This window comes from Pseudomonas sp. LBUM1660 (genome assembly GCF_059695935.1).
The window spans coordinates 4,146,877-4,204,547 of the sequence record NZ_CP166795.1 but is presented as its reverse complement, the minus strand read 5'-3'; the positions used below and the strand labels follow the sequence as shown (position 1 = coordinate 4,204,547).

Below are 57,671 nucleotides of genomic sequence, written 5' to 3'. Positions count from 1 at the left end.
AGTGCCCGTTGAAACGATAGGTCTGAGCCAGCGGCCAGTCAGTCCTCATGGGGATGTCCTCTTGGCGTGTTCGAGCCAAAAAGCATAGGCATAAAAAAACAGCCAATGAAGGCTGTTTTTTGTATCACTGACGAAACGCATTGCCCCTTGTGGGAGCGAGCCTGCTCGCGATAGCGTCGGCACACATAGCATCAATGTGACTGACAGGCCGCTATCGCGAGCAGGCTCGCTCCTGCAGGGGAATTGTGTTGTCCTTTAGAGCGGTTTACTCGCCGTGATAGATGCAGCCGCTGGTGCACGTCTCGTGGATACGGATCGCGCTGAGTTCCGGCAGCAGGGGCTTGAGTTCCTTCCAGATGAACTTGGCCAGCACTTCGCTGGTCGGGTTTTCCAGGCCGGGAATGTCGTTCAGGTAGTTGTGGTCGAGGCGCTCGTAGAGCGGCTTGAAGATCGCCTTGATTTCCGAGAAGTCGCGGATCCAGCCAGTGTGCGGATCGAGGTCGCCGCTCAAGTGAATCGCCACTTTGAACGAGTGACCGTGCAAGCGGCCGCATTTATGGCCTTCCGGTACGTGAGGCAGGCGGTGGGCGGATTCGAACGTAAACTCTTTGAAGATTTCCACAGTGGTTTTCAGCTCTGTCAGGTGGCGATCGCCGTGGCGATGTGGGCAGGCGGCGAGTTTACCAGAGCGCTGGGCAAAACACTGACTAAAGGGTCAGCAAGCGCTCGCCGAAGCGACCATTGGCGGCCAGTTCGAGGAACTCGTCGCCCAGGCGACGGCTTTCGTCCATCGTTGTACGCCAGTATTTCTGCCGGCTCGCGGCATCGCCCATGAAGCGCTTGAAGTCCTTGCGGTCCGGAAGCTTGCCGTAGGGCAGGCGCGCCAGGTAGTCCTTCGACGGCGCCAGCAGCAGAACATCCTGCAACCGCGCCGGGCAGGCTCGGCGCCACGGCAGGGTCTTGTCGAACCAGCCGGGAATGACCCGGTCGGTGAAATGCGGATAGAGCACGATGTCGTTGCCGCTGTAGGGCAGGTCGAGGTGATAGTCCAGCAGGCCGCCATCGCGAAACGTCCCCGCACCTGCGCCCGGCAGGTCACGCACGCCTTCCATCACCATCGGGATCGAGCCCGACGCGAGCAGGGCCTGACGCAGGTTGCCGGCATTCAGCGCGACGAAGCGCGACGGGAAATCGTTGAGTGCATGGACCGGCGGCGCCAGGCGCGGGTCGTGGATGATCAGCCGTTCGAAGTGCCGCGACAGTCGCGCGCGACCACGCAGGTTGTCGGCGATCACCGACGACAAACCCAGCCCGAGACGGCCGCGATGATCGTCCGCGAGCAGGCCGTGGCTTTTGACCACCATGATGTTCAGGCGGTAATGGGCGTTGTTCAGAATCGACGCATCGCGACCGTCGAGCAGTTCATCGAGCATGCGCCGGGAGCTCTGGCTGATTTGCGCCATGGTCACGCCCTTGTCGAAATTCTGCTCGGTGTACAGCTGGCCGAGGCGCCGAATACCTTCGGCGGCGTCCGGCAGACAGGCGCTGGCGAAGCGCCAGGAACCCACCGACGCACCGATCAGCGAACGCTCGCGCGGTGCGGCCGGCAGCCATTCGCCAAACAACGCCAGGTCCAGACCTTGAATCCCCAACGCCTTTGGCCCACCGGCAGCACCCGGCAACGTGCCGACATCGGCGGCGCTCAACCCGTTTTCACGGATGCGCGCCAAGGCACGCGGGCCGGCCTTGAGGGTCAGGGAAGGGAACTTAATGTGGATGGCGGTCATACCGGTCTCGATGTCGGGCAAGCGGATGGGATTATAAACAGGTCGGGCAACACCACAAATTCACACTGTGGGAGTGAGCCTGCTCGCGATGGCGTCGTGTCAGTCGGCATCACTGTTGAATGTCAATCCGCCATCGCGAGCAGGCTCACTCCCACAGGGTTTGTGTTGATCAGTGATGCCTCGTTGTCATGACCAATGATGGCAATTCAGTTTCAGTTAAGTTCAGCCCGCTAAGGTGCTCCCCGTAGGCAACACATAAAAAATACGGAGACACCCCATGAAAACCCTGACTGCCCTGTTCACCGCGTCCATCCTCACCTTGACCGCCAGCTTCGCCCACGCTCGTGACTTGGGCCCCGACGAAGCCCTTCGGCTGCGCGACGCTGGTACCATTGTGTCTTTCGAGAAGCTCAACGCCACCGCTCTGGAAAAACATCCCGGTGCCAAAATCACCGAAACCGAGCTGGAAGAAGAGTACGGCAAGTACATCTATCAGGTTGAGCTGCGCGACCCACAAGGCATTGAGTGGGACCTGGAATTAGACGCTGTCAGCGGGCAGGTTCTCAAGGATCATCAGGATACGTAATGAAGGTGTGTTCATTTTCACGCAGGGCGCTGGTGCTGCTGGCGTTCTGCTCGGTCGTCATGGCCCGCGACCTCGATCAGGACGAAGCCCTGCGCTTGCGCCAGCAAGGCGTGATTCTGCCGCTTGAACAGCTCTTGCAGCAGGCGCTAGACCTGTATCCCGGGTCCAAACTGCTGGAAGCCGAGCTTGAAGAGAAACATGACGTCTACATTTATGAAGTCGAGCTGCTGACCACCGAAGGGGTGGTCCGTGAACTGGACATCGAAGCCGCCACTGGCCGTTTACTGAAAGACAAGGAAGATTGATCGATGCGTTTGCTTCTGGTGGAAGACCACGTGCCGCTGGCCGACGAATTGATGGCCGGCCTCAACCGGCAGGGGTATGCCGTGGACTGGCTGGCCGATGGCCGCGACGCGGTGTATCAGGGCAGCAGCGAGCCGTATGACCTGATCATCCTCGACCTCGGCCTGCCGGGGTTGCCGGGCCTTGAGGTGTTGGCGCAATGGCGGGCCGGTGGTCTGGCGACGCCGGTGCTGATCCTCACGGCACGCGGTTCCTGGGCCGAGCGCATCGAAGGCCTCAAGGCCGGTGCCGACGATTACCTGACCAAACCGTTCCACCCCGAAGAGCTTCACCTGCGGGTTCAGGCGTTGTTGCGCCGCTCACACGGCCAGGCCAACCAGCCGACGCTCAAGGCGGCGGGGCTGCACCTGGATGAAGGTCGTCAGTGCGTGACTCGCGACGGTGCCGACATCCAGCTGACGGCCGCCGAGTTTCGCCTGCTGCGCTATTTCATGCTGCACCCCGAGCAGATCCTTTCCAAAAGCCACCTTGCCGAACACCTCTACGACGGTGAAACCGAGCGCGACTCCAATGTGCTCGAAGTTCACGTCAACCACCTGCGGCGCAAGCTCGGGCGCAGCGTGATCGAAACCCGTCGCGGCCAGGGTTACCTGTTCGGCGGACAAGCCCAGTGAGGTCGATCCAGCGCCGCTTGAGTCTGGGGCTGATCAGCGTGATGGTGGTCGTCGGTCTGGTGCTGGCGCAAACCAGTCTGTGGTTGTTCGAAATGGGGCTGCAGCGCTACCTCGAAGCGGGGTTACGTAACGACAGCGAAGACTTGCTGGTGGCGCTGGTGCGCGGACCGCAAGGCTTGCAGCTGGATGAGCGGCATTTGTCGCCGGCCTATCAGCGCCCGTTTTCCGGGCATTACTTCCGCATCGATTTTGCCGACAGTCACTGGCGTTCCCGTTCGCTGTGGGATCAGGAGCTGCCGCGTCTTGACCATCCGGGCCTGCACAGCAATTTGCAGCTAGGGCCGGAAGGCCAGCAATTGCTGGTGCTGCGTTCGGATTATCGGCGGCTCGGCCAGTCGATTTCGATCAGTGTGGCGCAAGACTATACGCCGGTGCGCGCGAGCTTCCGGCGCATGCAACAGGTCGGCCTGGGCCTCGGGCTGGCGGGGTTGCTGCTGATTCTGCTACTGCAACGGATCACCGTGCGCCGCGCCTTGCGTCCCCTGGAAAAAGCCCGCGAGCAAATCGCCCAGTTGCAACAGGGCCAGCGTTCGCAACTCGACGACCAGGTGCCGGTGGAACTGGAGCCGCTGGTGGCGCAGATCAACCATCTGCTGGCTCACACCGAAGACAGCCTCAAGCGTTCGCGCAACGCCTTGGGCAACCTTGGGCACGCGCTGAAAACGCCGTTGGCCGTGTTGCTGAGCGTGGCTTCCAGCGAGAAGTTCGACGCTCATCCCGAGCTGCGCAAGCTCCTCAAAGCGCAGCTTGAGCAAGTGCAGCAGCGACTCAATCGCGAACTCAATCGCGCCCGCTTGTCCGGTGATGCGCTGCCGGGGGCGTTGTTTGATTGCGATGGGGAACTGCCGGGGTTGTTGGCGACGTTGAACATGATTCACGGCGAGCACCTGGACCTGAGCTATCGCGTACCGACCGGTTTGCAGCTGCCGTGGGATCGCGAGGATTTGCTCGAACTGCTGGGTAATCTCTTGGATAACGCCTGCAAATGGGCGGATGCCGAGGTTCGCTTGAGCGTGGTCGAGACGGCTGAGGGGTTTGAGTTAAGCGTGGAAGATGATGGGCCGGGGATTCCTGAAGACCAGCGTGCCGAGGTGTTCAGCCGGGGGACACGGCTGGATGAACAGACGGATGGGCACGGGTTGGGGTTGGGGATTGTGCGCGACATCGTCGACACGTGGGGCGGGGTGATGAGGTTGGAGGAAAGCGAGTGGGGCGGCTTGAAAGTGCTAATCAAACTGCCCAAACGCTGAGTATCCCTGTAGGAGTGAGCCCGCTCGCGAAAGCGGGGTATCAGTCGACATCTCTGTTGCCTGACACACCGCTATCGTCGGATCGCCGCCCGGAGCCGGCGCACTCCCACATTTTGATCTTCAGTGGCCGCGATAACTGCGTTAAACGCGAAACTGATCCATCAAACTCTGCTGCTGATTCGCCAGGCTATTAAGCGACTGACTCACCCGCGCCGATTCATTCGCCTGTCCCGACAGCGACTCCGTCACATCGCGAATCGTCGCCACGTTGCTGTTGATCTCCTCGGCCACCGCGCTCTGCTCTTCGGCCGCAGAGGCAATTTGCAGGTTCATGTCGCTGATCACCGTCACCGCCTCACCAATCTGGCGCAGCGCCGTCACCGCTTGGCCCACTTGCTCGACGCTGCCTTGCGCCTGGCGATGGCTGTTGTTCATCGAGCCGACCACGTCCTGCGTGCCGCTCTGTAACTGCTCGATCACCAAACGGGTTTCTTCAACCGACTCCTGGGTACGTCGAGCCAAGTTGCGCACCTCATCGGCGACCACGGCAAAACCACGGCCGGCTTCACCGGCACGGGCCGCTTCGATCGCGGCGTTGAGGGCCAGCAGGTTGGTCTGCTCGGCGATGGCGCGAATCACTTCCAGTACCGAACCGATTTTCTCGCTGTTGGCCGCGAGGCCTTCCACTTGCACCATGGCGGCGCTCATGTCGGCGGCGAGGTTGTCGATGCTGGTGGTGGTCTGGCCGATGACGGTCAGGCCCCGGCGAGTCGCTTGATCGGCATCCTTCGCCGCCTGGGCGGCTTGTGCGGCACTGCGGGCGACGTCCTGGGCGGTGGCGCTCATTTCGTGGGATGCGGTGGCGACCTGATCGACCTGACGGTATTGCTGCTCCATGCCGGCGCTGGTCTGCGTGGCGATGGCGGAAGACTGGTCCGCGGTGCTACGGGCGTCCTGCACCGAGCGTTTTACTTCGGCGATGATCGGTTGCAGCTTGTCGAGGAAGCGGTTAAACCAGCCGGCCAACTGGCCGAGTTCATCCTGCTTGTCGTAAGCCAGGCGCCGGGTCAGGTCGCCTTCGCCGCTGGCGATGTCTTCAAGCATGCGCGCCACGCCGAGGATCGGTTTGGTCACGCTGTGCGCCATCAGCCACACCAGCAGCAAGCCCAGCAGCGCGGCCAGTACACCGAGGCCGAGTTCAACCAGGGTGCCGCTTCTGTTGCTGTCATCGAGTTGATTTTTCAGGGTTTCGGCGGGGCCGACCAGGACTTTTTCCGGCACGTCGAGCAACACGCCCCAGGATTTTCCACCGGGAATCGGCTGGAACGGCGACAGCACTTTCAGTTGCTGGTTGCTGTGCAGGCTTTCGGTTTTGCTGCTGGTGGCGAGCATGCGAATCAGCTCGGCACCGTTGGTCTTGTCCACGGCGTCCAGCCGCTGGCTGAGTTTGCTGGCATCCGCGCTGTAACCGGCAAGCAAGCCGACCGGGCTGATGATGCTAACGCGGGTCTGGCCGTCGTAGAGCTTTTTGCTTGCGCCCTGACTCATGGCCTGCAAGCTGTTGAGGTTGATGTCCACCGACAGCGACGCGATGACTTTGCCGTTGACCATCAGCGGGAACACGATGCTGGTCATCAGCACGTTCTGGCCGTCGATCACATAGAAATACGGTTCGATCACGCACGGCTTGAGCGTAGTGCGCGGGCAAGTGAACCAGGCGTTGGCCGGCTCGCCGCTGGGACCGGCGTTAGTGTCGGCCATGTCGCTTTCCGGCAGTGCCATGGAGGTCACTTTCCCCGGCGTCGGTTGCGACCAGTACAGGGCAAAGCGACCCTTGTCGTTACTGCCCAACTCGGCCTGGCCGGCGAACAGATCATCCTTGCCGTCCAGCGCATTGGCTTCGAACACCAGGGACAGGCCGAGCAATTCCGGATTGGCTTGCAGCGCCGACTTGACTTGGCGGGTCAGGTCTTCACGCAGGTCGAAGGCGTCCAGAAAGCGCTTTTCCGCCTGATCGCGCAGGAACAGCACTTGGCGCGAAAAGCCATGGCCGTATTGATAGGCGTCCATGAACTGCTGACGAATCACCAGCGCCTGGTTTTCACCCTGGGATTCGATCCGGGCCTGAGCGGCTTCGGTGAGCATCTCCATGCTCGAGGCTTTCACCATCTCGGAGCTGTGCTCCATGCGATACAGCGAAAGACCCACCAGCAGGGTCACGATGCCTGCCAGGCAAAGCCCGGCCAGCAGGGTGATCTTCCATTGGATGGAAAGTTGTCTGAGCAACATGGAGGGACGTCCTTATTCGATATTTATCTGAGACTCTGCACTGTAACGGCCGTCATTCGGCTTTCTTTATGCCATCGGACAAATGGGCACTAGTGGCGAGGGAGCTTGCTCCCGCTGGGGTGCGAAGCGCCCCCAAAACCTGAGATAACGGTTTGTCAGATGCACCGCATAGGCTCAATTGCGACTGCTGCGCAGTAGAGCGGGAGCAAGCTCCCTCGCCACAGGTCACCCTAAGTTGTTACACATCGTCACCGACCACGCGCTTTGACACCGGGCCGACTCTGCGGCACAGTGCGCGCCCTCTAATAAAACCCATTCTTCAATCCGCTGGCGGCTCTTCGCAGACTGCCGGCTGAGCTCATTTCGCTTGGCTTGAGGTAACGATGATTAATGCTGTAATAGCCGCGGTCGGCGTCATGCTGGTCCTCAGCCTGTCCCGCGTGCACGTAGTGATCGCGCTGATTGTCGGCGCCCTGGTGGGTGGCCTGACCGGTGGCCTGGGCATCGACGCCACCCTGAAAGCCTTTAATAGCGGCCTCGGCGGCGGGGCGACGGTCGCGTTGTCCTACGCTTTGCTCGGCGCGTTCGCCGTGGCGATTGCCAAGTCCGGCCTGGCCCATGCCCTGGCGGACAAAGCCCTGCTGATGGTGGATCGCCAACACGCCAGCGGTGGCGGTCAGGTCAAGTGGCTGCTGATCGGCTTGCTGTGGGTGGTGGCCATCGCTTCGCAGAACATTCTGCCGATACATATCGCATTTATTCCGCTGCTGGTGCCGCCGCTTTTATATGTGCTGACCAAGCTGCAACTGGATCGCCGCTTGATCGCCTGCGTCATGACCTTCGGCCTGATCACGCCGTATATGTTCCTGCCGGTGGGCTTCGGCAATATCTTCCTGAATGAAATCCTGCTGGCCAACGTTGCGCGCAGCGGCGTCGACATCAGCGGCATCAACGTCACCCATGCCATGGGCATTCCGGCGTTGGGCATGGTCGTGGGCCTTGCGGTAGCGTTTATCAGCTACCGCAAGAAACGCGTTTACGACCTGGAAAAGATCGAGAAGGTGGAGCAAGTCGCGGTGGCGTACAACCCGCTGAGCCTGATGGTCGCCGGTGTGGCCATTGCGGCGGCGTTCATCATTCAGCTGCTGCTTGACTCGATGATCATTGGTGCGCTGGCGGGGTTCCTGATCTTTTCGGTGTCGGGCATCGTGAAGTGGCGCGACACCGATGACCTGTTCACCGAAGGCATGAAGATGATGGCGATGATCGGCTTCATCATGATCGCCGCCTCGGGTTTCGCCGAAGTGATGAAAGCCACCGGCCAGGTGCAAACGCTGGTGGAAGCGTCGGCCTCGTGGATCGGGCACAGCAAAGGGGTCGGCGCGCTGTTGATGTTGCTGGTCGGCCTGCTGGTGACCATGGGCATCGGTTCGTCGTTTTCCACCGTGCCGATTCTGGCGGCGATTTTCGTGCCTTTGTGCGTGCAACTGGGTTTCAGCCCGATCGCGATCGTGTGCATCGTCGGCACGGCCGGTGCGTTGGGTGACGCCGGTTCGCCGGCCTCTGATTCGACGCTGGGCCCGACTTCTGGTCTGAACATTGATGGCCAGCATCACCACATCTGGGACACCGTGGTCCCGACATTCCTGCATTACAACCTGCCGCTGCTGGCGTTCGGCTGGGTCGCGGCGATGGTCCTCTAAAAACACCTATCCCCCCTGTGGGAGTGAAGCCTGCTCGCGATTGCGCCGTGTCAGTTATAAAAAGGTCGACTGGCACACCGCAATCGCGAGCAGGCTCACTCCCACAGGGGGACTCTGCGTCCCGGCAATTCAACTTTTGGTTCGGCGTGCCGTTAAAGCCTTTAACCACGCCAACAAAATCAAAAGAGTGAACCGTCATGCGCATGAGCCTGAAGGCTAAAGTCCTGTCCCTTGCCGTCCTCCCGGTGTTGCTCTTTGCGCTGGTCATCAGCCTGACCACGCTGTTCATTCTGCAGGAACAGGCGCGCAAGGAAGTCGAGGAAACCCGCCAGCGCCTGCTCAGCGATGCCAAGGCCACCCTGCAAAGCTACGTGGCCGTGGCCATGACCACGATCAAACCGCTTTACGACGCGGCGGCCCCTGGCGATGACGCGGCGCGGGCGCAGGTGATCAAGCTGTTGTCGAGCATCACCTACGGCAAGGACGGCTACTTCTTCGGCTACGACTCCAACACTGTGCGCCTGTTCAAGGCCAACAGCCCGGACGGCGTGGGCCAGAGTTTCAAGGACAACCGCGATCCGAATGGCGTCTACGTCAACCGAGACCTGGTGAAAGTCGCCAAGGACGGCACCCACTACCTGCAATACAGCTCGCCGCTGCCCGGCAACACTCAAGTGCTGGTGCCGAAACTCGGCTACACCGAATACCTGTCGAAGTGGGACATGGCGGTCGGTACGTCGGTGAACCTCGACGGTATCGAAGCACAAGTTGCGCTGGTCCAGGCCAAGGTGCAGGAGCGGATGGAAGGCGTGGTGCTGACCATCGCCGGTATCGCGGTGGTGATGCTGCTGGTGATCGCGGCGATCGGGATGCTGCTGGCCAATACCATTCTGCGTCCGCTGAACCTGATGAAAGCCAACCTCGATGACATCGCGGCGGGCGAGGGCGACCTGACCCGTCGCCTGACCATCACCAGCCAGGACGAACTCGGCGAACTGGCCGGCTCGTTCAACCGCTTCGTCGACAAGATCCACAGCCTGGTGCGCCAGATCACCGAAATGACCTCGCAACTGACCGGCCTGGTGAATCAGGTCTCCGATCAGGCCCAGCGCTCGGATCAGGCGATGGAGCGTCAGCGTCACGAAACCGATCAGGTCGCCACGGCGATCAATGAAATGTCGGCGGCGGCCCAGGAAGTAGCGAAAAGCGCGCAAAACGCGGCGGTGGCTGCCCAGCAAACCGACGAAGAAGGCCAGGCCGCCAAGCGCGTGGTAGCCGGCAGCATTGTGAAGATTCATGCGTTGGTGGACGACATTCGCAGCAGCGGCGTGTCCCTCGACAGCCTGCAAAAGGATGTGTCGTCGATTGTCAGCGTGCTCGGGGTGATTCGTTCGATTGCCGAACAGACCAACCTGTTGGCGCTGAACGCTGCCATTGAAGCGGCGCGTGCCGGTGAAGCGGGTCGTGGTTTTGCGGTGGTGGCCGACGAAGTGCGGGCGCTGGCCAGTCGCACGCAGATCAGCACCCAGGAAATCCAGGGCATGATCGATCGCTTGCAGGCCGGGACCCAATCGGCAGTGGAAGCGATGCGTCGCTCCAGCGAAGCGGGTGACGGCACCTCGGCCCAGGCCAATGAGGCCGGCGCATCGCTGGACACCATGGCCCAGCTGATCGGCACCATCAACTCGATGAACGCGCAAATCGCCAGTGCGGCTGAAGAGCAAACCGCCGTGGCCGAAGAGATCAACCGCAGCGTGCATCAAATCGCCGTGGCGGTGGACAACGTCGCCGACGAAACCCAACTCGGTGCCCAAACCTCGCGCAGCCTGGCTGATCTTGGTCAGCGCCTGGGCAAACTGGTCGGCCAGTTCCGCATCTGACAGCGTCTACCCAACTGTAGGAGCCAGGCTTGCCGGCGAAGGCGTTCTTGAGGGCGCCTTCGCCGGCAAGCCTGGCTCCTACAGGAAACAATTCGTATACGTGACACACCGCTTTCGCGAGCAGGCTCGCTCCCACAAGGTTATGTGGAGTCAGGGCCTGTCCCAGTAAGGCACCGTTCCAAAGCATTCAACGAAGAAATCAATCACCGTGCGCACCTTTACCGACAACCGTCGGCTGCCAGGCCACAGCACCGCAATCTGCTGCGGCTCAAGGCTGTTGGACACCTGATACTCCCCCAGCACCGGCACCAGCGTGCCGTTGCGCACCGCCTCACCAATCAACCACGACGGAAACATCACCAGCCCCAGGCCCTGTTCGGCGGCTTGCGTGAGCGTGTCGGCGTGGTTGCCGGTGATCGGCCCTTTCACGGAGTAGGGCGTCCAGTCCTGCGGTTCTTTGCGGAAGAACCAGCGCTGCTGGCCGGTCACGCCCTTGTAGGCCAGGCATTGATGCGCCGCCAGTTCTTCAGGGTGTTGCGGCGTGCCATGACGTTTGAGGTAGGCCGGGCTGGCCGCGACTTGAAAGCGATGGGGCGCCAGGATCCGCGCCTGCATGCTCGAATCGTGCAGCGGGCCGATGCGAAACAGCAAATCGGCGCCTTCCTGTAACGGGTCGACGTAGCTGTCGGTTTGCTGGATATCCAGTTGCAGTTTCGGATAGCGCTCGCACAACTGACCGAGCCACGGCGTCAGATGCCGTTGCCCGAAGACCACCGGCGCGTTGATCCGCACCAGTCCGCTGGGTTCGCTTTGCTGTTCCTGCAAGGCCTGTTCGGCTTCCTCCAGTTGCACCAGCACCAGCCGCGCATGATGACCGAGCATGCGTCCTGCTTCGGTGGGCGTGACGGCGCGCGTGTGGCGATAGAGCAATTGCTGGTTCAAGGCCTGTTCCATCAGCTGGATCTGCCGGGAAATCGACGAGGGCGCCAGGCCCTCGCGGCGGGCGACTTCGGAGAAGCTGCCATGGTCGAGCACCGCGACAAACAGCCGAAGTGATTTGAATCCGAGCTCGTTGAGGCCATGCATGATCGATCCTGTTGTGCGAGTTGCGCAAAAGTGTTGTGGTGATGCTCCCATTTATCGCAAAGGATCGCCAGCCGATAATGCACGCCACAACGGCCCCCATGTAGGAGCGAAGCTTGCTCGTGAAGGCGGCGTGTCAGACGCCGAAAATGTCGACTGATACGACGCCTTCGCGAGCAAGCTTCGCTCCTACGGGGGCCGTATTCATCTGAAGGGCGGGTTTTCCTTATGCAATCTTCTTCAATCGACATCGCTGCAGCGCCAGCGGCAAAACCAGGGCTGCGGCTGTTGCTGCTGCCTCTGGTGATCCTCGCCGGCATGGGCCTTTCCGTGGAGGCCGGTTTGCTGGGGCCGCTCGGGGTTCAGGTCGGACACTTATGGGCGACGTTGAGCATCTTCGGCGTCGGCTCGGCGATTCTGTTTTTGCTGTTGTTGTTCAGCGGCAAGCAACAAGGTCCGGCGTTGAACACCTTGCCGCGCTGGCAACTGATCGGCGGATTCCTCGGGCCGATCTACGTGGTGGTGCTGACCCTGGCCACGCCGCACATCGGTATCGCGATGACGATGATCGCGATCCTCTCCGGGCAAGTTGGCAAAAGCGTGTTGATCGACCACTTTGGCTGGTTTGGCGCCACCCGCAAAAAGGTCAATGGCGAACGTTGGCTGGCGTTGCTGCTGATTGTCGCGGCACTTGTTCTGATTGCTCGGGGTTGATGATGAATCTGATTATTTTGTTGGCCGTGGTCGTGGCCGCCGGTGCGGTGTTGAGTATCCAGGCGGCGATCAACGGGCGTCTGGGGGAAACCGTCGGCGTGTTGCGCAGCAGTTTGTTGACCTTCGCCGTGGGCGCGGTGGTCACCGGGTTGCTGATCCTGTTTTTCGAACCGGCCCATGCCGTGAGCCTGCTGGACGTGCCGAAATGGCAACTCAGCGGTGCGTTGTTCGGCGTGGTCTACATGATGGTCATGGTCGGCGCGGTGCCGCGGGTCGGCACGGCGGTGGCAACTGTGGCAGTGATCGTAGGGCAGTTGGGCATGGGGATGCTGATCGACAACTTCGGCTGGTTGGGTAACCCGGCGATCGAGTTGTCCAGCAGCCGGATGCTGGCGATGGTGTGCCTGGCGTTGGCGTTGCTGTTCATGTATCGCAGCAGCACCCGAAGCGAGTAACCCCGATTTTTACTCATGTCGAACATTTATCTGTAGCAGCTGCCGAGCCTGCGAGGCTGCGTCCGAGGACGGAGTCCTCGTAAATCCTGTGCACGCGGTTTGCCTGAAACACCGCGGTGCCTGATTTTACGACTGCTTCGCAGCCGAACGCAGCCTCACGAGTTCGGCAGCTGCAACAGGGGCTCCTACACTGATCAGTGAGGTGCGCATTTGCCGCACGCGACGACCACACCCATGGAGTCAGACTCATGATCGACAGTGAAAGTACCTGCGACTGCCCCAAATGCTCCTGCAAACTGGGCGAGCACCCGATAGCGCGTCACGGCAAACACTATTGCTGCGAAGCGTGCGCCAAGCACCACGAACATGGCGAGGAGTGTGCGAGCAAGGGCTGCAAGTGCGCACACGCCAAATAGCTCATCAACACGAAGTGGAGCCACTCGGGCTCCACTTTTAATGTTGGGTGACTTCCCCCTGTGATGCTCAACCCGCCGGTCGCCACGTCACATTTTCGATGCCGAATTTTTCCGCTAGTGGCTTGCTGGTTTTTTGCACCTTCTCTCGGCCAAAGCGCGGGATTCGTCCGACCCCCGCGTCACAACTGGCCCAGTGCCAAGCCTCCGCGTTGTCCATTTTGTCCAGGCGGATAATGAAAGACTTTGGCGCGCCATGAAGGGTGTATTCAATGACGAAAAGTTTTGCGTTGTTCATAAAGCCCGTATTCCTCCCTGTGGTAATACAAGGATCGTTTGGGTAACGGAAAATTCATTCCGATTGTCAGACGGCGGCCGCCAGTAGCGACAAGGTGAGTGGCCCGTTACCATGCAAGACCTGAAAACCCCAATGATCATTGCCCATGGCCCTTGCCGCCCCGCCAGACCTGAGTGACACCGATGTGCCTGTGCAACCGCTGGCGCGCACTTACCCGCGCGGCTTGTACATCGAGCCCCACGAGCACGACTGGGGCCAATTGCTGTACGCGATGAGCGGGGTCATGTGGGTCGAAACGCCCCATGAGGCGTTGGTGGTGCCGCCGCAACGGGCGGTGTGGCTGCCGCCGGGCGTGCCGCATGGCATCCGCGTGGTCTCGGACCTGCAGATGCGCAACATCTACCTGCGGCCCTCATTGGCGGCTACGCTGGATGACAGTGTTCAGGTGATTGAAGTCGGCGGGCTGCTGCGAGAGCTGATCGTCGGGCTGGTGGAGCAGGGCGATGATGGCGCGCCCGAGTATTACGAAGCGCTGGTTGGCCTGGCGCTGTTGGAGCTTAGGCGAGCCAGGCGTTCGCTGTTGAAAATCCCGTTGCCGGATGATTCCGATCGGCGGCTGATGCACCTGTGTCAGGCCGTCATGGCCGCGCCCTCGCTGGACGTTCCCTTCGAGCAGCACGCTGAAAATGCCGGTGCCAGCGTGCGCACCCTGGCGCGGCTGTTCAAGGAAGGCTTGGGCATGGGCTTCGCCGAATGGCGTCGGCAGGTGCAACTGGCGACCGCCGCGGCGGAGTTGATTCAGGGCGTGCCGGTCAGTGCGATTGCCCGGGAGTTGGGCTATTCGCCGAGCAGTTTCAGCGACATGTTCCGCCGGGAACTGGGTGTCGCGCCTTCGCAGTTCTGCGCGAGCCAACCCCCCGTCCAGCCATGACGCAGATCTGTAGCAGAGCGAAAACCTTGTAGGAGTGAGCCTGCTCGCGATAGCGGTGTATCAGGCAGCACAAATGTCGACTGACACTCCGCTATCGCGAGCAGGCTCACTCCCACAGGGCTGCGCCGCTACACAAATGGCATTGCATCCGCCGCGCTTTGGCCGATATTCAGAAGCACTTGGCCGATGCACGCCGTCACCGCTCTCTAGACTTCAGGCATACCTTGTTTGCCCCCGGAGTCTGTCATGAGTTACCTCATCTCGCTGGTCATCGGTCTGGGCGTCGGCCTGCTCTACGGCGCACTGGATTTCCGTTCTCCCGCCCCACCGGCCATTGCCCTGGTGGGCCTGCTGGGCATGCTCGCCGGCGAAAAGTTGTGGCCCATGGGCCGGCAACTGGTGGCTGGCTGGGTCTCCTGAAATCCTTTCCTTTATGCGATGGAAACTCCCATGAAAGCACTGCAATTCGACCAGACCGGCGACCTCTCGGCCTTGCGTTATGTCGATGTTCCGACCCCCGTTCCCGGCGCTGATGAAGTGCTGGTCCAGATCAAGGCGGCCGGCCTCAACCCCAGCGATGTGAAGAACGTGCTGGGGCGTTTTCCCTACACCACCCTGCCGCGCATCCCCGGCCGGGATTTCGCCGGTGTGGTGGTTGAAGGGCCGCAGGCACTGATCGGTCAGGAGGTCTGGGGCACCGGTCGTGAACTGGGTTTTTTTGCCGACGGCTCCCATGCGCAATTTGTAAAACTGCCGGCCAATGGCGTGGCGCTCAAACCCACCCATCTGAGCTTCGCCCAGGCCGCCAGCCTCGGCGTGCCGTACACCACGGCGTGGGATGCGCTGGAACGCAGTCTGGTGACGGTCGGAACGCGGCTGTTGGTGATTGGTGGCGGGGCAGTCGGCAGTGCCGCGCTGGCGTTGGCCAAGGTGCGCGGCGCTCAAGTACTGGCGGCGGCGCGCCGGCCCGAGCAGGTCAAGGATCTGCAGGCGCAGGGGTATCCGACGCTGCAACTGGATAAACCGGACGACCTGGGGGCGCAGGTGCAGGCCGTGTATGCCGGCGGCGCCGACGTGATTTTCGACACCACCGGCTTCTGGCTACCGGCCTCGGTCCCGGCGCTCGCGGCGTTCGGCCGCATTGCGATCATCGCGGCGCCGGTAGACGGCATGGTGCACCTGCCGGCGCTGGCGTTGTATCGCAAGGGTGGTTCGGTGGTGGGGATCAATTCGTTGTTGTATGGCGTCCAGGCGTGTGCGGCGATGCTCGATCAGTTCGGCAAGTTCTTTGATCAGGGGTTGTTGCCGTTGCCGGAAGGGTTGTTTGAATCGCCATTGGCCGAAGGGTTGGAGCGGTATGAAGAAGTGAATCAAGGGGCTGGCGATAAGGTAATTTTGTTGCCGTAACCCCAATCAAAATGTGGGAGCGAGCCTGCTCGCGATGACGGAGTGTCAGTCGACATTTTAGTTGCCTGATACACCGCTATCGCGAGCAGGCTCGCTCCCACAGGGTCTTGTATTTTCAGATCAAACCTCGGGAACACCATTCTCCCACGCCGACCAATTGTTCAAGATCTCCTGCACCAAGGGATTCCCCGTCCGGTACAGGTTCTCCAGCGCCGGCACAAACCCGCCCTGATCCGCATACATGAGCAGGTTGTCCACTTCGCTCTGGCCCGGTGCCGGTCGATCAAAATCGGAGCCCGCGCGCACCACCGCCAGACGTTGCACATCCACCAAGCCCTCGCGACTCGCCCGCAGCAGTGCTTCGTAGGTGGAGTTGTCTTCCTGTTGCGTCGTGCAGTACTCGCCTTTGTCGTCGGTCAATAGCTTGGTCCAGACCTCGGCACGTTCACTCAAGCGCGTCCCGGAAAACCACGTGTTGCCCGCCAACGTATCGCACTGCGTCACCACCGGAGGCTGATTGGCCGGCGCCGAGGGGTACTTCAGGCGCCATGCCGCCGATTCCTTGCTCTCGCTCAGTTCCACTTTGTGCGTCAGGGCGAATGCCTTGGCCTGCAACTTCGGATTGAGCTCGAACACTTCGGTCTTGTAGTCCAGCGGCGGTTTTTGGTTCGGGTCTTGGGTGTTGATGCCGATGTAGCCGGTCGGCCAGTCTTTCGGTGCATCTCGCGAATCCAGTTCCCACTGGGTGCCGAACTCCACCAGGTAATGCGCCCACGCGGTGGTGCCGATGGTCCCGTGTTTCGGGCTGATGCCGGCAATCCCGGCGATCAGGAAGTAGCTTTTACGCAGGTCGAATTTCGGCGACAGGGCCAGGGCCAGTGTCGAAGCTGCGGCGTTGGTCTGGCCCATGCCGGTGACCATCAAGCACACCTGCGCCGCGTTGCAGCGAATGGTCGGGTACTCGGCGGACAGGCCCGGCACTCGGGTTTCCTGCTTGAGTTCAAGGCGATCGATCCAGTTCTGCGCCTCGGGGGCGAACATGGTGATCAGCATCACTCTCGGCTGGATCGGTGCTTCGCTTGCCCAGGCAGTGGAAGCGAGCAGGGCGGCACAGGCCAGGGAAATACGCGTCATTGCATTCATACAACCTCCAGGTTCAATCAAGCCTCAGAACTGATAACCGATGCCGGCGTAGTAACCCCAGCCATTGGAGCGAGCGCGGAAGTCACCGTCACCGAAATTCAACTCGCTGCCATCCTCCCAGTTGCCGCCGTTGTGGAAGTAACGGCCGACCAGGGTGAAGCGCAAGTGCGTGAACGAGTACAGCAACACATTAGTGGCGACGGTGGCGTTGGCGGTGCGGGCCGGGTTGTCCTTGTGCAGGTCCGAGCCGAAATCGAAGTTGGTAAAGCCAATGTAGGTCAGTGACGCGCCGTTGCTGAAGCTGCTGATCGGCACGATGTATTTGAGCTGGGCGCGATAGCCATCCCACGAGTATTCGTTGCTGGCGCCATAGTTTTCCCACTGATAACGCCCGTAGAAGTTCGCCGACAAGTTGACTCGCGAGTGGGTGTCGATGTCGGTGCCCAGGCCGCTGTACAGCGTATTGGCACGGTTGGCGCTGTTGCTGCCGTGGTCGTAGATCCAGTCGAACGCCACGTACCACTCTTTGAACGGCCCGATGGCCAGGCTGCGGCCGGCGAGGTAGTCGATGGAGATCCGCGGTTCGTGCTCCATGAACACCGGCGAGCCGTGGTCCCACACGCCTTTGTCGTGACTGTTGCCGATGTCGAAGATTTTCGGGATGTCGATGTAGCCGTACAACTCGAACGGCCCTTTGCGCCCGAAGTACTCGTACTCCAGGTAAATATCGTCGGCCGGTTGCGGGCCGAAACTGATGTCTTTGCCGCCGATGACGGTCAAATCCTGGTTGAACCAGTCCGACAGGTAGACGCCTTTTTTCGGCGGGCTGGCTTCGGGACTCAGGGTTTCGCCCTGGGCGGATTCTTCGGCGGGCGCGGGTTGCGCCAAAACGGTGCTGCTGAGTAGTCCTGTAACGCTGGCCAGCAGCAAGGAAACAGCAAGAGTGCGCGAGCAAGTCACGCGGCTGGACGTGCGGTGCATTAAAAGTCCCTTTTCGTGCGGATCAAAAGCCCGGTTCTTCGGGCTTGCGCGGTTATGTCGCGAAAACGTCTGCATCAGCGACACGCAAACGTTTGCACAAGAGATGCCAATTATTTCAATTCCATGAAAAATCGACGAAATCAGGTTTTTTATTGTCGGTTTGGTCAGCTACGCGGACTGACGCTCTGTAGCAGCTGCCGAGCAGCGCGAGGCTGCGTTCGGCTGCGTAGCAGTCGTAATCCTGAATGCACGGTTTGCCCGATGAATCACACATGCGGATTTTGCGACTGCTTCGCAGCCGAACGCAGCCTCGCGCTGCTCGGCAGCTGCTACAAGGCGTGTGGTGTTGCGCCTCAGATTGAACGCCAATGCTAGACTCGCCCCCATTGTCTTCACGAGGTATTCCCATGAGCGAGCCGATTCGTCTGACCCAATACAGCCACGGCGCTGGCTGTGGCTGCAAAATTTCGCCGCAAGTGCTGGAGGTGATTCTGGCCGGCAGTGGCGCGCAGAACCTCGACCCCAGGCTCTGGGTCGGCAACGCCTCGCGCGATGACGCAGCGGTGTACGCGATCGACGAAGAACGCGGCGTGGTCTCGACCACCGACTTCTTTATGCCGATCGTCGACGACCCGTTCGATTTCGGCCGCATCGCCGCCACCAATGCCATCAGCGATATCTACGCCATGGGCGGTGATCCGCTGATGGCGATTGCGATCCTCGGCTGGCCGGTGAATGTGCTGGCGCCGGAGATTGCCCGGGAAGTGATTCGCGGCGGACGTTCGGTGTGTGACGAGGCGGGCATTCCGTTGGCCGGTGGGCACTCCATCGACGCGCCGGAGCCGATCTTCGGCCTGGCGGTGACCGGACTGGTAGAAAAACGCCACATGAAGCGCAACGACACCGCCACCGCCGGTTGCCTGCTTTACCTCACCAAACCGCTGGGCATCGGCATCCTCACCACCGCCGAGAAGAAGGGCAAGTTGCGCACGGCCGACATTGGCCTGGCTCGCGACTGGATGTGCACCCTGAACAAACCCGGCAGTCGTTTCGGCAAGCTCGACGGCGTGACGGCGATGACCGACGTCACTGGCTTCGGCTTACTCGGGCACCTGGTGGAAATGGCCGATGGCAGCCACGTCACCGCGCGCATCGAATACAACCGTGTGCCACGTCTGCCGGGTGTCGAGTATTACCTCGATCAAGGCTGCGTGCCGGGCGGCACCTTGCGCAATTTCGACAGCTACGCCAGCAAGGTCGGGCGTGTGCAGGAATTGCATAAGCGAGTGCTGTGCGATCCGCAAACCAGCGGTGGCCTGCTGGTTGCCGTCACGCCCGAAGGCAACGAGCAGTTCCTCCGCGTGGCCGCCGAACTGGGCCTGTCCCTTGAGCCAATCGGTGAGCTGGTTGAGCGACAGACCCACGCGGTCGAGGTGTATTGATGTCAATCGACTTCACCGATTACCGCGACATCTTTCTCAACGACCGACCGATGTTGGATTCTCGCGCGCCGGTCGAATTCCACAAGGGCGCGTTCCCCGGTGTGGTCAATCTGCCGCTGATGAATGACACCGAGCGTCAGCGGATCGGCACCTGCTACAAGCAACACGGCCAGCAAGCGGCGATCATCCTCGGGCATCAACTGGTGTCTGGCGAGATCAAGGCCGAACGCATTCAGGCCTGGGCCGATTTTGCCCGTGCGCATCCCGAGGGGTATTTGTATTGTTTTCGCGGCGGTTTGCGTTCGCAGATCGTCCAGCAGTGGCTCAAGGACGAGGCCGGTATCGACTACCCGCGCGTCGGCGGCGGCTACAAGGCCATGCGCAGCTTCTTGCTGGACACGGTCGATCAGGCCGTTGCCCAGTGTGACTTCGTGTTGCTGGGCGGCATGACCGGCACCGGCAAGACCGAGGTGCTCACGCAGCTGCGCAACGGCCTGGACCTCGAAGGTCACGCCAATCATCGCGGTTCCAGCTTCGGCAAACGCGCCAAAGGCCAACCTTCCAATATCGACTTTGAAAACCGCCTGGCGGTCGACGTGCTGAAGAAGCGCGCCCATGGCATCGAGCAGTTTGTGCTGGAAGACGAGAGCCGCGCGATCGGCAGTTGCGCGTTGCCCTTGCCGCTGTTTCAAGGCATGCAGCAGTATCCGATGGTCTGGCTGGAAGACAGCCTGGAAGGGCGGATCGAACGGATCTTGCGCGATTACGTCGTGGACTTGTGTTCGGAGTTTATCGGCGTGCACGGCGATGAAGGGTTTGCGCTGTTTTCCGAGCGCTTGCTGGAAAGCTTGAACAACGTTCAGAAGCGCCTGGGCGGTGAACGGCACCGGCGGCTCTTGATCTTGATGGAGGACGCGCTGGCCGAGCAGGCCAACAGCGGGACGGTGGATTTGCACCGGGGCTGGATCGAAGGGTTGCTGCGTGAGTATTACGACCCGATGTATGCGTTTCAGCGGGAAAAGAAGGGCGCGCGGATTGAGTTTGCCGGGGAGAAGGGCGCGGTTCTTGAGTACCTGCGCGAGCGGCAGATCAACCGATAGTGATATGTTGGTTTTTCTGGCCCCATCGCGAGCAGGCTCGCTCCCACACGGGATCTGTGTCGCACCGGAGATCCAATGTGGGAGCGAGCCTGCTCGCGATAGGGCCCAGACAGGCGCTATAAACTTTAATGCCTGGAGGGTATCGACAGCTTACGTCGGACACGTCTCCCGCCCATTATCCAGCCCTTGCTTGTAGCTATGGCTCTGCAGACTGGCCTTGCCGTTATGCCAGGTCAGCGTGAGCACAAACAGCGAGTCGTAGTCGCTGGATTCCCAGTCTTCGGTGATCTTTTGTTTCTTGCCGACCGCATCTCCCGCGACCTTGTTGATCAGCTCGGGCAAGTAACCGTGGGACCAGGCGGTGTAGATGACCGAGTTGTGGTACTTGTCGTGGAGCAACTCATCGGCGAGGTCGCTGGTGTCGTTGGCTGAAAAGTTGATGTTCACCGGCAAGCCGAGCTTGATCGCGCTGGGGCTGATGGTCATCAGGGGGCGAATGTAGCTGTAGGAATTATCCAGTTCGCCTTCCTCGACATTACGTGTCGGGTTAGCCGCAAATACGTAATTGGCCTTGCCGAATTTTTCCGGCAGCAAGGTTGCCAGATCAATGGCGCGGTTCAGGCCCTGGCAGTTGAGCTGGCCCAGGCCGCCCTCGGGTTTTTCCGCGTGACGCAGGAAGACCAGGGTCTGCGTGCCGTCTGCCGGTTGGGCGCGGCTCTCGCTGGACTCCAGGGAAAGGAATAACGCGCTCACCGCCAGCAGGGAGGGCAGGACGACATACGCACGTTGCTTGAAGCGATTGGCAAATTTCAAAAGGTTCATCATTTGAATAGGTGATCTTCAGCGCATTCGGTTAAGGCTGACAAACCTTTACACCACGAGCTCCCAGCATCGGGTGTTTTCCATGTCGTTGGGCCGGTCCGTTTCCGAAAGGGCAGTTCTCAGAGTCCTCTGACGCCCATTTGGTTCGATTCCGGCGAGTGCGCCGCAATGTACCGGTAACCTTGCATGGGTTGGAGCAGAGGTTATCGACAGGATGTTGCGGATTTATGGACACGGTACACGTAGAGGCGCCACAGAAAGACTGCAATGTTTTGATCTTGTTCATCAGCAAGATTGATACGCAAAAGACCCGTCTCCTCCTTTATGATCAGCGCTTACTGTTCCCTGTGGATGCTTCCCATGACCGATCTGTCCGCGTTCCCGATTACCCGAAAATGGCCGGCCCACTACCCGGACTGGATCCAGCTCTACTCCTTGCCGACCCCCAATGGCGTCAAGGTGTCGATCATGCTCGAAGAGATCGGTCTGCCTTACGAACCCCATCGCGTGGGCTTCGACACCAACGATCAGATGTCCCCCGAGTTTCTGTCGCTGAACCCCAACAACAAGATCCCGGCGATCCTCGATCCCCACGGCCCTGATGACAAACCGCTGCCTTTGTTCGAATCCGGGGCGATCCTGATTTACCTCGCCGACAAGAGCGGTCAGTTGTTGGCGCAGGAGTCGGCGGCGCGGTACGAGACGATCCAGTGGCTGATGTTCCAGATGGGCGGCATCGGGCCGATGTTTGGCCAGCTCGGGTTTTTCAACAAATTTGCTGGCAAGGATTACGAGGACAAACGTCCGCGTGACCGCTACGTCGACGAAAGCAAACGCCTGCTTAAAGTGCTGGATGGCCGTCTGCAAGGGCGCGACTGGATCATGGGTGATCGCTATACGATCGCCGACATCGCGACCTTTCCGTGGGTGCGTAACCTCATCGGCTTCTATGAGGCTGGCGATCTGGTGGGCATCAAGGATTTCCCCAATGTCACACGCGTGCTGGAACGCTTCCTGGTGCGGCCGGCGGTGATACGCGGGCTGGAAATTCCCAAGTAAATCTCTTCGACTCTCTCAAGACCAAGGCAGGCAATGAGCTCATTCGATTTCAAGCAAGTGGATGTCTTCAGCCGGGTTGCACTCAAGGGCAATCCGTTGGCAGTCGTGTTCGGCGCAGACAGGCTCAGCGATGAACGCATGGCGGCGTTCGCGACCTGGACCAACCTCAGCGAAACCACGTTCATCCTCGAACCGCGCGACCCTCGCGCCGACTATCGGGTACGGATCTTCACCACCCTCAACGAGTTGCCGTTCGCCGGTCACCCGACCTTGGGCACCTGCCATGCATGGCTTGAGGCCGGTGGCGTGCCCAAGGGCGAGGAGATCATTCAGGAGTGCGGCGTCGGTCTGGTGCGGGTGCGCAGGCAAGGCGCGGAGCTGGCCTTTCTCGCGCCGCCACTGATCAAGACAGGGCCGGTGGACGCCGATGTGGTTGAACGCGTGCGCCGTGGACTGCGGCTGGAGCCAGGCGCGATTGTCCGGACCCAATGGGTCGATAACGGTGCCGGCTGGCTGGCGGTGATGGTCGAGGACCGCCGGCAGGTGCTGGATTTGCAGCCGGATCATTCACAGATGCTGGGCCTCGCCGTCGGTGTGATCGCGCCATGGCACCCCGAGCGCGATGGCAATGACGCGCAGTTTGAAGTGCGCGCGTTCATCTCGGGCGATGGCATGCCGGAAGACCCGGCCACCGGCAGTTTGAACGCCGGGATTGCGCAGTGGTTGCTTGCCGAAGGTCTGGCGCCGGCGTCCTACGTGGTCAGCCAGGGCCTGACCATGGGCCGCGCCGGGCGCATTCAGGTGGAGCAGGTGGGGGATGAGATCTGGATTGGCGGGTCCGTGGTCACCTGCATAAACGGCACCCTGACGCTTTAATCGGAAGCATAACCCCCTGTAGCAGCTGTCGAGCACCGCGAGGCAGCGTTCGGCTGCGTAGCAGCCGTAGAACCTGCAAACGCGTTCTGCCTGACAGACCGCCGACGCAGCCTCGCGCTGCTCGACAGCTGCTACGGAGCTTTGCGTTGCAGGGGATTATTGCCGGACCGGTAACGGTTTGTTATGCGTCTGAGGTTTGTGCCCCACCCCTCGCAGGGCATAAGCTTCGCCCCCTACGACTTCCGTCTCGACCTCCGTTTTTCAGGAACCCCCTCATGTCCAGTCAGTTCCCCGAAGCACGTCCACGCCGTCTGCGCCGCAACGCGAGCCTGCGCAGCCTGTTCCAGGAAACCGAGTTCAGTCTGAACGACCTGGTGTTGCCGATTTTCGTCGAGGAAGAAATCGAGGACTTCGTGCCGATCAAAAGCATGCCCGGCGTGGTGCGCATTCCAGAGTCGAAACTGGCTGGCGAGATCGAGCGTTATGCCCGTGCCGGGATCAAGTCGGTGATGACGTTCGGCGTCTCCCATCACCTGGACAGCAGCGGCAGCGACACCTGGAGCGACAACGGCCTGGTGTCGCGCATGTCGCGCATTGCCAAGGACGCAGTGCCGGAGATGATCGTGATGTCCGACACCTGCTTCTGCGAATACACCGACCACGGCCACTGTGGTGTGATGCACAACCACGAAGTCGACAACGACCAGACCCTGATCAACCTCGGCAAACAAGCCGTGGCGGCGGCCCGTGCCGGTGCGGATGTGATTGCCCCGTCAGCCGCCATGGACGGGCAGGTCCAGGCCATTCGTCGGGCGCTCGACCAAGCCGGTTTCACCCAGACCGCGATCATTGCCTATTCGACCAAATTCGCTTCCGCGCTCTACGGTCCGTTCCGTGAAGCCGGCGGCAGCGCGCTCAAGGGCGACCGCAAAAGCTACCAGATGAACCCGATGAACCGCCGCGAAGCGGTGCGCGAGTCCCTGATGGACGAGCAGGAAGGCGCCGATGCGCTGATGGTCAAACCGGCCGGCGCGTACCTGGACATCATCCGCGACATTCGCGAAGTGTCGCGTTTGCCGCTGTCGGCGTATCAGGTCAGCGGCGAGTACGCGATGATCAAATTCGCCGCACAGGCCGGGGCGATTGATGAGGATCGCGTGGTGCGTGAAAGCCTTGGCGCGATCAAGCGGGCGGGGGCGGATTTGATCTTCACTTACTTTGCGATGGACTTGGCCCTGGCCGGGATCTAAACCCACCACATTTTATTTGTGGTGGTCTCAGGGGCTGCCGAAAAACGGCCGGATCCCATGCTCCTTGAAATACCGCTCAATCACCTTGGGATCGGCCGAGTTGTCGGCAATCGCCACATACGTATCCGGCCGCAACAGATAAAACCCGTTACGCCCCAACCCCGCCGCTTCAAACGCCGGCCGCCAGTCGAACACGTGCAACGGCAGGTGATGCTCGTGGCACCAGGCGATCATTTCGTCGCTGGTGTCGCCATACACATGCACCTGCCAGGTCAGACACGTCAGCGATTCGAAATTGTCCCCCTCACCGTCGTGCGCCCAGGGCAGGCGATCGCCGCCATGAACATGGCCGGAGACACCCTTGCTCAAGGCTGTCCCACGATAGTTAAGGGTGATCTGCGACACCGTGCGAAACAGAAACTCCCGGGACGTTTCGAATGAGGCCATTTTGGGGATCAGGAACGGCGCCAGACGGGTGCGCAGCAAATCGGCCATGCGCCCTTCGGCGGTGACGAAGGTGAACACCCGGTCGGTGGTGGCCACCAGTTTGCGGGCAAAGGCGATGCGTTCGGTTTCGTAGGTGTCGAGCAGCGTGGCCGTGGCGCCGCCGCTCAAGACGGCCGCCAGTTTCCAGGCCAGGTTGATGGCATCGCCGATCCCGGTGTTCATGCCCTGGCCGCCCGCCGGGCTGTGGACGTGGGCCGCGTCGCCCAATAAAAATGCGCGACCGCTGCGAAAGTGATCTGCCACCCGATGATGCACACGATAAGTCGAGAACCAGTTCACCTGATCAATCTGCACCTTCAGGTGTTCGATGGCCCGACTGCTGACGTCGGCAAACCCGAGGGATTCCGCCCGGTCGGCGCGTTCGTCGCCCACGGTGCCGATCAAGCGGGCGCGGCCTTCACCGGCTAATGGAAACACCGCGAGAAAATCCGCTTCGTCCAGGTCCAGGTGCAGTTCGCCGTTGAGCGTCGGGCCTTGCGCCTGCACATCGGCGACATAGAAAATCTGCTGGTAGGTGCCGCCGGGAAAACCAGTGTCGAGGGTCTTGCGCACGATTGACCGGGCGCCGTCGCATCCCGCCAGATAACACGCCTGGCAGATTTCCTGCTGGCCGTCGGGCAGGCGCAGCCGTGCGCTGATGCCATCGCCGGTTTCCTCAAAACCCTCCAGTTCGGTGTTGCGTTCGACATTGATGCCGAACCCTTCCAGGCGTTCAATCAGCAGCTGTTCGTGTTCGTCCTGAGGGAACATCTCGAGAAACGCATAAGGCGTCAGCCCCTCACCGATGCCGGTCAATGGCAAGCGCGCTACGGGTTCGCCCTTGACCCAGAAATTCGCCGCGTCCACTCGGTGACCTTTCTGTACCACGGCATTGCTGAGGTCGAGCTGACGATAAAGCTCCAGCGTCCGCGCCTGAACCGCCAGCGCCCGAGACGTGGTGCCGGCCGCCGACGTTTTGTCGATAATCCGTACCCGAATCCCCAGTTTGCTCAACCACAGCGCCAATACCAACCCGGTCGGGCCGGCGCCCACGACCAGCACGTCGCTACGGTTCATGAGCCTGTCCTCCTCGGTGTGTGGCACAAGTATGGTCCAGCCCGGGGATATGAAAAGACTGGCTGCCCAACGGGAAAGCCTCCCCAACCGTGAAGTTGCGGGGAGATACAGGGCAAGGGGAACAGGGGATGGCGGCAGGAGTCATAGCCTGCACCATGCCATTGATCGTATGGTTAACCCGGTTCAGCGGATTTGATGGAGCACCATGCAAGCCAATCGATTGATCATGAGTGTCGCGGCGCTGCTGGTGCTGGCGGGTTGCGGCACCCAGCGCACTCAGGAGTTGCCGGCCCGCAAACCCGCCGAGGTCAAGGCCGAGATCGTGCGCCTGCTGCCGGCCAAAACCGTTGACCGCCAAGGCTGGGCCACAGACATCTACGCCGCCTTTGCCGCGCAGAACATCTATCCCTCCACGCAAAACCTTTGTTCGGTACTCGCGGTCACCGAGCAAGAGTCGACCTTCCAGGTCGACCCACCCGTGCCGGGCCTGGGCAAGATCGCCCGCGAAGAGATTGACCGTCGTGCTGCCAAAGTCCATATCCCCAGCCTGCTGGTCAGCGGTGCATTGCAGGTCAGTTCATCCAACGGCAAAAGCTACAGCGACCGACTGAATGCGGCGCGCAGCGAAAAGGAGCTCAGCGCGATTTTCGATGACTTCATCGGCATGGTGCCCATGGGGCGGACCTTGTTTGGAGGGTTCAACCCGGTGCACACCGGTGGGCCGATGCAGGTCAGCATCGATTTCGCCGAGCAGCAGGCGCGCAATTATCCGTATCCGATGGAGGGCTCGATCCGTCGTGAAGTGTTCAGCCGTCGCGGCGGCATGTATTTCGGCATTGCTCACTTGCTCGGGTACCCGGTGAGCTACAAACAGCCGCTGTATCGCTTCGCCGATTTCAATGCCGGCTGGTACGCCAGCCGCAATGCGGCGTTTCAGAACGCGGTGAGTCGTGCCTCAGGCATTCCTCTGGCGCTGGATGGCGATCTGGTGCGATACGACGCAATCATGCCGGGCACCACGGAATTGGCAGTGCGCAGCCTTGGCAAGCAGTTGGGCATGCGTAACACGACCATTAGAGATCAATTGGAGGAGGGCAAAAACCTGCAGTTCGAGGACACCCAACTCTATGCACGGGTGTTCGACCTGGCCGAGAAGGCGGAAGGTCGGCCGTTGCCTCGTGCAGTGTTGCCGGGAATCGTGCTGCAAAGCCCGAAAATCACCCGCAAACTCACGACCGCGTGGTTCGCCAAGCGGGTTGATGAGCGCTACCAGCGATGCATGGCGCGGGCGGGAAGTGACCTATCGCAAAAAACAGGCGTAAAAAAACCCGGCTGATGAGGCCGGGTTTTTCATTGAGTCCCGCGGTAAAACCATTCATTTATGCAGCGCGGCTTTCGATCAGACGGTCGGAACCACCTTCAGCAACGCGGTTCTCGATCAGACGGTCGGAACCACCTTCAGCAACGCGGTTTTCGATCAGACGGTCGGAACCACCTTCGGCAACGCGGTTTTCGATCAGACGGTCGGAACCACCTTCGGCAACGCGGTTTTCGATCAGACGGTCGGAACCACCTTCGGCGACGCGGTTTTCGATCAGACGATCCGAGCCACCCTCAGCCACACGACTTTCAATCAGACGGTCGGAACCACCTTCGGCGACGCGGTTTTCGATCAGACGATCCGAGCCACCCTCAGCCACACGACTTTCAATCAGACGATCCGAGCCGCCTTCAGCGACAACCGGGTGAGCAGAAGAAGCGGCGAAAGCGTTAACTGCAAAAACCGAGAAAGCGATGCTGAGAAGGATTTGGCGTTTCATGATTTTGTGCTCCGGGGTGTAGTTGTTTTGGTATGGAGCCGATCTTACGCCGCGGATTTTTTATGAGAACTTCATTGAGTTGATGGTGAACATCGACGGCAATGATAGGTAGCGCGACACCCCCCATGGGGGCGTGATGGTTCAGTCGTCGGATGGCCGCGGCAAGGTTGATCGGCGCTTCTACACTGGTTATCTGGCGCGTGCCTTTGCCTTCGAGGAATCGATCATGAATGCCAGTTCCTATGCCCCCGCTCACACCGGCCTGCTGCTGGTGGACCCTTACAACGACTTCCTCAGCGAAGGCGGCAAACTCCACGGCCGCGCTCAACCGGTGGCCGACAGCGTCGGCACGCTGGCCAATCTGAAAACCGTGGTAACGGCTGCTCGCAAGGCTGGCATCCAGGTTTTCTACGTTCCACATCACCGCGCCGAGCCCGATGAACTGGCGCGCTGGAAGCACCCCAGCCCCTATCAACAAGGTGCCAGCCATGCGCAAGTATTTGCCGCCGGAACCTGGGGCGGGGAGTTGCACCCGGACTTCCAGCCCGAGGCCGGTGACGTGATCGTCAAGGAGCACTGGGGTGGCAGTGGTTTCGCCAACACTGATCTGGACTTTCTGCTCAAACAACACGGAATCGACAAGGTCGTGGTGGTGGGGATGCTTGCCAATACCTGCATCGAAAGCACCTCCAGATTCGCCGCCGAACTGGGCTATCACGTCACGCTGGTGCGCGACGCCACGGCCGCTTTCAGTGCCGAGGCCATGCACGCGGCGCATGAAATCAACGGGCCGACCTATGCCCACTCGATTGTCACGACGGAGGAGTTGATCGCTGCGCTCGGTTGATCGCGGTCATATGACTTTCACTGCCCGACCGATGAATTGAATCGGCCCGGTCGGCTTGCCGATCGGTGAGCCCTGCGGATTTTCCAGGGTCAGTTCAAATAGCTGGTTGGGTTGCAGTGGCGGCAGTTTGTCGAGCGGGATCGACAGCGTCTGTCCCGGTTTGACCAACCCCAGTGACACCGGCCCTTGCCAGCCATCGGCTTTGGTCCAGAACTCGAGCGCCTTGTCAGCCGGGACCTCAACGACACCTAGCGGAATCAGCTGGATTTCCCTCGGGTTGCTGGCCTGGATCACCCAGCCGGGTGCTTTGTCCTGAGGACCGACCAACACCACCAGGTAGGTAGGCTTGACGGTGGTTTGCGTCAGCATCAATGCGCCAAGCAGCAACGTGGCAGCCAGCCCCGCCCCGGCGAGCCCGCGCCAGAGCGGCAACAGATTCCACCAGGATAAAGACTGAGCCGCGCTGAGCTTGGGTGGCCGAGTCACGTTGTTCACGCTGCGCTCGATACGCTGCCAAAGGTGTGGTGACGGCGCGTGAGGTCCGGCCAGGTCGGTCAGGCCGAGCAGGCGACGCTCCCAGGCGTCCACGGCGGTCCGTAACTCAGGTTCGTCGCGCAGGCGCTGCTGGACCTGGGTGCGGAGTTCTGCCGACAGTGTGCCCAACACATATTCGCTGGCCAGTTCGTCGAGTGCTTCCGGGGTTTCATTCGTCGGCTTGCTGATCATCCCATGCACTCCCGCAATGCCGTCAGGCTACGCTTGATCCAGGCTTTGACGGTGCCCAGTGGGGTGCCGAGTTTGTGTGAGATTTCAGCGTGAGAATAGCCGTCGACGTAGGCATGCAGGATACAGGCGCGCCTTGCAGGCTCCAGTTGTTCCAGGCATTGATGAATGCGCCCGGAATGAGCCTGAGCATCGTATGTCGCCGTATCGTCCACCCCATCGAACTCGCCTTGAATCTCGCGGTTATTGTCACGGATGAAATTCAGTGCCAGATGTCGCGTCAAACTGTACATCCAGCCCCGTGCCGATCCTCGCGCCGGGTCGAACTGCGCGGCGCCGTTCCATATCTTGATGAAGGCATCGTGGACGATGTCTTCCGCCAGGGCAGTGTCACGCACCAGGCGTTTGGCAACGCCCAGCAGGCGCGGACTCTCCTGCACATACAAATCACGCAGGGCCTGACGTTCACCGCGGGCGCAGGCGGCGATGTGGGCTTCGTAATCGAAAAGAGTTTCGGGCAAGGACACTGATCTCAGCCGTCAATAATGGGCAGCAGCCCCGGGCCATAGGACCGGGGCCAGTGCTGAGCAGCGTAGACCAATTTTCCGCAGGCCTGGTTTCAGTTGGCCGCCCAGAAAATGTAATCCGCCTGATACTTCACCACTTCTTGCTTGCCCTTGTTGGCCGTCGAACATTCAGTGCTCGGGGCCACGCCACCTTTTAGGGCGACGCGCTGGATGTAGCTGACGCCCGTCATTGCACCTTTGCCTTCGGCCGGGTTGGCCTTCACCAATTGATAGGGCAGGTTGCCCGGACTCGAAGGTGCGACCGCCAGCTGGGTGCCGGTGACTTTCGAGCCATCCTTCGCTTGCCAGGTGGCAGGTGGCCCGAAGTAGGTGCCGACCTGTTTGCCGTTGTGATCATTGAGTACCGCTTTGGGCCCGACAAAGAACCATTCGGTCTGGCCGGCGGCATTGGCCTTGTCACGGCATTCGTAAGTGATCTCGCCGACACCGGTGGTTTCCAGGGCGACCTTGTGCCCGTCCGGGACCTTGATGCTGTCGGGCAGACCTGACTGGGCGTAGGCCATGGGGCCCGCGACGAACAAACCGGCAAGGCAAATCAGCTGTTTGGCGTTCATGAATAGCTCTCCGTAAATGAGTAATCTGCTCGGCAGCTTCAGGAGCTGCTACAGGTACTACCCATCGGAAAGCGATTTGGATGCAGTGGCTAAAAAATAAATTTTCCAGCATGGTCAGCGTCAGATGCTACAAAGAGACACTCTTGAAGGGGGGTGCTTATGTACCAGCTCTACGGACACCAGAACTCCGGCGCCGCCGCGATAGAGGCCGCCCTCGAACTCTGTGAAATCCCTTTTCGTTTCATCGACGTCGAGTCGTCTGCGGAGGCCGCCAAAGCCCTGGAGAAGCTCAACCCGCTCAAGCAGATTCCCACCTTGCAACTGCCCGATGGCAGCATCCTCACCGAAAGCGCGGCGATCCTGATTCATCTGGGGCTCACGTTTCCCGAGTCGAACCTGCTGTCGAACACGCCCGCCGAGCGTGATCAGGCGATCCGGGGCCTGGTGTACATCGTCAGCAATTGCTACGCGGCCATCGGCATCATCGATTACCCCGAGCGCTGGCTGGTCGAGGCGGATCAATCGGCCATGGAAAACCTCATGGCCGGCGCCCGTCGACGGTTGCACTGGAGTTGGGAGGTGTTTGCCGATCAGTTCTCGGGCGAGTTGTATCTGGACGACGAGACGCCAGGTGCACTGGATGTGCTGGCGGCGGTGGTGACGCGGTGGGCGGGCAGTCGCGAGCATCTGCGCAATGCCCGGCCCGGTTTTTATGCCTGGCTGACGCGAATCGACCGGCACCCGACGCTGGCACCGGTCTTCGCTCGGCATTGGCCGACCTGAGAGCACCACAAATCAAATGTGGGAGCGAACCTGCTCGCGATGGCGGTGGATCAGTCAATACAAGTGCTGACTGACACACCGCCTCCGCGAGCAGGCTCGCTCCCACAGGGGAACTGCGTAATTTCAGAGTCACTCGCCGCGGATGTACTGCTCCAGCTGGCGAATCAATTCAGCCTGTTCGGCGATGGCTTCCTTGACCAGGTCGCCAATCGACAGCAAGCCAATCAACGTACCGTTTTCCACCACCGGCAAGTGCCGCAAGCGTTTGTCGGACATGATGCTCATGCAGGTTTCGACGGTTTGATGGGTATCCACGGTGATGACCGGCGACACCATGATGTCTTCGACCGGCGTACCGACGGAGGAGCGGCCCTTGAGCACGAGTTTGCGCGCGTAGTCACGCTCGCTGATGATGCCCACGACCTCGCCATTCTTCACGACCGGTAATGCGCCGACGTTTTTCGCGGCCATGACCATCAGCGCCTCCAGCACCATTTGATGAGGGGCAATGATGTGGACTTCATGATTCTGTTCAGCCTTTAACTTCAGCAGTTGGGCGACGGTTTTCATGGTGGCTTCTCAGGTGTTGTCGTTGTTATTGAAGAATCGTAGACCCAGGCGCCGAGGGCAAGGCGGAAAGCGGCAGATAACGCGCAAAAAACGTCATTCGGCGGTTTTTCTTGCATCAACCTCACGCACCAGCTCGATAAACGCTCGCAATCCGGCGGGAACGTGACGATTGGCCGGGTAGTAAAGGCAGAGGCCGGGGTAGGGCGGCGTCCAGTCTTGCAGCACACGAATCAACTGCCCGCTGGCGATTTCATCGGCAATCGAGAGTTCGCTGGTGCAGGCCAGCCCAACGCCCTGAAGCGCGGCCTCGACGATCAACTGATGGCTGTCGAGGGTCAGCGGGCCGTTAACGTCGATGACCTGCGGCTGGCCACGCTTCTGGAACTCCCAGCGGTAAATCGCGCCGCTGGCAAAGCGTGTGCGGATGCAGCTGTGCCGGGCCAGATCGGCTGGTGTTTCGGGTTTGGGGTGGCTGGCGAAATAACCGGGCGAGCCGACCACCGCAAATCGCAGCGGCGGGCTGCAAGGCACGGCGATCATGTCCAGCGGCACGCTATCGGCGAGGCGGATACCGGCGTCGAAGCCGTCGGCAACGATGTCTACCAGCGCGGTGTCGGTGACGATGTCCAGGCGCATGTCGGGATAGCGTTTGAGAAACTCCACCACCACCGGCGTCATGATCATCTGCACCGCGGCTTCGGTGGCGTTGATTCGCAGGGTGCCGCTGGGGGTGTCGCGAAACTGGTTCACCGCTTCCATCGCTGCCGAGATTTCACGCAGCGCCGGACGCACCCGGGCCAGAAACTGCTCGCCGGCCTCGGACAGGGACACGCTGCGAGTGGTGCGATTGAACAAACGCACGCCCATACGCTGCTCCAAAGCGGCGATGGCGTGGCTCATTGCCGAGGGCGACATGCCCAGTTCATCGGCCGCGCGGCGGAAACTGCGGTGGGTCGATACGGCGACCACCGCGTTGAGCTCGAGCAATCCCATCTTCTGCATTGTGCCGATTCCTGCATCAGTTCATCCCATATTAGCCCGATTGTTTGAAGGGTGGCTGGCGCCTACCTTGGCCACTGATTCACCACGGACGTGTAGGCGCAGCCTTCGGCAGTTCCTACAGGGATTTATTTCCAATCGAGAGTTTCACATGACCCAGACCGTACTCATTACCGGCGCCTCAACAGGCTTCGGCAAATCCGCCGCACAACTGTTCGCAGCCCAAGGCTGGAACGTCATCGCAACCCTGCGCAATCCCGATGTCGGTGCAGACCTCAAAGCGCTTGAAAACGTGCTGGTCACCCATCTCGACGTACAAGACCCGGCCAGCATCGACACTGCCATCGCCGCCGGTATCGACCGCTTTGGCCAGATCGATGTACTGGTCAACAACGCCGGTTTCGGCCTGTTCGGTGTGTTCGAGGGTACATCCCGCGAGAAAATCCGTGAGCAGTTCGATGTCAACGTCTTCGGCGTAATGGACGTGACCCGGGCGATCCTGCCGCACTTGCGTCAGCGTCAGGCCGGGGTGATCATCAATGTCAGCTCCGGCGCCGGGGTGTTTGGTTTGCCGATGATTTCCGCGTACAACGCCAGCAAATTTGCCCTGGAAGGGTTCTCCGAGTCGCTGTCCTATGAACTGGCTGCGCTGGGCATTGTGGTGAAAATCGTCGAGCCGGGCGGGGTGATCAGCACCGGGTTTGGTGCGCGGTCGGCGACGGAGGCGGCGCAGCTTTCTACGCCGGGGGATTACGACCCCTTTGTCGGTGCGGCGCTCAAAGTGTTTGAAGGGTTGCGGGGGGAGCGGTTGGCTACTTCCGAGGACGTGGCGCAGGTCATCATCGATGCGGCGAGTGATGGGACAGATCGATTGCGGTATGTGGCGACGCAGGATATTGAGCCGCTGGTGAAGGCGCGGCGGGAGACGTCGGAGGTTGAGTACATGGAAATGATGCGTGGGAAGTTTTCAACAAATACCCGCTGATCTCTGGCCTGACTCAACCCCGTGGGAGCGAACCTGCTCGCGATAGCGGTTTAACATTCAACAATGATGTTGGCTGTGAGTCCGTCGCCGCGATCAGGCTCGCTCCCACAGTAAGCTCGCTCGCCACAGAGATCGTATTTCTGCTATCCCCCGCGATGACGCGTAGAATTGCCGCCTGAATCAGATCTTGAGGTTGCAGTGGTGGATTTACAGCAGGGTTTCGTCCTGACCCGGCATTGGCGCGACACCCCGGGCGGTACGCAAGTCGAGTTCTGGCTGGCGACCGACACCGGTCCCCAGCGTATCCGTCTGCCTCATCAACCGTCGGTGGCGTTCATCCCGGCTGCCCAGCGCGAGCAGGCCGAGACTGTTTTGCTCGGCGAAAAAAACGTCGAGCTGCGACCACTGGCCCTGCAGGATTTCGAGCACCGCCCGGTGCTCGGCCTGTATTGCCAGCAGCACGGTCAGTTGATGCGCCTGGAAACCGCACTGCGTAAAGCAGGCGTCGAGATGTTCGAAGCCGACGTGCGCCCGCCAGAACGCTACATGATGGAGCGCTTCATCACCGCGCCAGTGCTGTTCGGCGGCACGCCAGGCGCCGAAGGCCTGTTGCTCGACGCACAGATGAAACCCGCTCCCGACTACCGGCCCAACCTCCGGCTGGTGTCCCTGGACATCGAAACCACGGCTCAGGGCGAGTTGTATTCCATTGCCCTGGAAGGCTGCGGCGAGCGTCAGGTCTACATGCTTGGCCCGCCGAATGGCGACGACCGCGCGGTGGATTTCCAGCTCGACTACTGCGACTCCCGAACCGCGCTGCTGAAAAAGCTCAACGAATGGTTCGCCCGCCATGACCCCGACGCGATCATCGGCTGGAACGTCGTGCAGTTCGACCTGCGCGTGCTGCACCAACACGCCCGACAGCTGGGCGTACCGCTGAAACTGGGGCGTGGCGGCGAAGAAATGCAGTGGCGCGAACACGGTAGTCGCAATCATTACTTCGCCTCGGCCGCCGGCCGGTTGATCATCGACGGCATCGAATCGCTGCGCTCGGCGACCTGGAGCTTCCCCTCGTTCAGCCTGGAAAACGTCGCGCAAACCCTGCTCGGCGAGGGCAAGGCGATCAGCACGCCATACCAGCGCATGGACGAAATCAACCGCATGTTCGCCGAGGACAAACCGGCGCTCGCCACTTACAACCTCAAGGACTGCGAGTTGGTGACGCGGATTTTCGCCAAGACCGAGCTGTTGACCTTTCTGCTGGAACGCGCCAGCGTCACCGGGTTGCCGGCGGACCGCAGCGGCGGGTCGGTGGCGGCGTTCACCCACCTTTACGTGCCGCTGATGCACCGCCAGGGTTTCGTGGCGCCGAATCTGGGCAACAAGCCTGCGCAAGCCAGCCCCGGCGGTTTTGTCATGGACTCGCAACCCGGGTTGTACGAGTCGGTACTGGTGCTCGACTACAAAAGCCTCTATCCGTCGATTATTCGCACCTTCCTGATTGATCCGGTCGGGCTGATCGAAGGCTTGCAGCATCCCGATGACAGCGAGTCCGTGCCGGGTTTCCGCGGTGCGCGTTTTTCAAGAACCCGGCATTGCCTGCCTGCCATCGTCGCCCGGGTAGCCGAAGGCCGCGAGACCGCCAAGCGCGAACACAATGCGCCGTTGTCCCAAGCGCTGAAGATCATCATGAACGCCTTCTATGGGGTGCTCGGTTCCAGCGGCTGCCGCTTCTTCGATACGCGTCTGGCGTCGTCCATCACCTTGCGCGGCCACGAGATCATGCTGCGCACCCGGCAGTTGATCGAAGCCCAGGGTCACACGGTGATTTACGGCGACACCGATTCGACGTTCGTCTGGCTGCGTCGCGCTCACGGCCAGGAAGAAGCCGCGCAGATCGGCCGCGCGCTGGTGGACCACGTCAACCAATGGTGGCGCGAGCATGTGCAACAGGAATACGGGCTGGAAAGCGCCCTGGAATTGCAGTTCGAGACCCACTACAAACGCTTTCTGATGCCGACCATTCGTGGCGCCGAGGAGGGCAGCAAGAAGCGTTACGCGGGGCTGGTCACCCGCGCCGATGGCACTGACGAAATGGTCTACAAGGGCCTGGAAACCGTGCGCACCGACTGGTCGCCGCTGGCCCGGCAATTTCAGCAGGAGCTGTACTCACGGATTTTCCATCGCCAGCCCTATCAGGATTACGTGCGCGACTACGTGCGCAAAACCCTGGCTGGCGAGTTCGACGACCGACTGATTTACCGCAAGCGCCTGCGCCGTACCCTGGATGACTATGAACGCAACGTGCCGCCCCACGTCCGTGCGGCACGGATCGCCGATGACTACAACGACCAGCAGGGCCGCCCACAGCAATACCAGAACGGCGGCTGGATCAGTTACGTGATCACCGTCGCCGGGCCTGAGCCACTGGAGATTCGCAGCGCGTCCATCGACTATGACCATTACGTCACGCGGCAACTGCAGCCGGTGGCGGATGCGATTCTGCCCTTCGTGGACGACGACTTCTCAACCTTGATTGGTGGGCAACTGGGCCTGTTTTGAGTCCAGCAGCAACAGCGTCCAGTCGTCCAGAATGCCGTGGAAGTACTGATCCAGTGCCTGGTTGAAAAGGTTGCCTTTGGGTGCAACCTGGGCGAACAGCGTCATCGACGAGTGAAACTTGAGATCATCGGGATGGCCGAATATGCCTGCAATCGAGCTCTTTTCGATGTTCAGCACCAGTTGCGTACAGCTACACAATCGTGAACCCAGCAGCGGATGATTCAGGTAAGCAACGGCTTCCTCGACGGAGCGAATGGCAAAGTGCCGGGACATCTCGCTCCCGCCCAACCCGGCGAACTGCGGAAAGATGAACCACATCCAGTGACTGCGTTTGTGGCCTGCATGCAGTTCTTCCTGAACCCGATTGAACACCGGGTCTTGAGCCAGGATAAAGCGTGGCAAATTAAAGTCGTCGAGCTGATCAGTGCTTCTCATGCAGAAGCCCTCTGACAGAACCGCGATGGCTTAGACCATGGCCAACCGGTGCTTGCGTTGTGGCGCGTGAAACGCGTGGTCCAGCGCCTTCAGGTCCTCGTCTTCGAGCCGCAATTGTGCGGCCTGCGCATTCAGTTGCACATGTTCAGGTCTGACCGCTTTGGGAATGGCGATCACGCCTGTCTGTCGCAGTATCCATGCCAGTGCTACCTGAGCCGGCGTCACGGCGTGACGGGCGGCAATCTGCTTGAGCGCCGGATGCGCCAGCATCGTTCCTCCCTGACCGATGGGACAGTATGCCATCAACGGCTGCTGATGCTGTTTGCACCAGGGCAGCAGATCAAATTCGATGCCGCGCTCTTCCAGGTTGTATAGCACCTGGTTGGTGGCGCAGGCTGGTGAGTTCAATTCCTGTAGATCGTCGACGTCGAAATTGGACACGCCCCAACGGCCGATCTTGCCGTCTTCACGCAGCCGTTCGAAGGCTTCGACGGTTTCCTCGAGCGGATACTGACCGCGCCAATGCAGCAGGTATAAATCGATGTAATCGGTGTTCAAGCGCCGCAGGCTGCGTTCGCAGGCCTGGGGAATGCCTTTGCGGCTGGCGTTGTGCGGGTAGACCTTGCTGACCAGAAAGACCTTGTCGCGCAGGCCTGTAATGGCTTCACCCACCACTTCCTCCGCGCCGCCTTCGGCGTACATCTCGGCGGTGTCGATCAGGGTCATGCCCAACTCGATGCCCAGGCGCAGCGCGGCGACTTCCTTGCTGTGTTGCGAGGGATCTTCTCCCATGCGCCAGGTGCCTTGGCCGATGACCGGAACCTTGATGCCGGCCAGTTCGAGGGTCCGCATGAAAACCTCCATTTTCGAATCGATAAATACTCTTAGGTTGGCAGCAGAATACCTCGGTGGTTCCGTAGACGTGTAGGAGCCCTGTGGCGAGGGGATAAATCCCTTCGCCACACAAGCCCGCTCCCACAGGTGGTGCAGGCTCGGCAGTTGCTACAACGTGTGATGCCGGAGGTTAGTCGGCCGAGAACTTCAACACAGTGTGCTGGGTATAGGTCTTGCTCGGGTCAAGTCGGGTGGACGGGAAATTCGGCTGGTTCGGCGAGTCCGGGTAGTGCTGGGTCTCCAGGGTAAACGCGCCCCAATGCGGATAAACCTTGCCGCCCTTGCCCTTGACCGTGCCGTCGAGGAAGTTGCTGGTGTAGAACTGCACGCCGGGTTCAGTGGTGTAGAGCTGCAAGCGGCGTCCGGAGAGTGGGTCGCTGACAGCGGCAGCCAGTTTGCCCACGTCACCCTTGGCGTCCAGAGCCCAGTTGAAATCGAATCCACCCTGTTTCGGCTCGGCGAATTTCAGTTGCGGGTGATCGGCCTTGATGTTTTTGCCGATGGCGGTGGGCTGTGTGAAGTCCATCGGCGTACCGGCGACCGGGGCCAGTTCGCCGGTCGGTATCAGCTTGGCGGTGACTGGCGTGTAATGGGTCGAATGCAGGGTGACGAGCTGTTTCAGCACATCCCCGTTGCCCGCGCCGGCGAGGTTGAAATAGCTGTGGTTGGTCAGGTTCAGTACGGTCGGTTTATCCGTGCTGGCCTTGTAGTCGATGCGTAACTCATTGTTCTCGGTGAGGCTGTAAGTGACCTCGGTTTTGAGGTTGCCGGGGAAGCCCATTTCACCGTCGGCCGACAGATACGTCAGGGTCACACCCACCGAATCCTTGCTTTTGCTCGGCTGGGCTTTCCACACGTGCTTGTCAAAACCCTGCGGGCCGCCGTGCAGCGAGTTGGAACCGTCATTGAGCGGTACTTGATAGCGTTTGCCGTCCAGCTCGAACGCGCCGTTGGCCAGGCGATTGCCGAAACGCCCGATGGTCGCGCCAAAGTACGCCGTGCCACTCTGATAGCCCTGAACATCGTCAAAACCCAGCACTACGTCGTCGAGCTTGCCGTTTTTGTCCGGCACCTTCAGCGACTGCAAAATGCCGCCGTAGGTAATGATCGTGGCTTGCAGGCCATGGCTGTTGCGCAAGACGTATTGCTCGACGGGTGTGCCGTCGTTGGTCTTGCCGAACGCTTTGTGTTCGCTGGACAAGCCAGCTGCTTGAGTGGGGAGAGTGGCGATCATCAGGGACAGTCCGAGGCTGGAGAGCAGGTGTCGGGAGTGCAGCATGGTTGACCTTCCTTTTTGTTATTTTTGGTATTTAGTCATACTAGTTGGCGATTTTGATCGTCAGTCAAGGAAGGATTTATAGCTTATGTGCGAACTGTTGCAATAATAAAGTATGACTAATATGTCGCTGTTCGTTCTGGAGGCCAGCGTTTACGGACCATCGGCACTGCACTTTTTCAGGTTTGGCGGCTCTATCCTTGGCCAGCCTGCGGCGATCCCCACCGTCGGCCAATGCCCAAGTTCAAGCACCCATGGCTCGAGTTTTACCCTTCTTCACCTCATCAATACGTCGCCATTGCCTGCTGCTGGCCAGCCTGTCGATGCTCTTCGCCAGCGGTTGCAGCCAGCAACAGGGCAGCGACATCGTCAGCCAGTTCCGCGAAGGCACGCCACAGGAATTCCTCCAGACCAGCGTCGACCGAATGGCGACCCTGGCGATGCGCGACAACCTCGACAGCCTCTACTTGTTGATGAGCAAGCTCTACCTGCGTAACCCGGACGAGTTGAAAAAATCCGGCTTCCTCGACGCACGCACCGCCGGTAAACAAGTGCGCCTGGCCATCGAACAGCAACAGCCGCTGCCCACCCTCGGCGGCAAGAAAGACCTCGCGGCGCTGAGCTACGCCATGAGCCCGGAGTTCCTTGGCGACCGGGTCGGCGCTTTCATCTACGCCATCGGCAGCATGCTGGTCACCGCCCACGGCAATCGTCTCGAGTTCTACATGACCGATGCGATCAACCCGACCTTCGTCAGCAACGCTGCGCGCAACATCGAGAAAGCCACTTGGATTTTGAGTCAGCGGCAAAGTAAAAACGGTGAGCCCTTGCTGTTCTCCAACGAAATTTCGGAGGAGGGCAGCAATCTTAGTTTTGCCGTGGAGTTCGGCAAGATCGTTGCGCGACTGGACTTGCTGACGCAGATGCTGGACGAGCGCTATCGGCGGATCGGCCTGAACTACGCCCAGAGCTTGCTGTTCCTGAATTTCTTGCCGGTGCAGTAGATCAACCTCACCACCTCACTGACACAGCAGAGATCCCCCCTGTGGGAGCGGGCTTGCTCGCGAAAGCGGACTGTCAGCCACATCAATGCTGGATGTGACGGCCCCTTCGCGAGCAAGCCCGCTCCCACAGGGGACTTGCGTACACAGGGGGAATGGTGTGTTGAGGAATAACGATAGTTCTTATCGATATAAGTGGTTATAAGAAAAATCGCTATGCTGCGGGCCAGTTTTTTCATGTGTTTGTGCGGGCGTGTTAATGGATTTCGTTAACTTCGGGTTGGTGGTGGCAGGGTTGGTCGTCGGCTTTATCGTCGGCATGACCGGCGTAGGCGGTGGGTCGTTGATGACCCCGATTCTGCTGTGGTTCGGGATCAATCCGGCCACGGCGGTGGGCACCGACTTGCTGTACGCGGCCATTACCAAATCCAGTGGTGTGCTGGTTCATCGCAAGAACAACAATATCGATTGGGCGATCACCGGTTGGCTGACCCTCGGCAGCGTACCGGCGGTAGCGTTGACGCTGTGGTTCCTGAGCAGTTTGCAGACTTCTCCCGACGCGATGAACGCCGTTATCAAACAGGCGCTGGGCTTCGTGCTGTTTGCCACGGCCCTGGCGATTTTCTTCAAGAAACGCCTGCTCGACTTCGCCCACAAGCGTGCGGGAGGCCATTACAACCCCAGCGGTTCACGCCTGAATGTGTTGACGGTCATCACCGGTCTGGTGCTGGGCACCATGGTCGCGCTGACCTCCATTGGTGCCGGCGCCCTCGGCACCGTGGCGCTGTTCATCCTCTACCCGCTACTGCCGACGCGCCGCCTCGTCGGCACGGAAATCGCCCACGCCGTGCCCCTGACCCTGGTCGCCGGCCTGGGTCATGCGAGCATGGGCAACATGGATTGGCAGGTGCTGGGTTACTTGCTGATCGGTTCGCTGCCAGGGATTTACCTGGGCAGTCACTTGACTGGTCGCATCTCCGACGAAGTACTGCGTCCGTGCCTGGCCACGATGCTGGTGCTGATCGGCTATAAACTGGCGTTTTAGCGTGTACTACAGACGAAAATGAGCCCTGATATCAGGGCTTTTTTTTAACCCGGATTTGCGCAGAAGCAGTTGAACAACTGGGTCAGTTTTCGGTTAGCGGCGACATTTCAGGCCGTCGGTCTGGCCCAGTACGAAGTGGCGCATCCTCGAATGAGGGCGAAGGGAACGCTGTTGGGGGCCCGGGTTTTGCCGACCACCTTGTAAAAGTGCCGCGCAGGTGAAAGTCAGTTGGTGACCAATAGCTCCGGGCCGAGATAGTTGTTGATGTGGTCGATATCGTCGTCGCCCAGACTGCCCACCGAAGAGACCAGGCGCAGGCGCGACATCAAGTAGCGCAACTTGGCCTCGAACAGATCGTGGCGCGCATCGAAGAGCAGCTCCTCGGCATTGAGAACGTCCGAGTTGGTGCTGGTGCCGCCTTCTTTGAAGCCCTTGCGTGCCGAATTCAGTGAACGCTCGTTGGACTCCACTGCCTTCTCCAACGCGTGAATACGGTTGGCGCCGCTCTGTACGCCGCGATACTCGCGGGTGGTACCGGAGACGACTTCCTGGCGCGTAGCGTCGAGTTCGTCCAGGGCCTTATAGCTATTGGCACTCGCCTGGCGCGTCAACGCGCTAGTGCCGCCACCGTTGTACAACGGGAAGTTTACTTCCAGCCCGATTGAGGCGTAGCGGTTGCGTTGATTCAGCTCGGAGATTGATTGGCTATCGCCCGCCGTGTAGCCGGCAACGAAATCCAGTGTCGGCCAGTGGCCAGCCCTGGCGCGTTTCACTTCTTCTTCAGCGAGGTCGCTGCTATGACGGCGCGCATGGATCAGCGGGCTGTCGGTCTGAGCCTTGATCAACCAGTCCTGCAGGTTGCTCGGTAGCAGCGGTGGCGTATCGAAGGTCGGATGCAAGGTGGTCAGCGATTCGGGGGTTTCACCGATAAATTCCTCAAGCTTGCGGCGCGCGTTGACCAGGTTGTCCTGCGCTTCGATCAGCTCAACCGCGGCGAGGTCGCGGCGAGCGACCGACTCGTCGATGTCGGTGACGGTGCCGGCCCCCAACTCCATGCGTCGTTTAGCCGAAGCGAGTTGCTCGTCAAAGGCGCTTAACTTGGATTTGGCAAGGATGATAGTTTCGCTGGCCAGGAGCACGTCGAAATAGCTTTCGGCCAGGCGCACTGCGGCGTCCTGACTCTTGGCGTCGAACACTGCGACGCTGTAATCGGCACGCTGATTACCTTGGCGGTACTCGGCCATTTTCTGTTTGTTGAACAGTGGCTGGCGCAAGCGCACATTAGCGCCCTTGGAGTCGTAGTCGAGATCCCTTTCGATGCCGCTCTGGCGCTGGGTGCCATTGACCTTGTTGTCGTAGGCCGAGGCACTGATCTGCGGTAGCAGGCCGGCCTGGCCAATGGCACGGTTTTCCAGGCCGGCCTCTTTTTCATGTACGGCGGCGCGGTAGACGGGGCCTTGGTACTGCAACAGATCCCAGGCTTGTTTGAGGTCCATGGCGCCAGCCGGGAAGGACAGCGCCAGCAGGCAAAAGATCAGGCAATGACGGTCCATTTCATTGTTCCTTGAAGGCGCTGTCAACACGCTCGAGCATTGGTTTGAGAAGATAGCTCATCAAGTTGCGCTCGCCGGTTTTGATGGTGACGCTGGCGGGCATACCGGGACGAATGTGATTGCTGCCAAGCAGGCTCATGCCGTCGGGCGTGACTTCTACCTGAGCCAGATAGAACGGTTGCTTGCTTTCCTCGTCGAGCAGGCGGTCGGCGGAGACGGTCTTCACGCGACCGGGGATGTTGGGCGTCTGGGCATGGTTGAAGGCCGGGAAGGCAATGTCCACGGCCAGGCCGGGGACCATCTTGTCGATGGCCTGTACCGGAATCATCGCGTCAACCTGCAGCGGTTCATTGTCCGGAACGATTTCCATGATTTTGAAGCCGGGCTGAATGATCCCGCCGATGGTCGCAATGCTCAGTGACTGGACGATGCCATCGATGGGCGAGCGAATCACCGTGTGGGTCACTTCATAGTCCAGCGCACGCAAGCGGTCGGCCAGGGTGGTATTTTCCTTGGCTGTGTCGGTGAGCTGCGATTCGACTTCCTTCTGGTAATCGTGCTGGCGCTGCAGGATGCGCAGCTTGATTTCGGTGGTCTGGCTGCGTATGCGGGCGATGTTGTTGAGGTTTTCGGCCTGGCCGGCGGAGAGGTCGGAATTACTGCGTTCCAGCTCAAGCAGGCGGTTGCGTGGCACATAGCCTTCGGCCGCCAGCACGCGGGTGCCTTTCAGTTCCTGGTTGAGGAAGTCGATCTGCGAGGCGCGGGCGCCATAGACCTGCTGCAGGCCCTTGAGCTGCACCGCCGACGCCGCGAGGTTTTCCTGAAGGATGCTGATTTCGCCAGCGAGGCCGACGCGTCGGGTGTCCAGCAGGCGTTGTTGCAGATTCATGGCGGCCACCAGGCGGTGGTCATTGCCGAAGCGCTTGAGCAATTCGGGGTCGTAGTTCACCACGTCGCGGCCGTCGCGTTCCGCTTCCAGACGGTTTTCCACCGTCTTGCTGACGATGTACTGGGCGCTGACCGCACCCTGTTCGGACGCGGCACGCAGTGAGTCGAGGCGGACCACTTCCTGGCCTTTTTTCACTGCATCACCTTCGCGAACAAGAATCGCCTCCACAGTGCCGCCGGTCAGATGCTGCACGGCTTTACGATTGCTGGTGACTTTGACCGTGCCAGTCGCGACCACGCCGGCATCCAGCGGCGCGAGCCAGGACCACAGGAGGAAGCCGCCGAAGCCAGCGAGCATCAGCAACATGCCCCAGCGCACGGGTTTACCGACGTCCAGATCCACCACATTCCTGGGATCGGCGAGAATCATCTCGGTGTGTTGACTCATTTGCATGATCGGTCACTCCCGTGCTTTGACGGATGCCAGCGGAGTCGATGCGCCTGCAGGCATCACACTGGCCTTGCGCAGCGCTGCGAATACTTCGTCGCGAGTACCGAGCATCTGCACACCGCCGTCGCGCAGCATCAGCACCTTATCGACGGCGCAGAGCACATTGGGACGGTGGGAAATCAGAATGACGGTGGCGCCGCGGTTTTTCAGTTGAGCCAGCGCGTCGACCAAGCCCTTTTCACCGACGTCGTCGAGGTTGGCGTTCGGCTCATCCAGCACAATCAGATTGGGTTCTCCATACAGCGCGCGGGCCAGGGCGATGCGTTGCTTCTGGCCTCCGGAAAGCGGGCTGCCATCTGTGCCCAGGCGGGTCTCATAACCCTGCGCCAAACGCAGGATCATCTCGTGCACTCCCGTCGCCCTGGCGGCACGGATGACCGCGTCGCTGTCCACTTCGCCAAAGCGCGCAATGTTGTCGGCGATGGTGCCCTCGAACAGCTCCACGTCCTGTGGCAGGTAACCGAGCCAGGGGCCAAGTTCGCCCTTGTTCCAGGTGAAGATGTCCGCGCCGTCCAGGCGCACCTTGCCGGCCTGCGCCGGCCAGACGCCGACCAACAGACGGGCGAGGGTGGATTTGCCCGAGGCGGATGGACCGATAATGCCAAGGCTTTCGCCGGGGGAAAGGTTGAAGCTCACTCCGCGCAGAATCGTGTTGCTGGTGCCGGGCGCACCGGCATACACATTCTCCACCGCCAGCATGCCCAGCGGCCGCTGCAGCGACATGCTCGGTGGCCGGCGAGGATAGTCGTTCAGCATCTCGTTCAACCGGCCCCATGCCGAACGGCAGCCAAGCAGTTGCTTCCACGACGCGATGACTTGTTCAACCGGGGCCAGCGCGCGGCCGGTGAGGATCGAACAAGCAATCATCATCCCCGGGGTGATCTTGCCTTCGATCGCCAGCAGCGCGCCGGCGCCGAGGATCAGCGATTGCAAAGTGATGCGCACGAAGCGCCCGGTACTGCTGATCAGGGCGGCACGGTCGGAAGCCAGGGTCTGCATTTCCAGAATGTGCAAATGGCTTTGGTACCAGCGCTTGCCGATCGAAGGCAGCATGCCCATGGCCTCGATAACCTCGGCGTTGCGCAGGTTGTTGTTGGCGTAGCTGGCGGAGGAAAGGGCGGCCTGATTGGCTTCGGCCAGTGGCTTTTGCGTTGCCTTCTCGGTGAGATAAGCCAGGCCCACCAGAATCAGCGAGCCGATCAGCGTGACCAGTCCGAGCAGCGGGTGGATCAAATAGGCGACCAGCAGGTAGATGGGGGTCCATGGCGCATCAAAGAATGCGAACAGACCATTGCCGGTGAGAAATTGACGCACCTGTGCGAGATCTTGCAGGGCCTGGGCCGGATTACCTCCGGCGCGGCTCAGGTTGCGCTCGAATGCTGCGGTGAAAATGCGTCGATTAAGGTCCATGTCGAGGCAGTTGCCGACTCGGATCATCACCCGGGTGCGGAACATTTCCAGCGTGGCCATTAGCAGGAACAGGCCGATCACCAGGAAGGTCAACATCGTCAATGTTGTGACGTTTCGACTGACCAAGGCTCGATCATAGACCTGCAGCATGTAAATGGCTGGCGTCAACATCATGACGTTTATGACGCCGCTGAATCCGGCCAACGAGTAAAAACTGCGGCGAAGTCGAAAGAGCGCCTCGGCCAGTTCGGATCGGGTGCTTGAGAGCTTGTGCATTTGATAGTCCCTCACCGAAAAGCCGGTTGTGCTTGCGGCAAAAAGCAGCAAAGCAAATGTGTGACAAACCATAGATGTAGTTGCGAATGCTTATCGTGGACACAAGCCATAGCGTTCTTGGAAAAGTTCCATAAGTTTTTATGTTCACATGCAGCAGCGTAGGTGGCGTTTGTCTCTCTAGCGATACAGTTTTAAATAACATTTCGCTCTATTAGTTCATCTGAATTTATATATATCGTTTAATAACAGTAAGTTGGCATGTCAAATGCCGATCGTCTTTTTTTACGTCGTAATATTGACAGCGCATTGCTATGGAACTTTAGTCATGTGCAAGGGCGCCCGTCTGAAGCCTGCCATCGCTTCGAAAGTGCAAGGCACGGTGGTCCTGAAGGAGCATGGCATGTCGATCATTTCGTTCTGTTGCACCGTGACGGAGCTGTTCAGGAAGTTCTCTTCGACTTCCCGATTCCATGGCCCACCAGCGGCCCGGAATCGCTCTGCCTAATCGCTCAGCGACATTTCATTGCGCGAACTCCAGGCGCGCCTTACCGGGCGCAGGGGACGGCTTTGCCTGATCCACGCCTGCTTTCGCCAAACAACCGAACCAACGAACTGCGCAAGCCAGCACCTGACTGGGCGTGGGAGGGTTTCATCGTCCCGTGCTTTTTCCCCAATATATCGAGGACACCGCAATGGCTAATTTCAACAAGTCGGACCTGGAATTCATCCTCAAGCAAATCTTCATCGCCGAAGCGCATGCTGACGGCGCCAGCCTCAATGATTTGCTACCTAACAGTCAGGTGCCATTCGGTTTGCGTACCGTCGATGGCAGCTCCAACAACCTGGTCGCCGGGCAAACCGAATTTGGCGCAGCGGACAATTCTTTCCTGCGCCTGCTTGATGCTTCTTATAGAGCGGCCTATGCCGGGACCGGGTCGGTGATCGACCCGCAGCCACGGATCATCAGTAACCTGATCAATGATCAGACCGCCAACAACCCGGCCGCGGTTGCGGCGAACGGCGGTGCCGACCCGGTGATCAGCCCAGGTTTCGATGGTGTGTTTGGCACGGAAGACGACAAGCAAGTGTTCTTCATCCCCAATGAGTCGCCGGACGTTGGCCTGACCGCCGGCTTCAACTCGTGGATGACCTTCTTTGGCCAGTTCTTCGACCACGGCCTCGACCTGCTCAGCAAGAGCAGTACCGACATCGTGTTTATTCCGTTGCAGCCGGACGATCCGTTGTTCGTGCCGGGTAGCCCGACCAATTTCATGGTGCTGTCACGGGCAGTGCGTACAGCCGGCGCGGACGGAATTGTCGGCACTACCGATGATGGCCAGCCCAACACCACCTCGCCGTTCGTGGACCAGAGCCAGACTTACAGCTCGCACCCCTCGCATCAGGTATTCCTGCGCGAATACGTCCTCAACGCGGCAGGTGACCCTGTTGCAACGGGACGCTTGATTACCAACCGCGATCTCGGCGCCGATGGCAAGTTCGGCACGGCCGATGATGGCGACGGCGAAAATGGCGGCATGGCGACCTGGGCAGTGGTCAAGGCCCAGGCCCGTGACATTCTCGGCATCAACCTGACCGACGCCGATGTGCACAACGTGCCGCTGCTGGCAACGGATGCGTATGGCAACTTCATCCGGGGCTCGAGCGGTATGCCGCAGGTGGTGATGCGCGTCAGTAACGGTACTGACGGTATTGCCGGGACGGCTGATGACGTCACGCAACTGGTCGAAGGCAACCGGGATGCTCCGATCAGTCTGGCCAGCGCCGTGAGCACCGGGCATGGCTTCCTCGACGACATCGCCCACAATGCCGCGCCGGTAGTCGTCGGCGGGGTTCTGCAGGCAGATGCTGACGCCGATATCGGCAATGCGCAGCCGGTTGGCGCTGTCGGCAACAACCTGACCTACGACAACGAACTGCTCGACGCTCACTACATTGCCGGCGATGGCCGGGCGAACGAGAACATCGGCCTGACCGCCGTGCACCATGTGTTCCATTCCGAGCACAACCGCCTGGTCCAGCAATCCAAGGAAACCATCCTGGCCGCTGGCGATCTGGCGTTTCTCAATGAGTGGCTGGTGGACGATGTGGTCGCGATACCGACTACACTCGCCGAAATCGCAGCATTGGTGTGGGACGGCGAACGGCTGTTCCAGGCCGCCAAGTTCGGCACCGAGATGCAGTACCAGCACCTGGTGTTCGAGGAGTTCGCGCGGACCGTTCAGCCGCAGGTCGACGCATTCCTTGCCCCCAACGGCTATGACACCTCAATCAACCCGGCCATCCTCGCCGAGTTCGCCCACGTGGTCTACCGCTTCGGTCACTCGATGTTGACCGAGACCGTCGATCGCTTCGACCCCGAGTTCAATCCGCTCCTCACTGACCCGAACAACCCGGACTCGCAACTCGGTCTGATCGCGGCCTTCCTCAATCCGCTGGCATTCGCTGGCAGTGGCGCTACTGCAGACGAAGCGGCAGGGGCGATCATTCGCGGTGTGACCCGCCAGCTCGGCAACGAGATCGACGAGTTCGTCACCGAAGCGTTGCGCAACAATCTGCTCGGTCTGCCCCTCGATTTGCCGGCCCTGAACCTGGCGCGTGGTCGCGACACGGGTATCCCCACGTTGAATGAGGCGCGGCGTGAGTTCTACGAATCAACCGGTGACAGCCAACTCAAGCCGTACATCAGTTGGGCTGACTGGGCGGACAATCTCAAACACCCCGAGTCGTTGGTCAACTTCATCGCGGCCTATGGCACGCATGACACCATTACGGCCGCGACTACGCTGGCAGGCAAACGCGATGCTGCCCTGGCGCTGGTATTCGGTGGTGCCGGTTCGCCGGCTGACCGCCTGGACTTCCTCAACGGTAGCGGTGCCTGGGCTAACGTAACGAAGGCCGGCAGGGACGGGGTACTGGGTACCGCAGACGACCTGACGGGTGTAACGATCACGGGCGTCGACGATATCGACTTCTGGGTCGGTGGCCTCGCCGAACAGAAGATGCCGTTCGGCGGTATGCTCGGCTCGTCGTTCAACTTCGTGTTTGAGACCCAGATGGAGGCGTTGCAGGACGGCGACCGCTTCTACTATCTGTCACGTACCGCGGGCCTGAACTTCGGCACCGAGTTGGAAAACAACTCCTTTGCCAAGCTGATCATGCTCAACACCGATGTCACTCACCTGTCGAACACGGTGTTCCTGACGCCGACGTTCACCCTCGAAGTGAATCAGGCCAATCAGTTCACTGGCCTTGGCGCGGGCAGCGCCGATCCAACTGGCGGCCTCATGATCAACGGCGTGGAAATCGTGCCGCTGGTGATCCGCGATAACCCCAACACCGTGGGTGCGGACAGTAATTATCTGCAATACACCGGTGAAGACCATGTCGTCCTGGGCGGCACCGCTGGCAATGACATCATCGTCTCCGGTGACGGTGATGACACCGTTTACGGCGACGGTGGCAACGACCGCCTCGAAGGCGGCGCCGGGAACGATGCGGTACTGGGCGGCGCGGGCGATGACATCATCACCGACTCGTTCGGTGACAACCGTCTGGAAGGTAATACCGGTAACGATGTGATCATCGCCGGTAGCATGCTCGTTGGCGGCAACCTGATCCTGGGGGGCGATGGCCAAGACTTCATCATCACCACCGAAGACGTCAGCACCACCTTCGGCGGTCAGGGTGACGATTTCATCCTCGGTGCCAAGACCAACCTGCCAGCTACCGGCAACGAAGGTGATGACTGGATCGAGAAGGGCACCCAGGACGGTGCGCCTGGCGATAACGCTGCGCCGTTGCTCAATGACGATACGATCGGCAATGACATCTTTGTTGGTGGTGGTGGCTTCGACGAAATGATCGGCGAGGGTGGCGACGACATCTTTGTCGGCAGCGATGCCCAGGACAATATGGACGGTATGTCCGGTTTCGACTGGGTGACCTACAAAAATGACAGGGTCGGCGTGACCGTTGATCTGACCATGGCCACGCTGGCGCAACCACACGGCAACGCGCCAAACCAGAACAACGGGCCGTTCAATCCGGTCGGCGCCTCGCCGACCTCGATCCTCGACCGTTTTGCCGAGGTCGAAGGCTTGTCCGGTTCGCAATTCGGCGATGTGCTCAAGGGCGATAATGTTGATGCGGTCACTATCGTCGACCACGGTGGGACCACGGGCAGTGCGCTGACCAATGTGGCGTTGATTCGCGGACTGGAGCAGTTTCTGGCCGATGCCGGCTTGCCGACCACTGGCTTTGCCACGGGCAACATCATCCTCGGTGGCAATGGCAGTGACTTGATCGAGGGCCGCGGTGGCGATGATCTGATCGATGGCGACAAATGGATCAACGTCAGAATTGCGGTGTATGGACCCAACGACGGCAACCATACCGGCCCTGAAATCGCCACCTTCGACAGCATGGTCGACATGATCCCGTTCATGATCGACGGCACCTATAACCCAGGTCAGCTCAAGGCCGTGCGGGAAATCCTGCCCGGCACTTCGACAGGCGGGGCGGCTTTCGACACTGCCGTTTTCTCCGGCCTTCAGTCTGAGTATGTGGTGACGCGTGACACCCGCGGCACGGCCAATGTGGCGGACGATGTCTGGACGGTCACCGATACCGAAGTGGGTCGCGACGGCACCGATACCTTGCTGCACATCGAGCGCTTGCAGTTCGCCGATACCCAGCAAGTGCTGGTCCCGGGGCTGAACGAACAACCGGTGGGCAGGCCGACCGTCGCGGATGGAAACGGCGGCGCGATCACTGTGGGCGACACACTGACGGTGAGCATGGCCGGAGTGCGCGATTCCAACAACATCGCGGCGGGTAACCCGCAGGGTTTCGTCAACAACGCCTCAGTGTCCTACTATTGGCAGTTCGAAGCCGACCCTGGCACCGGCGTGTTCGAAGACATCATCCTGCTGCCAGCGGGTGACCTGGCGTTCCAAAGTGCCGACGGCACCACGTTCAAGGTCTCGCCGGATCTTGCCGGGCTGGCACTGCGGGTCAAAGCGATCTACCAGGATGGTCATGGCACGACTGAAGTGGTGTTCTCGCAACCGACTGATGTGGTGGCTCCCGGCGAGCCGGTTGTGCCGACGGCGCAGACACCGGTAGTCAATGCTACCGAGGGTGGCGAGGGCCTTCACATGGTCCGCTCCGACCTCAACTTCATCCTTGATCAGATCAAGATTGCCGAGGCTGATGCGGCCGGTCAGGACATCCTCTCGCTGATCCCGAATATCCGCGCGCCGTTGGGCCTGCGTGCGGTCGATGGCTCGAACAACAACCTGATGAACCTCAACGGCATCAACAACACCGAGTATGGTGCTGCGGATAACACCTTCCCGCGCTTGACCGATCCGGTCTTCAATCCGGCGGAAGGTGCTCCTGCCGGCTTCTTCGGCCCCGGCTCGCCGGCGATCCCGGGTTCGTCGTATCAGCAGAGCAGCGGTTTTGTGTTTGACTCGCAGCCGCGCACCATCAGTAATCTGATCGTTGACCAGACGTCGAACAACCCGGCGGCCTATGCCACGGCTTACGACCCGGGTGCGGACGGTGTGCTCAACTTCGGCGCGGAGGGGAACGACGACGTGCTCAAGGATGGCACTCGAATAGTCGCCAGCCCCGGCATGGATGGTCAGTTCGGTACTGCCGACGACCATGATGTGTACCTGTTCGAGAACACCGCGCCGGACGCAGGGTTGTCCGCGCCGTTCAACGCCTGGATGACCTTCTTCGGGCAGTTCTTCGATCATGGGCTGGACCTGCTTACCAAAGGCGGTTCGGGCACCATCTTCATTCCGCTGCAACCGGATGATCCGCTGTATGTGCCAGGTGGCAACACTAACTTCATGGTGCTGACCCGCGCGACCAACCAGCCAGGGTCGGATGGCGTGCTCGGCACGGCCGACGACATCCATGAGCACACGAACACCACGTCGCCATTCGTGGATCAAAACCAGACCTACAGCTCGCACCCATCGCACCAGGTTTTCCTACGCGGTTATGAGCTGACCGACAACGGCCCCATCGCGACCGGCCGGCTGATCACTAACCGTGACCTGGGGGCGGATGGCAAGTTTGGTACCGCAGACGACATCGAAATCGGTGGTATGGCGACCTGGAAAGTGGTCAAGGCGCAGGCCAACGACATTCTGGGTATCCGCCTTACCGACGCCGACGTCGAAAACTCCCCGCTGTTGGCGACCGACGCCTATGGCAATTTCATCAAGGGGCCGAACGGCTTCCCGATGGTCGTGATGAAGGGCGTTGACGGTCTTGGTGGCACGGCTGATGACGTGCTCGTCGAAGGCAATCCGCTTGCCCCCATTAGCCTGACCAATGCTGTGCGCACCGGTCACCAGTTCCTCGCCGACATTGCCCACAATGCAGCGCCGGTGTTCAGCAGTGGCGTGCTCGTGCCTGACGCGGATTCCGATATTGGCAACGCAGTGCCGTTCAATCCGCAGACCGGGGCCAACCTGGCCTACGACAACGAGTTGCTCGATGCGCACTACATCGCTGGCGACGGCCGGGTCAACGAGAACATCGGCCTGACCGCGGTGCATGCGATCTTCCACTCCGAGCACAATCGGCTGGTCGCGCAGACCAAGGACACCGTGCTCGATTCGGGCGACGTAGCCTTCCTCAACGAGTGGCTGCTTACTCCGGTGAGCGGGTTGCCCGCCAACCAGGCTGAGATCGATGCGCTGGTGTGGAATGGCGAGCGCTTGTTCCAGGCTGCCAAGTTCGGCACCGAGATGCAGTATCAGCACCTGGTGTTCGAAGAGTTTGCGCGCACTATCCAGCCCAACGTTGACCTGTTCTTTGCACCGACCCAGGTCTATGACGTTGACCTCGATGCCTCGATCGTCGCCGAGTTCGCCCATACCGTGTACCGGTTTGGCCACTCGATGCTGACCGAGACCGTTGATCGCTTCGACGTCGACTTCAACGTAATCGGCGATCCGAACAGCGCTGATCCTGATCAGCAACTCGGCCTGATCGCGGCGTTCCTCAACCCGTTGGCGTATGCCGCCAGTGGCGTGACGCCCGAAGATGCGACCAGTGCGATCGTGCGTGGGATGACTCGGCAAGCCGGTAACGAAATCGACGAGTTCGTCACCGAGGCGCTGCGCAACAACCTGCTCGGCCTGCCGCTCGACCTGCCAGCGATAAACATCGCCCGTGGCCGCGACGTGGGGATTCCTTCGCTCAATGCGGTCCGCCGCGACATCTACAGCCAAACCGGTGATACCCAACTCAAGCCGTACACCAGCTGGGTCGACCTGGTGCAGCACCTCAAACATCCGGAGTCGTTGATCAACTTCATCGCGGCCTATGGCACGCATAGCACGATCACGGAGGCGACCACGCTGGAAGACAAACGCGCTGCAGCTCTGGCGCTGGTATTGGGTGGTACGGGGGCGCCGGCTGATCGCCTGGACTTCCTCAACGGAACCGGTGCCTGGACCAACGTAACGCTGGCCGGCAAGGATGGGCTGCTGGGTACTGCTGACGATCTGAAGGGGGTGACTGTCACGGGCGTCGATGCCATCGACCTCTGGATCGGCGGCCTGGCCGAAGAGAAAACCCCGTTCGGCGGCATGCTTGGCTCGACCTTCAACTTCGTGTTCGAGAACCAGCTGGAAAAACTGCAGGACGGCGACCGCTTCTACTATCTTGAGCGTACCGCTGGCCTGTCGATGAATGCCGAACTGGAAAGCAACTCGTTCGCCAAGCTGATCATGGCCAACACCTCGGCTACGCACTTGCCGGGCCTGGTGTTCTCGGACCCTGGTTTCTATCTGGAAAGGGATCAGAGCAAGCAGTACAACGATGGCCTGGGCAGCGCCGATCCGCTTGGCGAGAACGGCGAGCAGGTGGTGTTCCGCGACAACCCGCTGACCGCGGGGCCGGACACCAACTACATCAAGTACACGGGTGATCAGCACATCGTGCTGGGCGGCACCAACAATGCAGACATCCTCGTTGCGAGTGAAGGCGATGACACGGTCTGGGGTGACGGCGGCAACGATGTCATCGAAGGCGGTGACGGCAACGACCAACTGCGCGGTGGCGCCGGCGACGACATCATCAGCGACCGCGGCGGCGACGATAACATCCAGGGGGGCGACGGCAACGACGTGCTGCATGGTGGCAATGGCGTCAACCTGATCATCGGCGGGTTCGGCAATGACTTCATCGTGACCGGCGAGGACGCCTCCGAGGCTATTGGTGGCCACGGCAACGACTTCATTCTGGGCAGCAAAGCCAACGAACAGGACATGGGTAACGAAGGCGACGACTGGATCGAGAAGGGCACTTCGGACGGTGCACCTGGCGACAACTTCGACCCGCTCGGCAACGACCCGATAATCGGCCACGATGTGTTCATCGGCGCTGGCGAAAACGACAAGTTCAACGGCGAGGGCGGCGACGACATCATGGTCGGCAGTCTCGGCCTGGGTGACCGCTATATCGGTGGCTCCGGCTATGACTGGGCGACCTTCAAGGGGCTCGCCCAGGGCGTGACCATCGACTTCACCGACCGCTTTTTCGATGTTCCACCGGTACCGGGTTCGGGTGCTTCGGCGCTGGTGCGGTTCGACATCATGGAAGGTTTGTCGGGTTCGTCCCACGGTGACTTCCTGCGCGGTGATAACGAAGATGCCACAACACTGCCCGGCGCGGGTGCAACTGGCAGTGTGCTGACCAACATCAACCTGATCGACGGCCTGGCTGATCTTCTGCCCGCCGGAGCAACGTTCTTCGACGGCGGCAATATCATCCTCGGCGGTAGCGGCAGCGACCTGATCGAAGGTCGCAGTGGTGACGACATCATCGATGGTGACAAGTGGCTGAACGTGCGTATAAGCGTGCGGGAAAATGTCGATGGCAGTGGCGAGGAAATCGCCACGTTCGACAGCATGGAGCCGCTGGTGCCGTTCATGATGAACGGTACTTACAACCCGGGCCAGTTGGTCATCGTGCGAGAGATTCTGACCGGCAATGACAGCTACGACACTGCGTTGTTCTCCGGTAATTTGGGGGAATACGGCATCGAGATCGATGGCGACACTGTCATCGTGACCGACTCGGTGGCGGGGCGCGATGGTGTCGATCGGTTGACGGGTATCGAGCGTCTGCAGTTCGCTGACGTGGCGCAATCGTCCGGAGTGGGCACCGCGCAAAACAACGACCCATCGGGTCATCTGGCAATCCTCGATGCTGCCACCGGTGTGCGTGACGATACGCCGGTTGCTGGCCAGTTGCTGCGAGTCAGTGATCGGGGGGTACACGACGCGGACAACCAAAGCGTGGCCAATCCGACCGGTGCGGTGACCGGTGGGGTGGCTTACTACTGGCAGGTCGAAACCATTGCCGGCTCGGGTGTCTATGATGACATCACCTCCGTCGCTGCTGGCGAGGCAACGCGGGCGATCGGCACCACCTACCGGGTGACGGACGATGTCGCTGGTCTGAACATCCGCGTCCGGGCGGTGTACCAGGATGCCAAGGGCACGCTGGAGATCGTCGATTCGTCCGGGAACAGTACACCGACCGAAGGGCCGACCGTGACCGGGCTTGCCGTGCAGAACCAGCTGTTGACCGCTGACCCGGCGAGCATCATCGACGTTGATGGCCTGAGCAATCCGCAGTTCACCTACCAGTGGCAGGCGAACGACGGGCTTGGCTTCGTCAACATCGCGGGCGCTACCGCTAGCACGTTCGCGCTTGGCCAGGCTCAGGTCGACAAGGAAGTGCGCGTGGTGATGGGCTACGTGGATGACTTAGGTGTGGCCGAAAGCGTTTCGTCCAACATCCTGGGGCCGGTGGACAACGTCAACGATGCACCGACTGCAGGGCCGACCGTCACCGGGCTTGCAGTGCAGAACCAGCTGTTGACTGCTAACCCGGCGAGCATCATCGACGTTGATGGCCTGAGCAATCCGCAGTTCACCTACCAATGGCAGGCGAACAACGGGCCTGGCTTCGTCAATATCGCCGGAGCTACCAGTAGCACGTTCGCGCTTGGCCAGGCTCAGGTCGGCCAGGCAGTGCGCGTGGTGATCGGTTACGTGGATGACTTCGGTGCGGCCGAGAGCGTTACATCCAACATCCTGGGGCCGGTGGCCAACGTCAACGATGCCCCGACAGGTGCGTTGCTGATCAGCGATACGACACCGGATCAAGGGCAGGTGCTGACCGCGCTGACGGCTGGGATTGCCGATGCCGATGGGCTTGGCACCTTCAGCTTCCAGTGGCAGCAAGGTGTCGGCGCGTCCTTCACTAACATCAACGGCGCGACGGCAGCGACCTTCACCCCTGGTGCGGCGCAGGTCAATCTGCAACTGCGAGTGATCGTGCGCTACACCGATGGCTTCGGCACGCTGGAGTCGGTGACCTCTGCGGCGACGGCAGCGATTGTGATACAGGGCGTGGTCCTGCAGGGTAATGCTTTGGCGAACACCCTCACCGGCACCGCGGGTAACGATGTGCTGATTGGCCTGGGCGGGAACGATACGCTGAATGGCCTGGCCGGTATCGACCAGTTGTTTGGCGGCACGGGCAACGACATCCTCAACGGCGGAGACGACAACGACGTCCTCAATGGCGAGGACGGCACCGACACCCTCAACGGTGGGCTCGGCGCGGATGCCATGAACGGCGGTGCCGGCAACGACACGTTTGTGGTCGACAACATCGGTGACCTTGTCACCGAGGCGCTGGGTGGTGGTACCGATCTGGTGCAAACCAGCCTGACGAACTACCTGCTCGGTGCCAACGTCGAGAACCTGACCTATACAGGTGCCAGTAACTTCACCGGTACCGGTAACGCGCTAGCCAACACCATCACCGGCGGGGTGGGTAACGACCTCCTCAATGGTGGTGCAGGTGTTGACCGGTTGGTGGGGGGAGCCGGCAACGATACCTACGTTGTCGATGCAGCCGCAGACGTGGTGGTCGAGGTGGCGGGTGGCGGTACGGACACCGTGCAGACTTCGCTGGCCAGCTACACGCTGGGCGCTAATGTCGAAAATCTGACCTACACCGGAGCCGGCAACTTCGTCGGCAACGGCAACGGGTTGAACAACGCCATCACCGCCGGAGCGGGTAATGACACTCTCAATGGTGGCGACGGCAACGACATCCTCACCGGCAACGGCGGCAACGACACACTGAATGGTGACGCCGGTAACGACCAACTGTTCGGTGGCATTGGCACGGATACCCTGAACGGCGGCACTGGCGATGACAGCCTCGACGGCGGTGATGGGGCGGATGTCTTGAATGGTGGAACAGGCAACGACACGCTGCTCGGTGGTGACGCTAACGACACATTGTTGGGTGGTACCGGCAATGACGTTATCGATGGCGGTACTGGCAACGATACGGTCACTGGCGGTGCTGGCAACGACATGATGGTTGCCAGCAGTGGCAACGATATCTTCATGTTCGCAGCGGGCTTCGGGGCTGATCAGATCATCGGCTTCGATGCCGACGCGGTGGGAGGCCAGGACCGGCTCGATATTTCTGCGTTCGGCGTCACTGCTGCGACCTTTGCCGGCATCGTCATCATCACCGATGTCGGTGCGGATACCTTGATCAGCTCCGCAGGAGCTGAGTCCATCCGCCTGGTCGGTGTGGCCGATGCAACAACCGTCACTGCCGCAGACTTCATTCTGGCCACTTGAGGTTCTGATCAGCAACGTCGCAGGGAGCGTGGACATCGAAGGGGAGGGCAATGGATGCCCTCCATTTTTTTAAAACTCTGGCCGTTTGTTCGGCCGAAAATGCGTGAACCACCCTGGCAAGCTGGCATATCGGCTCGTGGGAAACGCTCGATCA

General features: G+C 60.5%; 47 protein-coding genes (1 of these 47 running past the window's edge). 25 read left to right on the top strand and 22 right to left on the bottom strand.

Annotation, left to right across the window (positions count from 1 at the left end):
* The 3 genes from ACA068_RS19675 to ACA068_RS19665 all read right to left on the bottom strand — a co-directional run.
* Positions 1–49, bottom strand: partial view of an alpha/beta fold hydrolase gene (locus ACA068_RS19675; RefSeq protein ID WP_497304116.1) — the start only. 785 nt of this gene lie to the left of the window's left edge; 49 of the gene's 834 nt are visible here — the first part of the coding sequence; it begins with the start codon at positions 47–49; its stop codon lies off the left edge, out of view.
* A gap of 216 nt (positions 50–265) precedes the next feature.
* Entirely contained in the window at positions 266–622 is a 357-nt protein-coding gene (gene queD, locus ACA068_RS19670) for a 6-carboxytetrahydropterin synthase QueD (RefSeq protein WP_008152165.1), read from the bottom strand.
* An 85-nt stretch (positions 623–707) separates the two neighbouring features.
* Entirely contained in the window at positions 708–1,787 is a 1,080-nt protein-coding gene (locus tag ACA068_RS19665) for a patatin-like phospholipase family protein (RefSeq protein ID WP_497304114.1), read from the bottom strand.
* 277 nt (positions 1,788–2,064) lie between these two features.
* Here ACA068_RS19665 and ACA068_RS19660 point away from each other — a divergent pair, with 277 nt between their 5' ends.
* From ACA068_RS19660 to ACA068_RS19645, 4 genes are read left to right on the top strand one after another with little or no spacing between them, the layout of a single operon-like run.
* On the top strand, positions 2,065–2,373 hold the full coding sequence (locus ACA068_RS19660; RefSeq protein WP_497304112.1) for a PepSY domain-containing protein: 309 nt from the start codon (positions 2,065–2,067) through the stop codon (positions 2,371–2,373).
* On the top strand, positions 2,373–2,678 hold the full coding sequence (locus ACA068_RS19655; protein WP_497304110.1) for a PepSY domain-containing protein: 306 nt from the start codon (positions 2,373–2,375) through the stop codon (positions 2,676–2,678). The genes ACA068_RS19660 and ACA068_RS19655 overlap by 1 nt, the downstream gene beginning before the upstream one ends.
* A 3-nt stretch (positions 2,679–2,681) precedes the next feature.
* Positions 2,682–3,350, top strand: a complete 669-nt coding sequence (locus ACA068_RS19650; protein WP_109633283.1) for a response regulator transcription factor — start codon at positions 2,682–2,684, stop codon at positions 3,348–3,350.
* A complete protein-coding gene (locus ACA068_RS19645) occupies positions 3,347–4,660 on the top strand; it encodes a sensor histidine kinase (protein ID WP_497304108.1) in 1,314 nt (437 codons plus the stop codon). The genes ACA068_RS19650 and ACA068_RS19645 overlap by 4 nt, the downstream gene beginning before the upstream one ends.
* A gap of 141 nt (positions 4,661–4,801) precedes the next feature.
* On the opposite strand, the gene ACA068_RS19640 is transcribed toward ACA068_RS19645, so the two are convergent.
* Positions 4,802–6,949: a methyl-accepting chemotaxis protein gene (locus ACA068_RS19640; RefSeq protein WP_497304107.1), complete on the bottom strand. Its 2,148-nt coding sequence runs from the start codon at positions 6,947–6,949 to the stop codon at positions 4,802–4,804.
* A 386-nt stretch (positions 6,950–7,335) separates the two neighbouring features.
* On the opposite strand from ACA068_RS19640, the gene ACA068_RS19635 reads away from it, so the two are divergent.
* Together ACA068_RS19635 and ctpM are read left to right on the top strand one after the other, a co-directional pair.
* The gene (locus tag ACA068_RS19635; RefSeq protein WP_497310630.1) at positions 7,336–8,652 is read left to right on the top strand and encodes a Na+/H+ antiporter family protein; all 1,317 of its coding nucleotides are present in this window, start codon (positions 7,336–7,338) and stop codon (positions 8,650–8,652) included.
* Between the two features lie 197 nt (positions 8,653–8,849).
* On the top strand, positions 8,850–10,532 hold the full coding sequence (ctpM, locus tag ACA068_RS19630) for a methyl-accepting chemotaxis protein CtpM (protein ID WP_497304105.1): 1,683 nt from the start codon (positions 8,850–8,852) through the stop codon (positions 10,530–10,532).
* Between the two features lie 150 nt (positions 10,533–10,682).
* Here ctpM and ACA068_RS19625 read toward each other — a convergent pair whose 3' ends face one another.
* On the bottom strand, positions 10,683–11,618 hold the full coding sequence (locus ACA068_RS19625) for a LysR family transcriptional regulator (protein ID WP_497304104.1): 936 nt from the start codon (positions 11,616–11,618) through the stop codon (positions 10,683–10,685).
* A gap of 225 nt (positions 11,619–11,843) precedes the next feature.
* Here ACA068_RS19625 and ACA068_RS19620 point away from each other — a divergent pair, with 225 nt between their 5' ends.
* The 3 genes from ACA068_RS19620 (at position 11,844) to ACA068_RS19610 (ending at position 13,200) form a co-directional block, all read left to right on the top strand.
* Positions 11,844–12,329, top strand: coding sequence for a DMT family transporter (locus ACA068_RS19620; RefSeq protein ID WP_497304102.1), 486 nt, complete (start codon positions 11,844–11,846; stop codon positions 12,327–12,329).
* Complete coding sequence (locus ACA068_RS19615) at positions 12,329–12,784, top strand: DMT family transporter (RefSeq protein ID WP_219096491.1); 456 nt, start codon at positions 12,329–12,331, stop codon at positions 12,782–12,784. The genes ACA068_RS19620 and ACA068_RS19615 overlap by 1 nt, the downstream gene beginning before the upstream one ends.
* A 248-nt stretch (positions 12,785–13,032) precedes the next feature.
* A complete protein-coding gene (locus ACA068_RS19610) occupies positions 13,033–13,200 on the top strand; it encodes a metallothionein (RefSeq protein WP_010458576.1) in 168 nt (55 codons plus the stop codon).
* Between the two features lie 67 nt (positions 13,201–13,267).
* On the opposite strand, the gene ACA068_RS19605 is transcribed toward ACA068_RS19610, so the two are convergent.
* The gene (locus ACA068_RS19605) at positions 13,268–13,495 is read right to left on the bottom strand and encodes a DUF6555 family protein (RefSeq protein WP_010458578.1); all 228 of its coding nucleotides are present in this window, start codon (positions 13,493–13,495) and stop codon (positions 13,268–13,270) included.
* A gap of 145 nt (positions 13,496–13,640) precedes the next feature.
* On the opposite strand from ACA068_RS19605, the gene ACA068_RS19600 reads away from it, so the two are divergent.
* From ACA068_RS19600 to ACA068_RS19590, 3 genes are all read left to right on the top strand, one after another.
* Positions 13,641–14,426 (top strand): AraC family transcriptional regulator, encoded by a 786-nt coding sequence (locus ACA068_RS19600; protein WP_497304099.1) that lies wholly within the window; start codon positions 13,641–13,643, stop codon positions 14,424–14,426.
* Positions 14,427–14,672: 246 nt separating this feature from the next.
* Complete coding sequence (locus ACA068_RS19595; protein ID WP_010458583.1) at positions 14,673–14,846, top strand: DUF1427 family protein; 174 nt, start codon at positions 14,673–14,675, stop codon at positions 14,844–14,846.
* A 30-nt stretch (positions 14,847–14,876) separates the two neighbouring features.
* Positions 14,877–15,833 (top strand): quinone oxidoreductase family protein, encoded by a 957-nt coding sequence (locus tag ACA068_RS19590; protein ID WP_497304097.1) that lies wholly within the window; start codon positions 14,877–14,879, stop codon positions 15,831–15,833.
* Positions 15,834–15,953: 120 nt separating this feature from the next.
* Here the strand turns inward: ACA068_RS19590 and ACA068_RS19585 are convergent, their stop codons facing one another.
* Together ACA068_RS19585 and ACA068_RS19580 are read right to left on the bottom strand one after the other, a co-directional pair.
* Entirely contained in the window at positions 15,954–16,976 is a 1,023-nt protein-coding gene (locus tag ACA068_RS19585) for a purine-nucleoside phosphorylase (RefSeq protein ID WP_497304095.1), read from the bottom strand.
* Between the two features lie 24 nt (positions 16,977–17,000).
* A complete protein-coding gene (locus ACA068_RS19580) occupies positions 17,001–17,957 on the bottom strand; it encodes a nucleoside-specific channel-forming protein Tsx (protein WP_497304093.1) in 957 nt (318 codons plus the stop codon).
* Between the two features lie 407 nt (positions 17,958–18,364).
* On the opposite strand from ACA068_RS19580, the gene selD reads away from it, so the two are divergent.
* Together selD and mnmH are read left to right on the top strand one after the other, a co-directional pair.
* The gene (gene selD, locus ACA068_RS19575) at positions 18,365–19,399 is read left to right on the top strand and encodes a selenide, water dikinase SelD (protein ID WP_497304091.1); all 1,035 of its coding nucleotides are present in this window, start codon (positions 18,365–18,367) and stop codon (positions 19,397–19,399) included.
* Positions 19,399–20,499, top strand: coding sequence for a tRNA 2-selenouridine(34) synthase MnmH (mnmH, locus tag ACA068_RS19570; protein WP_497304089.1), 1,101 nt, complete (start codon positions 19,399–19,401; stop codon positions 20,497–20,499). The genes selD and mnmH overlap by 1 nt, the downstream gene beginning before the upstream one ends.
* A 150-nt stretch (positions 20,500–20,649) precedes the next feature.
* On the opposite strand, the gene ACA068_RS19565 is transcribed toward mnmH, so the two are convergent.
* Complete coding sequence (locus ACA068_RS19565) at positions 20,650–21,324, bottom strand: histidine phosphatase family protein (protein WP_109629191.1); 675 nt, start codon at positions 21,322–21,324, stop codon at positions 20,650–20,652.
* 357 nt (positions 21,325–21,681) lie between these two features.
* Here ACA068_RS19565 and ACA068_RS19560 point away from each other — a divergent pair, with 357 nt between their 5' ends.
* From ACA068_RS19560 to hemB, 3 genes are all read left to right on the top strand, one after another.
* The gene (locus tag ACA068_RS19560; RefSeq protein WP_497304087.1) at positions 21,682–22,380 is read left to right on the top strand and encodes a glutathione binding-like protein; all 699 of its coding nucleotides are present in this window, start codon (positions 21,682–21,684) and stop codon (positions 22,378–22,380) included.
* 33 nt (positions 22,381–22,413) lie between these two features.
* On the top strand, positions 22,414–23,256 hold the full coding sequence (locus tag ACA068_RS19555; protein WP_497304085.1) for a PhzF family phenazine biosynthesis protein: 843 nt from the start codon (positions 22,414–22,416) through the stop codon (positions 23,254–23,256).
* Positions 23,257–23,531: 275 nt separating this feature from the next.
* Complete coding sequence (gene hemB, locus ACA068_RS19550; RefSeq protein WP_497304083.1) at positions 23,532–24,506, top strand: porphobilinogen synthase; 975 nt, start codon at positions 23,532–23,534, stop codon at positions 24,504–24,506.
* 27 nt (positions 24,507–24,533) lie between these two features.
* Here hemB and ACA068_RS19545 read toward each other — a convergent pair whose 3' ends face one another.
* The gene (locus ACA068_RS19545) at positions 24,534–26,069 is read right to left on the bottom strand and encodes an FAD-dependent oxidoreductase (protein ID WP_497304081.1); all 1,536 of its coding nucleotides are present in this window, start codon (positions 26,067–26,069) and stop codon (positions 24,534–24,536) included.
* 205 nt (positions 26,070–26,274) lie between these two features.
* Here ACA068_RS19545 and ACA068_RS19540 point away from each other — a divergent pair, with 205 nt between their 5' ends.
* A complete protein-coding gene (locus ACA068_RS19540; protein ID WP_497304079.1) occupies positions 26,275–27,405 on the top strand; it encodes a DUF1615 domain-containing protein in 1,131 nt (376 codons plus the stop codon).
* A gap of 43 nt (positions 27,406–27,448) precedes the next feature.
* Here the strand turns inward: ACA068_RS19540 and ACA068_RS19535 are convergent, their stop codons facing one another.
* Entirely contained in the window at positions 27,449–27,889 is a 441-nt protein-coding gene (locus ACA068_RS19535) for a phage infection protein (protein ID WP_497304077.1), read from the bottom strand.
* 226 nt (positions 27,890–28,115) lie between these two features.
* Between ACA068_RS19535 and ACA068_RS19530 the strand changes: the two genes are divergently transcribed.
* Positions 28,116–28,736 carry a cysteine hydrolase family protein gene (locus ACA068_RS19530; RefSeq protein ID WP_497310629.1) on the top strand — a complete coding sequence of 207 codons (621 nt, stop codon included), beginning with the start codon at positions 28,116–28,118 and terminating at the stop codon, positions 28,734–28,736.
* Between the two features lie 6 nt (positions 28,737–28,742).
* Here the strand turns inward: ACA068_RS19530 and ACA068_RS19525 are convergent, their stop codons facing one another.
* The 3 genes from ACA068_RS19525 to ACA068_RS19515 form a co-directional block, all read right to left on the bottom strand.
* A complete protein-coding gene (locus tag ACA068_RS19525) occupies positions 28,743–29,462 on the bottom strand; it encodes an anti-sigma factor (RefSeq protein WP_497304076.1) in 720 nt (239 codons plus the stop codon).
* Entirely contained in the window at positions 29,459–29,980 is a 522-nt protein-coding gene (locus ACA068_RS19520) for a sigma-70 family RNA polymerase sigma factor (protein WP_497304075.1), read from the bottom strand. Before ACA068_RS19520 ends, ACA068_RS19525 begins: the two co-directional genes overlap by 4 nt.
* A gap of 98 nt (positions 29,981–30,078) precedes the next feature.
* Positions 30,079–30,600, bottom strand: a complete 522-nt coding sequence (locus ACA068_RS19515) for a DUF3455 domain-containing protein (RefSeq protein ID WP_497304074.1) — start codon at positions 30,598–30,600, stop codon at positions 30,079–30,081.
* Between the two features lie 159 nt (positions 30,601–30,759).
* Here ACA068_RS19515 and ACA068_RS19510 point away from each other — a divergent pair, with 159 nt between their 5' ends.
* On the top strand, positions 30,760–31,383 hold the full coding sequence (locus ACA068_RS19510; RefSeq protein WP_497304073.1) for a glutathione S-transferase: 624 nt from the start codon (positions 30,760–30,762) through the stop codon (positions 31,381–31,383).
* A 129-nt stretch (positions 31,384–31,512) separates the two neighbouring features.
* Here the strand turns inward: ACA068_RS19510 and ACA068_RS19505 are convergent, their stop codons facing one another.
* Together ACA068_RS19505 and ACA068_RS19500 are read right to left on the bottom strand one after the other, a co-directional pair.
* Positions 31,513–31,953, bottom strand: coding sequence for a CBS domain-containing protein (locus ACA068_RS19505; protein WP_497304072.1), 441 nt, complete (start codon positions 31,951–31,953; stop codon positions 31,513–31,515).
* Positions 31,954–32,046: 93 nt separating this feature from the next.
* A complete protein-coding gene (locus tag ACA068_RS19500) occupies positions 32,047–32,955 on the bottom strand; it encodes a LysR family transcriptional regulator (RefSeq protein WP_497304070.1) in 909 nt (302 codons plus the stop codon).
* Between the two features lie 148 nt (positions 32,956–33,103).
* Here ACA068_RS19500 and ACA068_RS19495 point away from each other — a divergent pair, with 148 nt between their 5' ends.
* Together ACA068_RS19495 and ACA068_RS19490 are read left to right on the top strand one after the other, a co-directional pair.
* Positions 33,104–33,937, top strand: coding sequence for an SDR family oxidoreductase (locus ACA068_RS19495; protein ID WP_497304068.1), 834 nt, complete (start codon positions 33,104–33,106; stop codon positions 33,935–33,937).
* Positions 33,938–34,138: 201 nt separating this feature from the next.
* Positions 34,139–36,499 (top strand): DNA polymerase II, encoded by a 2,361-nt coding sequence (locus ACA068_RS19490; protein ID WP_497304066.1) that lies wholly within the window; start codon positions 34,139–34,141, stop codon positions 36,497–36,499.
* Here the strand turns inward: ACA068_RS19490 and ACA068_RS19485 are convergent.
* The 3 genes from ACA068_RS19485 to ACA068_RS19475 form a co-directional block, all read right to left on the bottom strand.
* Complete coding sequence (locus ACA068_RS19485; RefSeq protein ID WP_497304064.1) at positions 36,464–36,934, bottom strand: DUF1810 domain-containing protein; 471 nt, start codon at positions 36,932–36,934, stop codon at positions 36,464–36,466. The two genes, ACA068_RS19490 and ACA068_RS19485, sit on opposite strands and share 36 nt — an antisense overlap.
* 30 nt (positions 36,935–36,964) lie before the next feature.
* Positions 36,965–37,786: an aldo/keto reductase gene (locus ACA068_RS19480; RefSeq protein ID WP_497304062.1), complete on the bottom strand. Its 822-nt coding sequence runs from the start codon at positions 37,784–37,786 to the stop codon at positions 36,965–36,967.
* 172 nt (positions 37,787–37,958) lie between these two features.
* Positions 37,959–39,107: an aldose epimerase family protein gene (locus ACA068_RS19475; protein WP_497304060.1), complete on the bottom strand. Its 1,149-nt coding sequence runs from the start codon at positions 39,105–39,107 to the stop codon at positions 37,959–37,961.
* 251 nt (positions 39,108–39,358) lie between these two features.
* On the opposite strand from ACA068_RS19475, the gene ACA068_RS19470 reads away from it, so the two are divergent.
* On the top strand, positions 39,359–40,108 hold the full coding sequence (locus ACA068_RS19470; protein WP_497304059.1) for a hypothetical protein: 750 nt from the start codon (positions 39,359–39,361) through the stop codon (positions 40,106–40,108).
* 256 nt (positions 40,109–40,364) lie between these two features.
* Positions 40,365–41,150 carry a sulfite exporter TauE/SafE family protein gene (locus ACA068_RS19465; protein WP_497304057.1) on the top strand — a complete coding sequence of 262 codons (786 nt, stop codon included), beginning with the start codon at positions 40,365–40,367 and terminating at the stop codon, positions 41,148–41,150.
* A 224-nt stretch (positions 41,151–41,374) separates the two neighbouring features.
* Here ACA068_RS19465 and ACA068_RS19460 read toward each other — a convergent pair whose 3' ends face one another.
* The 3 genes from ACA068_RS19460 to ACA068_RS19450 are packed head-to-tail and all read right to left on the bottom strand — an operon-like array spanning position 41,375 to position 45,788.
* Positions 41,375–42,703, bottom strand: a complete 1,329-nt coding sequence (locus tag ACA068_RS19460; protein ID WP_497304056.1) for a TolC family outer membrane protein — start codon at positions 42,701–42,703, stop codon at positions 41,375–41,377.
* A gap of 1 nt (position 42,704) precedes the next feature.
* On the bottom strand, positions 42,705–44,045 hold the full coding sequence (locus ACA068_RS19455; RefSeq protein WP_497304054.1) for an HlyD family type I secretion periplasmic adaptor subunit: 1,341 nt from the start codon (positions 44,043–44,045) through the stop codon (positions 42,705–42,707).
* A gap of 6 nt (positions 44,046–44,051) precedes the next feature.
* Entirely contained in the window at positions 44,052–45,788 is a 1,737-nt protein-coding gene (locus tag ACA068_RS19450) for a type I secretion system permease/ATPase (protein WP_497304052.1), read from the bottom strand.
* A 692-nt stretch (positions 45,789–46,480) separates the two neighbouring features.
* Between ACA068_RS19450 and ACA068_RS19445 the strand changes: the two genes are divergently transcribed.
* Positions 46,481–57,517: a peroxidase family protein gene (locus tag ACA068_RS19445; protein WP_497304050.1), complete on the top strand. Its 11,037-nt coding sequence runs from the start codon at positions 46,481–46,483 to the stop codon at positions 57,515–57,517.
* Positions 57,518–57,671 lie beyond the last annotated feature (154 nt).

Coding starts and splice junctions, on each gene's coding strand:
- ACA068_RS19450 (WP_497304052.1), bottom strand. CDS start 45,788: ATGCACAAGCTCTCAAGCACCCGATCCGAACTGGCCGAGGCGCTCTTT.
- ACA068_RS19480 (WP_497304062.1), bottom strand. CDS start 37,786: ATGCGGACCCTCGAACTGGCCGGCATCAAGGTTCCGGTCATCGGCCAA.
- ACA068_RS19580 (WP_497304093.1), bottom strand. CDS start 17,957: ATGCACCGCACGTCCAGCCGCGTGACTTGCTCGCGCACTCTTGCTGTT.
- ACA068_RS19660 (WP_497304112.1), top strand. CDS start 2,065: ATGAAAACCCTGACTGCCCTGTTCACCGCGTCCATCCTCACCTTGACC.
- ACA068_RS19465 (WP_497304057.1), top strand. CDS start 40,365: ATGGATTTCGTTAACTTCGGGTTGGTGGTGGCAGGGTTGGTCGTCGGC.
- ACA068_RS19500 (WP_497304070.1), bottom strand. CDS start 32,955: ATGCAGAAGATGGGATTGCTCGAGCTCAACGCGGTGGTCGCCGTATCG.
- ACA068_RS19540 (WP_497304079.1), top strand. CDS start 26,275: ATGCAAGCCAATCGATTGATCATGAGTGTCGCGGCGCTGCTGGTGCTG.
- mnmH (WP_497304089.1), top strand. CDS start 19,399: ATGTCAATCGACTTCACCGATTACCGCGACATCTTTCTCAACGACCGA.
- ACA068_RS19605 (WP_010458578.1), bottom strand. CDS start 13,495: ATGAACAACGCAAAACTTTTCGTCATTGAATACACCCTTCATGGCGCG.
- ACA068_RS19655 (WP_497304110.1), top strand. CDS start 2,373: ATGAAGGTGTGTTCATTTTCACGCAGGGCGCTGGTGCTGCTGGCGTTC.
- ACA068_RS19625 (WP_497304104.1), bottom strand. CDS start 11,618: ATGCATGGCCTCAACGAGCTCGGATTCAAATCACTTCGGCTGTTTGTC.
- ACA068_RS19640 (WP_497304107.1), bottom strand. CDS start 6,949: ATGTTGCTCAGACAACTTTCCATCCAATGGAAGATCACCCTGCTGGCC.
- ACA068_RS19535 (WP_497304077.1), bottom strand. CDS start 27,889: ATGAAACGCCAAATCCTTCTCAGCATCGCTTTCTCGGTTTTTGCAGTT.
- ACA068_RS19485 (WP_497304064.1), bottom strand. CDS start 36,934: ATGAGAAGCACTGATCAGCTCGACGACTTTAATTTGCCACGCTTTATC.
- hemB (WP_497304083.1), top strand. CDS start 23,532: ATGTCCAGTCAGTTCCCCGAAGCACGTCCACGCCGTCTGCGCCGCAAC.
- ACA068_RS19650 (WP_109633283.1), top strand. CDS start 2,682: ATGCGTTTGCTTCTGGTGGAAGACCACGTGCCGCTGGCCGACGAATTG.
- ACA068_RS19545 (WP_497304081.1), bottom strand. CDS start 26,069: ATGAACCGTAGCGACGTGCTGGTCGTGGGCGCCGGCCCGACCGGGTTG.
- ACA068_RS19610 (WP_010458576.1), top strand. CDS start 13,033: ATGATCGACAGTGAAAGTACCTGCGACTGCCCCAAATGCTCCTGCAAA.
- ACA068_RS19530 (WP_497310629.1), top strand. CDS start 28,116: ATGAATGCCAGTTCCTATGCCCCCGCTCACACCGGCCTGCTGCTGGTG.
- ACA068_RS19620 (WP_497304102.1), top strand. CDS start 11,844: ATGCAATCTTCTTCAATCGACATCGCTGCAGCGCCAGCGGCAAAACCA.
- ACA068_RS19615 (WP_219096491.1), top strand. CDS start 12,329: ATGATGAATCTGATTATTTTGTTGGCCGTGGTCGTGGCCGCCGGTGCG.
- ACA068_RS19525 (WP_497304076.1), bottom strand. CDS start 29,462: ATGATCAGCAAGCCGACGAATGAAACCCCGGAAGCACTCGACGAACTG.
- ACA068_RS19470 (WP_497304059.1), top strand. CDS start 39,359: ATGGCTCGAGTTTTACCCTTCTTCACCTCATCAATACGTCGCCATTGC.
- ACA068_RS19590 (WP_497304097.1), top strand. CDS start 14,877: ATGAAAGCACTGCAATTCGACCAGACCGGCGACCTCTCGGCCTTGCGT.
- ACA068_RS19600 (WP_497304099.1), top strand. CDS start 13,641: ATGGCCCTTGCCGCCCCGCCAGACCTGAGTGACACCGATGTGCCTGTG.
- ACA068_RS19475 (WP_497304060.1), bottom strand. CDS start 39,107: ATGCTGCACTCCCGACACCTGCTCTCCAGCCTCGGACTGTCCCTGATG.
- ACA068_RS19515 (WP_497304074.1), bottom strand. CDS start 30,600: ATGAACGCCAAACAGCTGATTTGCCTTGCCGGTTTGTTCGTCGCGGGC.
- ACA068_RS19510 (WP_497304073.1), top strand. CDS start 30,760: ATGTACCAGCTCTACGGACACCAGAACTCCGGCGCCGCCGCGATAGAG.
- ACA068_RS19445 (WP_497304050.1), top strand. CDS start 46,481: ATGGCTAATTTCAACAAGTCGGACCTGGAATTCATCCTCAAGCAAATC.
- ACA068_RS19585 (WP_497304095.1), bottom strand. CDS start 16,976: ATGAATGCAATGACGCGTATTTCCCTGGCCTGTGCCGCCCTGCTCGCT.
- ACA068_RS19565 (WP_109629191.1), bottom strand. CDS start 21,324: ATGATGAACCTTTTGAAATTTGCCAATCGCTTCAAGCAACGTGCGTAT.
- ACA068_RS19560 (WP_497304087.1), top strand. CDS start 21,682: ATGACCGATCTGTCCGCGTTCCCGATTACCCGAAAATGGCCGGCCCAC.
- ACA068_RS19495 (WP_497304068.1), top strand. CDS start 33,104: ATGACCCAGACCGTACTCATTACCGGCGCCTCAACAGGCTTCGGCAAA.
- ACA068_RS19665 (WP_497304114.1), bottom strand. CDS start 1,787: ATGACCGCCATCCACATTAAGTTCCCTTCCCTGACCCTCAAGGCCGGC.
- ACA068_RS19555 (WP_497304085.1), top strand. CDS start 22,414: ATGAGCTCATTCGATTTCAAGCAAGTGGATGTCTTCAGCCGGGTTGCA.
- ctpM (WP_497304105.1), top strand. CDS start 8,850: ATGCGCATGAGCCTGAAGGCTAAAGTCCTGTCCCTTGCCGTCCTCCCG.
- selD (WP_497304091.1), top strand. CDS start 18,365: ATGAGCGAGCCGATTCGTCTGACCCAATACAGCCACGGCGCTGGCTGT.
- ACA068_RS19455 (WP_497304054.1), bottom strand. CDS start 44,045: ATGCAAATGAGTCAACACACCGAGATGATTCTCGCCGATCCCAGGAAT.
- ACA068_RS19460 (WP_497304056.1), bottom strand. CDS start 42,703: ATGGACCGTCATTGCCTGATCTTTTGCCTGCTGGCGCTGTCCTTCCCG.
- ACA068_RS19595 (WP_010458583.1), top strand. CDS start 14,673: ATGAGTTACCTCATCTCGCTGGTCATCGGTCTGGGCGTCGGCCTGCTC.
- ACA068_RS19505 (WP_497304072.1), bottom strand. CDS start 31,953: ATGAAAACCGTCGCCCAACTGCTGAAGTTAAAGGCTGAACAGAATCAT.